The following is a 56370-nucleotide window of genomic DNA, read 5'->3' on the forward strand; positions in this document are numbered from 1 at the left end:
AAGTGGATTGTTGGCAGGCACAAAGAAATAATCTTGGCTCCAAGATTAATTGGCAATTTACAACTGATCAAGCCAGGATAAAGTTAAAACGACTTTACCCGACACTTGTAGCTTGACGCAACACTAGGCCAATTTTAGCAGGGCAATCCCTTTTTGGCGCGTCTTTTCCTCCATGCGCGTGTCATTCGGAATTGTGCGGATTTGTTGCCAATCCCGCCAGGCAGTCTCGCTTATGGAAGATTTGGTGTCCGCGTCCACCACCTTCCAGAAAGCCACAAAAAAACCGCTGGCGGCGACTTCATGCAGGAGGTCAAACTTCTTGCCGGGCCGCAGTCGGGCGTAGCGCCCGGCTTTCATGTGAAGCCGTGCCGCGAGAATGCCGGCCCGCGTGTATTTATCGGAGAGGCCCAGATGGCGCGCCCAGACAGCGACGAGCCGCCTCCCGCGAGATTCGTGACCATAATGGTGTGGCCAAAGGGCACGGGGAGTTGTCAGCTTGCCCGCATCATGACCCAGCGCCATCCAGACAGCCAGGGCATCCCCGGCCACTGCATCCATGCAGCGGGCCGTGTGTGCCAGCACCGACCCTGAATGATAGGGGGCAGGCCCGGCCGGGATAGTGTCCGCATCGGCAAGAAAGGGGGGGAGCCACGCCTCGCGGCGGCGCACAGCCGCAAGCAGCGCCGCGCCCGGGGCCACTGTTTGGAGCAGTGACTCAATAGCCGCGTGGCGTTTGTCTTTCATAGCAGAGCTTTCCAGTCAAGATGGGGGAATGTCGGCAGATCTTTCACATCGGTATGAAGAAATTCCAGTGCCGCAGCCAGCAGCTTTTCATACTTTTCCTTGCCTATGGGATCATACCCGTGAGCAAGCAATGAGCTGTTTCGTGACTGCAATGTTTTCTTCAGGGCATCCCCATGAGCCTGGAAGGACTTTCCCAAGGGATCATTCAGTGCGGCCAGCAGCTGGTATGATCTTTCCAAACCGACACGGGCAACACCTTCCGCGTCGGCCAGTGGCCGCCACTCGTCACGGATGGATGCCGGAACGCGGTCCAGCGGCACATGTCCATTATCAATGGTATGCCCTGTCCACAGGGCAATCTTGGCGCATTTTTCGATAGCGCTATAGAGTCGGGCCACGGCATCGTCATAATGCCCGGCGGCTGCGCAACGCCGCGCATTGCCCACGAGGTCAAGCAGATAGGGGCGTCCTCTTGCCTCCCCCTGCTGATCAGAAGCGCACCTGAGAGCCGCCGCATCCTGCCTGAGGGTTTCCACCCGCTTCACATCCCGCTTGAGGGCGCTGAGCAGTTCAGAGAGGCGCGGATTTCGCACGCCATAGGGCGCCAGACGGCCGTGAGCCTGGCTGAGGCATGTCTGGGCTTCCTTGTGATTAAAGCTGTCCCACGACATGTAGCCCGTTACCATGTCGCCAATGGCGCTGTAGAATTTTTTTTGTGCGCCATCCATATTTTCAGCGAGTGCCCGGGCTGTGGCCAGGGCATCCGCGAACTGGGCATGATTAAAGGCATAGGCCAGGGCCCGCACTTCGCGCAAGGCCAGTACATCCCAGGGGTTGGCGTCCTGCACCACTTTTTCCGTTCCGGACTCCACAGTGCCCAGCCCCTGCTTGGTACGGACACCACCCCCGACATAGGAAAAGCGGCTCTTGAACTCCATCATAACCAGGGCCAATGCCGCCGACATGATCTTTGTGCCGCCAGTGATGTCCGCGACAAGCGGAATGTCCTCCGGCAGGGACATGTCCGCCAGGGCTTTGGCGATGCCCTCTCGCATATCTTTCACGCACTGCACCATGTCCTGATAATCACGCAGCGTGACAATCTGTGTATCCCCAATCTTCCATCCAAGGTCATTTTCAATTTCCTGACGGATTGTCGCGCGTGACTGCGGGGATGCCAGATATATCACATGACTCGGATGGTGATGGCGGATGCTTGTGCGCAGGGGATCCGGCGTGCCCCCTACAGTGCAGACCATCACAATGGGTTCGGTAGTGCTCATGTTTCGTGGCTCCAGCTGATGAGTATCTCTTCCAGATTCAGTAAATCTTTGCCGCAGACAACGCGCACCCTCAGATTTTGCGCCCTTTCCCTGTCCTTCCCGCAGAGCGGGCGTACCGAGCAAAGCATGGCTCTGGCGAGAATGCCGCCCAAACGATCGTGCAAGGAATCCAGCTTGTAAAGAGCTGTGGAAACACGATCCTCAGGTATGTTGCCGCCGCCAGACATGGCGGAAGTTTTACATTCAATGGTGAACAGGCGATTGCGCGCGGCAAAAAGAGCATCCAGTTCGTTGAGTACCCCGTCACGGCGCACGCTGACGGATGAAGCGAAATCCCTGAGGCGTTGGGCGGCCTTCAAGCGGAAAAGTGTCATCCGCACATATTCCTCAAACCAGGCGCCGTTACACCAGCGACGCGCGGCTTCATCAAGAAAGGTCACATGCCCGTTTCCAGCCAGTGCTGTGCCGGCCTCCTTGCAGATTGCCAGCAGTTCCCGCCATGATGGATCCGGGGGGCCGTCATCACGCGCGTAGAGCGCGCCCGCGGCAGCCTTTGACAGCCGGTTGAGGCGCCCCATTGCCCTTTCGCCCGCTGGTGCGCAGGCAAGCTTCAACAGACGTGTGAGTGACTCCCGGCGCGGGGCCGGCACCGGCTCACTGTTGGCAGCTTCCATATCAAAGCCGTTTGCCGCCAAAAGATCGCGCACTGAGAGGACATCGGGCAAAGGAGCATAGGCCCAGTCGCGCCCCACGCTGATGACTTGTTCCCCATCCGTATCAATGTAAAAAGCCGGCACTTCGCATACCTGGGCCCACTCGGCCGCTGCCAGCGCCATGAGTTTTGTGCCGCCTGTAAGATTGATGCCCAGTGATTCGCTCCCGCATGTGGCGCGGATTTCCTCCAGCACATTGTAAATGGCATTCTGGTCGGAGCTGTCCGCAAGCGGATACTCCGTGAAGGCGCACTGCCTCCCCCGGGCCTCCAGGGCCTTGCGCAAGAGGTGGGCAGCCCCTTTCATGGCAGGGGTGACCACGGCATGGATATGCACAGGGCCACTCCCCGGAAAGGAGGCGCCAAGCAGGCTGGGCAGCGCCTGCCGGGAAACGAGGACAATGTGATTTTTCAGCGGCGGAATGGGCATATCTGCTCTCACCAGGTACTTATGTAGAGCGATGGTGGAGAATTTGGATAAGCGTCTTAATCCCTTTTTCTTTCAGGTCGGTTCTTACGACGATGAATCGCAAGCAGCGCCGAGCCGCTGAACGTGCGTCTTAATCCCTTTCTATTTCAGGTCGTTTCTTACCAAGGAGTGCAGCGCAAACGGCCAGCGCCGGCCAAGCTGTCTTAATCCCTTTCTATTTCAGGTCGTTTCTTACATTACGGCCATCGGTATTGAAAACGTTCATCGTGCAGCGATGTCTTAATCCCTTTCTATTTCAGGTCGTTTCTTACGCCGTTATGCCAATTTTTGACGCCTCAACCGGCAGGCTGTCTTAATCCCTTTCTATTTCAGGTCGTTTCTTACGAGGGAAGAAAGGAAGAGATATTGGGGTTGTTGAAGGAGTCTTAATCCCTTTCTATTTCAGGTCGTTTCTTACACCATATTTGAGGTTCAAGAAAAAGTACTACGGCTAATGGTCTTAATCCCTTTCTATTTCAGGTCGTTTCTTACCCAGTAATCGCACCACAAACAAGCAAGCCGCCGAAAAGTCTTAATCCCTTTCTATTTCAGGTCGTTTCTTACGCCTTGGCGGCTCAAAGGCTTTCGCGCGGTTTTGTGAGGTCTTAATCCCTTTCTATTTCAGGTCGTTTCTTACTCCTCCCTTCCCACTCCTTTTTCCACAGCACCTGGCTGTCTGACTTGCGCGAACCTTCAGGGCAACGATGAAACTTCAGCCGTGCATGGGCGAACATGTCAAGCCAACCTACTGAAATAAAAAACTCTTTTCCTTGCGCGAACCTCTCCGGGACAGACGCGCCATCTTCATTCATTTCAACAGGTTGGCAAAACCCACCGAAGACAGCCACGGTTCGCGCTACTCGCCGAGAAGCTGTTTTACTTTTGCGACTTTCTTTTGCTGTTTCTGGGAGAGCTTGCCTTGCCACTTGCCCAGGCGCTGCCAGCAGTCACGCAAGGCAGCCGCCGCCTTTACCCGCAAGTCACCCTCCAGGCTGTCCAGCCTGGCAAAAAGCTCCATACTGCGCTCCTCCGGGGCATCGGGGGCCGCAACTTCAGCAATGGCACGCTCCTCCGGGGAAAGGGCGGCAAGTGCCGCCTCGCGTTCCGCTGCCTCGCGCTCTTTCCGGCGCTGTTCCTCAGCGGCTTTTGCCCTGGCTTCGGCAACGGCCTGCGCCCGCTTGCGCTGCTCCTCCACAGCGCGGCGGATTTCCTCCTCGCGCACGGCACGAATCTGCTCCCGCTCACGCCGGGCGTTCTTGATGGCCTCTTCCACCCGGGCTACGCCATCTTTGTATTCAGCCTCCTCACAGCGGCACAGCACCACCCAGCCGAAGGGCAATTCACGGTCAGCCAGGGTGCGCGTCTTGCCGGCTCCTTTCCGGGAGCGAGGCGCATTCGCGCTGACAGTGACACATTCCACATGGGAATAGTGCCCCACGCGCAGCAGGAGTTCCCGCTGTGGATCCAGCTTTTCCATGCGGCTCAGGACGGGTTTGAGCCGCCTTCCCACCTCGGCAAGATGCGGCAGCCGGTAGAATTTCCCCAGTTCTTCCCGAAAGCGTTTTTCGTAAAAGTTCTTGCAGATGGTTCCGAGGTCTGCAAACGAAAGCACTTTCCCCCCGGGCAGGCCAATGCCTGCCGCGTCCATGAGCAAACGCCCATAGAGCGGCAGACCACCAGACGCGGCTGGGGGCAGCACCTCGCAGGGCGTTTTGGGGGTACCAGGCTTTTCCGGGTTGAGCCGCGCTTCGGCAGCGGCCACGATACGCGTGGCGCCCGGCGGTATCGGAATATCCGACACCTTGAGGGCCTGCATGCTGTGGTTGCGGATGGAACCGAGCAGGCGCTTCATCTCGTCCGCATAGGCGCGATTATCCCGCCCGACGGCTCGCAGACCGCCATGATCAAGCCCATCAATGAGTGCTGTGCTCAGCGCCCCCTTGAGGGAGGAGCCGGGTATATATGGCGCCATGGTGACGGGGCTGCGGGGAAGGGGCTGGACCTCCGCGTTGCTCAGGCTCCCGGGATTTTTGATATGGGCGCGCAAATTTTCAGCCAGGGCAGCGGAGGACACGGCCACACGCGCGAGCGAATAGAGGGCCGCGTCCAGGTGTTCATCCATGAGGCTGCGCAGGTTCAGCATCTCGCCAGAGTCGAGCGCCTTGCGTATGTCCGCCTTGTCCTGTGCCGCCTGAAGCCAGGCCGCCGCGTCCACCAGGTGCAGGGCGTACACATCGCCCTCCTGCCGGATGACATATTCCAGCGGAGAGAGATCGCTCCCGGAACCGATAAAAACGGGAGTGAGCGCCTCCAGCCGGAAGGGGAGAAAACTTTCCCGCGTCCAGCGGCGCGGGCCGGAACGTTGGCTGCGGTCAGGCATGGTTTTCCTCCTCAACAACATGGCAGGGCAGAATGAGCGGTTGTGTCACCTGGACGACAGCCGGGTCGGCATTGATCCCCTCCAGCACATAGGGCCCGTGCGGCATGTGCCGCAACACGCTGCCCTCCTGAAGCAGAAGCATAGGGGCCTTGTGGGGATTGGCATGTCCGGGGCCGGCCTTGCCGCGCTTTGCCTCCACCGCATACCAGCCATCAAGCTCCGACATGTTCATGGCGGCGCAGACGGAACAGAGCAGGGAGTGGGGACCGCCCTTTTCCAGCGGCGCGGGGTCGAAACTTTCATCCCGCTCCACGGCAAAACGGCCCTTGCCAGTGGAGGCGTCCCTGCCGAAGCCCAGGTCACCTGTTTCAGCCAGCAGCTCCAGTAGCGCATCCGGGGCCTCGGCGCGCGCGTAGATGTGGAAAGCGGTGCCGGCGGCAAACCAGGTGAGACGGTTGAAATAAAGACCACCCTCGGCGGCTGTGCCGCTCTCCCTGTTGATGGTTACATGCGGCTCCACGCTTTCGCGGCTCCGGGAGGAGTCAGGCCGCTTTTCCTGCCGGCAGAACCAGGCCAGCAGGGGCTTCAGGGAGAGGGCGGCCGAGTGGCACGCCCAGACCGCTACTGGCAGATGCCTTGTCTTGCGGAAGAGCTTGTACTCCTGCAACGCGTCAAAGAGCTTGAGGGGCTCGCCCGCGGGGCCACAAAACTCCCCGGACGCGACCCATTGCCGAAAGCTGCCGCGGCTGGCCGGCGGCAGGCGCGGCATACTGACGGTGTCAAGGGGAAGGGCTGAGGATACGGCAAAGGGCGGGTTCCCCGAGCGAAAGCCCTCAATGGCGGCGCGGCAGGCCCCCGCCCCCTGGCGCTCGGCCATGCGCCAGAGCAGCATTCCGCACAGCGTATCGCTGCGCAGGGGCGTCCCCCACGGAGAGAGCGGCCGCACAATGTAGCGCAAAAGTTGCATGGCTGACTCCGGCTAGAGGGCCCTGATGCCGGCCAGATCCACTGGCTCGCCATCCAGCGCCAGATCCTCGAATGCCACCTGCCCATTGCCGCGTGAAGACCCGCCACCCAGGGCGTCAAGCTCCACGAGCCTGAGAGCCTTGAAAAGCCATTGGGCCAGCTCGTCCGCGTCATCGTGCTCAAAAACCTTGAGGGCGATGCTCAGCTCAAAGGCCACGCCGGCGGGCACGCGCTCCAGCGGGCGGGGATGTTCGGCTGTGCCGTTGACCCGGTTGATGGTGTTCTCGTACTTGATCTCCATGGAGAGTTGCCCGGCCGCAAAGCGCTTTCTGTCCTCTTTGCAGAGCATGGCGTCACGCACCAAAAGGCGCGTGGGGCCGAGCTTGGGATCACACTTCCCCGGATCGTTATGCGCGCCGAACAGCACGCATACGGGGCAATCCGCCCTGCCGCAGCCGCAGGGCGCGCCCTTGGTTATGCATTTCCGGGTCTCAGGGTTCGTGCCCATGACGATACCCACCTCCAGCAGGGATCGCATCTTGCCCTTCAGGGATGAGCCGGGAATATAGGGCGCCCCGGAAAGCGGATCCTTCACAATGGGCTGGTCAAGCCCGCCGATCTCCACAGTTTCCTTGCCCGCGCCGATGTGCAGGCCGGTGCGCAGGCGGATGCGGCCGGTAAGTGTGCGTATGGATTGCAACTGCATGTCTTCCTCCGTGATGTCAATCCTTGAGATAGCGGGCGCTGAAGCCGACAACCGCCTCAAAGTGCAGCAGGAATGCCTTGAAATCACAAACATCCTCTATACTGTCCACATTCTTCCATAGCCATGTCTTAAAACTTTCAGGGACGACCTTACGCTTGAGGGCGTATTCCGACTTGGCCTTGAGCAGCTTAATCATAGGCAGGATGCGGCAAAAGGCGGCCTGTTCGTCCCGGGCGTCCAGCAACTGTCTCTCAAGCGACTTTACGTCCGCGTAAAATTTCCGCAGCTGAGAGGTTTTTATTTCCGGCCTTTCTGTGAAGGATCTTGCCGTTTCCTCTGCCCTGGAATCTACCCATATGGGGTTGAGCTCCTGCTTGGCTTTGTCCTTGTAATACTCAATTTTACTCATGCTCTGCTCCTCTCTCCGGTAGTGCGGGTGCGGTACAGTGCCCAGGTGATGCCCAATTCCTCTTGGGGGAAGGCCTTGTTGTCCTGCGCCATGCGCCACAGGCGCTCTGTGTCCACGTTGTCAGGATGGCAGTTGCGCTTCATGTCATAGGCGAGATGCGCAAGGTAAAGGCCCTTGCGCATGTCGCCCCGGTAAAATTCGCCGCAGGCCCGGGCATAGCCGAGCAGGCGACGCACAAAGCCCTGGGTGACGGCCCCTTTCAGGCACATGCTCTCCAGCCATTGACCATTTTCAAGCAGGTGCTTGCATTGAGCCCACCCGGCTGTAACGCCAAACAACGTGGCCGCGTCCTTGTCGGGCTGATGCTTGGAGGCTTCGAGCGCATCCTCCGCCGCGCGGCGTATGGCCCGCATGGGAAGGCGCGGCTTGAAGACAGGCAGGCCAGCCGAGAAGGTCACGGCGGGATTTTCGCCGGTAAAGCGTCCGAAGTCCTCACGCAGCCGGCGTGCAAAGTCGATTGCCTGAGACCACGGCCCAAGGGCAAAGAGATCGTCACCACCCGCAAAAACGAGGTACATGCCGGGAAATTCCCGCTCCATGAGGCGCGGCACATGCGCGGCGAAAAAGTGGTTCATCATGCGCGAAAGCATGGCAAAGCGGGAAATGGAGAACAGGCTCTCCTCCCCTGTGCCGAAGCCCATGCCGAAAAGCAGGCCCAGGTTGTCCACGTCCGCCTTGCATGCCGCCAGACAGGCCACAGAACGCATCCCCGTGGTGTCTGCAATGGGCACGCGGGCCTCTTCGGCCAGCATGGCAAAAGTCTTGGGGGCGTCAACTTCCACGGCTTCGCCATTCAGGACGGCTGCGCCGTTGATGTCTTCCAGGCGTCCCTCGTTGCGCCACCGCTCCATATCATCCTGAGTCAGACATGGCACATGCCCGGCAACCGGCACAGCGGCGAAACCGTCATAGCCGCGCATGTTCACAACATCCAGGGCGTCCCGCAGAAGAGCATCGGCGGCGGGATCACGCGCTTCCAGGCGCAGGCGCAGTCCATCAAAGAGAGCGACCCCATCGCCCTCACGGGTAAAGACGAGGTACTGCGCATTTGGCAGGCGTCGCCCCACCTGCTCAATGAGGCGACGACACAGCCCGCAGATGGGAGCCCCGTCATCAAGCCGCCCCGTGGCGGGGCGCGCGCGGCAAAAGTCACATTCGCCATATTCAGCGTAATCTTTCTGCTGCACACCAAGAACCGGGGAGACACCGCCCTTGAAAGCTGTTGCGAAAGGATGGAGTTTGGCCTCCTCCAATGCGTCGTTGAAAGCCTCGAAACGCCCGCAAAAGCGCGTGCGCTCCAGATCCTCAGGCAACAGTGGCAAGCTTGCGAATGTCATACGCGCTGTGCCCAGGAAGGTCTTCAAGAGCCACGCATCCACTTTCTGATGGAGTATGTGGAGGGTTTCACGGCTTTGTGGAGTGTCTGGCAGGAGGAGCACGAAACGACCGCCCGCGTCCGTAATCCTGGCTGCCGGGGAGAGATCCAGCCGCTCCAGCAGGGAAAGCCATACAGAACGGGTGAGCGCCTGCAAATACAGGGAACGCGCCCGCAAGAGCTTGCTGGCCCCCTTGTCCGCCTGACCTTCTGCCCCAAAAATGAAGCGCTGGATACCGGAAAGCTCACCACCGGCGAGCAGCAGGCGTTCCTCCCCGCTTGGGCAGGCGAGCAGCGCCTGAACGATTGCCGCCGTTGTGGCCGCATGGTCATAAAGTGAGATGTCGGCCCGTGTCTTCCACGTTGAGGATGGCACACACCAGGTGAACCGCTCCAGCAGGCTGACCAGCGATGCCATGTAGTGGTGGCGCCCCATATGAAGCGGCAGGGTGTCGAGGGCAGCCAGGAATTGCTCATACAGGGCTTTATAGGAAGCGCCTTTTCCCGCTTGCGCGACAGGGAAGAGGGGAGAGTCATCCCCGGCCCCCGGCTGTGTGTCAAGGGGCAGCAGACGGTAGCGCAACGGAGGCGCGTCTTGCGCCAGTCCCTTGCCGTTCAGACGAACGTTGGTGAACACCGACTCCAGCCGGGCCGTTCTGAAATCGCCTTCGGCCTCACCTTCCAGACGGTCACCGCCAGACGAGAGACGATCCGCCCTTTGCAGGAACAGTTCCTCCCTTGAAGTGGCGTCGGGTCTGTGGTGTGCCGACGCCAGGCGGGCAAGACGGCTCCTCATGCCCTCCAGATCCGGCGGGAGCGGCAGTACATGCTCTATAAAGTAGTCCGTATACAGCACATGCCGGTGCGTGGTTCCGTGGGGGCAGTATTCCTGCGCCAGTCCCTGGGAACAGGGGGCGTCGGCGCGCTGTGCGAACTTGCCAATATCATGGAGCCATGCCGCCAGTATAGAAAGCTCCTGCTTCATGCGGGCCTCCTGATGTGTCAGCCGATATTTTTTTTGAAAAATATCCCTTCACCTGCCCTGTCGCAAGGGCAAGTGAGGATGCACTCTCCGTAAAACAGGGCTATCCTTGACATGTACCGCACTGACCATTGCAGGCGAACGCGCGCTTATGACGGGTAAACCAGAGGAAAAGCGCAAAAAGAACCGGGGGCAGGATGCACAGACGCCCATTGACAACCACCCGGCGTTCCTTGATGTAGATATGCACACTGGGCGCAGCCGACGCGTCGAAGCTGCGAAGCATGTCTTGCGGGAAGGCCGGCTTCCGTAACAGGGCCTCCGGCAGGTGAGGGCGCAAACGGGGAAAGAGTACCGGAGCCAAGGTTATCTGCGCATCCGCGGCTGCATCGGGTGAAGGGTAGTAAAAGTGCGCATCTGTCTCGCAGTGTGGGGCGACAAGCACATGGAACAGACGATCCTGCTCACGACCGTAGCATTGCGCGGCCAGAGCAAGGCTCGCGCTCATGGTCTTTCGGCCCCCGGCGAGGGAAAAGTCAACACGGCGGCTCCGGCCTTGTGCCCATCTCCACGCCTGGCGCATGGCCAGTTCCTGAAAAGCCTCACTTTCCTCTCTTGTTGTGATGTCCTGCAAGACACGCCCCTTGCAGCGGGGAATCAGTATATCTTTTTCAGAGAGTATTAATTAAATAATGTTTTAATGTCATCCAGAGTTCCATTCACATGAAACCTGGCAAAAAGATCCATCGTCAAGTCAACCATGTGCAGACTTCGTGAAACAACGACCGATTTTCGGCGGAATCTGGCAAACCAGTGACGCTGGCGACAATTGTTCCTTTCTATACGGACTGTTCCACCTTTCCCCTGAAACAGATCGTTTTCGGCTATCTCCAGAGGATAAACCTTCCACTTGTCCGTACAGTAAAGCCAGACTTTCCACTTTTTCAAACGCTCCATCAATCTGTGGAGGGTAGCCTGATCACGCCCGCCACATTCCCAGTCGATGAGTTGACCGGTATCACGACAATAGGCTTTCCAGATCCAAAGTTTGTTTTTTTGACTTTAGATCAGATTACCTTTGACTTTTTATGAAAGTCAAAGGTGCCATTCAGGCGAAAAATGCGGTTTTCACCTGAATGTACGCCGCGTTGCGGCGGCTGCCGCTTTCGCGTCAGCAGAGCATTTTTAAAGTGAAAATGATCTAGAAAATGCCACATTTCATCAAGTTCAACAATGATGGCCTCACCAGGTTCAGGCTTTTCATAAACACGTTCCGCAAAATTTCGTACCCAACGTAAAACAGCGGGGGGGGTGAAACATGAAAAATTCGGGCAATGGCAGACAGGGACAGACCCATGGTATACAGCGTGACAGCAAGGGCTTTTTCACTTGCCGGGCGGCCCCGTGGAGTGGTGCGAGTAAATTGAAATCCACAATTCTTGCAGCGATACCGTTGTTTTCCCAGAATCTTTCCGCTTCGATATACCGTGCTGGCATGGCACTTGGGGCAGTCGGGCTTTGCTTCCATGTGTTTCTCCTTTTGGAGGGATATAACACATTTACATCATATTATTAATACTCTCAAATTCCGCTACAGTCATACCCCTGCCCCGCAGGCCGCCAAAACGGACGCGCAAGCAGTCTTCAGCCGGACGCCGCTTGAACAAATGCGTCAGGACATGCAAACCGGAGAGAGAGTTCAGCGCGGCATATACGTTGGCCTGCTGCCAGGGCCGGCCTTGCGCGAGGCAATGTTCGCGAGAGGCAGGACAGGCGCATCTTATGCGTCAGCCCTGCAGAGAGCGGCGAGAGGGCTTGCCTCAAGCGCGCCGCGACAGTAGGATCCATGCAGGCTTTGCCCGGCCCGGCATTGCGCGCCGGGGGCGGACGCCGGCAACAGGCTTCAGGACTAGAGCATTTTTTGATTGAAAATATCTATTTTCAATCACGTCGCTGCCATCATTTCGCGTCCAGAACGCGGTCTGGACGCTCATTCGGCGCGGGCGCCAGCTAACGCTGTCGCCAGAGCGTTTAGCTAATGCCATTAGCAAAACGCTCTAAACATTTGCGGCAATCAGGAGCATGCCATGATCAGAGCCATTTCCGACACCCTGCCTCTCAACAACGGCCAGAGTATGCCCGGCTACGGCTTCGGCTGCTACAAGGCCTCAGGGCATGAGCTGGCTCTGGCCGTGCGCGAAGCCGTGGCCTGCGGATACCGCTACATTGATACGGCCGCCTATTACCGAAATGAAGATATTGTGGGCCGGGCCCTGCACGCCTGCGGGATCCCCAGAGAAGAGCTTTTTGTGCTCTCCAAAATCTGGCCTTCGGATTTCGGAGCTCCGGCGCGGGCTTTGGAGCAGAGCCTCAGGCTTTTGGGTCTTGAGTACCTGGACGGCTGTCTGCTGCACTGGCCGGGCATGGACGTTTCCTGCCGCCTGCGCGTTTTTGAGGCCCTGCTGCGCTTGCAGGAGCAAGGCAAGATCCGCGTGCCGGGCGTTTCCAATTTTCTGGCCGGGCATCTGATTCCGTTGCAGGAGAATTTTGGTTTCTGGCCTGCTCTGAATCAGATTGAAATCCATCCTTTTTTCACGCAGTCCGCATTGTGCCGTTTTTGCGCTGATCGCGGCATCCGGGTCATTTCCTGGAGTCCGCTGGGCAGAGGCAGGGATCTGGAACATCCGATGGTGCAAAGTCTGGCCGCGGAGCTCCATAAAACACCGGCTCAGATCGTCCTGCGCTGGCATCTGGAAAAAGGCCTGCTGCCCATTCCCAAGTCCGTGCATGCCGAGCGGATCAGAGAGAACGCCGATGTTTTCGATTTCAGCCTGGATGCGGCGCAAATCGCGGCGTTGGACGGGCTTGAACTGCCTGAAGGCCGGGGCAGAATGGGGCCGGATCCGCTTTGTTACCCGCCCGTGCAGAGCAGGAAAGATTCATGAACGTCGGGCCAGGCCTCACACGGGCGCACGGGCCAGAAACGCATAGCGCCCGTTGACCGCGCGCAGCAGATCGTCGGGCTTGAGAAAAAGCTGCAGGCCGCGCGCGCCCGCGCTTACATAGATGCGCTCGCAGGCAGAGGCGCTGTGATCCACAAAGACGGGATAGGCTTTTTTCGCGCCCAACGGGGAACAGCCGCCGCGCCGATAGCCGGTGAGGGGCAGCACATCCTTGAGGCGGACCATTTCCGCATGCTTGTTGCCGGAAGCCTGGGCCAAAGCCTTGAGATCCAGTTCGGCCGCCGCCGGGATGCAGGCCATCAGCACCCCTGTCCTGTCGCCTCTGGCGACCAGCGTTTTAAACACGCATTCCGGCGCCGCGCCCAGAGCGCGCGCCATGCTCACGGCGGAAAGATCCTTTTCATCCACGTCTACGCGATGCAGGCTGAAGGCAATGCCCATTTTTTCAAGCAGACGGGCAGCGTTGGTCTTGGAAATTTTGGCGGCTGAAACGCTCATGGCGAGGATGCGAGCCGGCGATCAATGCCGGCTGAGCCAGTAGGAGGGTTTTTTGCGCGGAACGGCAACGTCAAACGGCCTGGAGATATGGTCGTCCATGCCTGCATCCAGAATATCGTCAATAGTGTCGGGCAGCGAAAGATTCACTTTGAGAGTCCCTCACATATAAATCCCTGGAGTGCCCTTACGATATATTTTCTTTAATTTCATAGAGATATAGGAAAACCCCGGAGCCTGACTCTGACATTTCATGCCCCGGTGATCCCTTGGTTGATTATCCATTTTCTTATCCATTTTTTTGTCTTCTTCTTTATTTAAAAATCGTTTAGAGCATTTCCACTTTGAAAATGCTCTGCTGACGCGAAAGCGGCAGCCGCCGCAACGCGGCGTACATTCAGGCGAAAACCGCGTTTTTCGCCTGAATGCCACCTTTGACTTTCATAAAAAGTCAAAGGTAATCTGCTCTAGATTGCAGAGATGAAATTTGCATCTGAAGAAATCCGAACCAAGGCTGTTCATGCGTATCTTGATGGAAAAGCAACAGCCAGGCAATTGGCAGATATTTTAGGTTATACCCCGGCTAGCATCTGCAATTGGGTCAGAGCTTACCGTGAAAACCAACGATTATCAGCCAAACCCAATGGCCATCGCCCAAGTTGTTTCTCATGCGAGGAGATTCGGGAATTGCAAGCCCTTCTTGATAAAAATGGTGATATGACGCTTCAGGAAATTAAAGAGCATTTTATTGAACACTCCACCGGCTAAAGCCGGTGGATTCACCTTGGCGACTAAAGTCGCGTTCCGGCTAAATCCGGTATGGTTCCTGCTGAAGCAGGCTTAAGTCATTCACCCTCAATCCGGAAGGTCTCATCAGCATCTTCCTGTTGAGCAATGTATTGCTTGATAACCTCATCGGTCACATTACCACTGCTGCAACAGATTCAAAATTTTATCATCGGTTGCTATGTGCGATACAAATATTATCTATATCTTTGCCACCAATTTCCTTGTGGGGAAACTCCTGCCAGAGACAAATATGCCAGACCGTATCCTCATACCAAGAGACAGTTTGCAAAGGCTTCTGTATGAGAACATATTGCTTTTGAAACGCTCGCTCCGGCGCGTAACGGCGCAAGTACATTGCGTCTGCGCCTGTCTCTGCTGTCGTCATCCGTAAGGCGGCACAGCCGCCAACGGCTGACGCGCGCGGACATGGCTTCGCCCTGCCAGAGCGTTGAGCTGCTTTCATGAGCAAAACGATCTACTCCAGCACGCGCAGCTCCGCGGACAATTGCCCGGAGTTGGAGCGCAGCACCACATAGCCGCCCGCGGCCAGGGCGCCGGGGTTGACCACCACCGTGCGCCCCACGCGATCCACGGCGCGCGCCTCGTGAATATGGCCGCAGAGGCAGATGTCGGGCTGGGCCTCTTCCAGAAACTCGCGCACGGCCATGGAGCCCACATGTACGCCGCCCGGGATCACGTCGCAGGCCGTGTCCTTGGGCGGATTGTGCGAGACCAGCACCGTATGCGGATACATACGGGCGCGCTGCCATGCGGCTTCCAGCCATGCGGCAAAGGCGGATTCGGGATACTCGCTGGGCGTGCCGAAGGGCGTGAACGTGGAAGCGCCCACCCCGAAAACGGCAATCTCCGGAGTCAGTTCGCGGGTGAAGGTGTGCAGATTCCAGCCTTTTTCGCTGAGCCAGGCGTCCACCTCCGGGCGATCCATATTGCCGATCTGGGCCAGGACCGGGATGTCGTGGGCGCGCAGAGCTTCCATGACCAGTTCGGCCTGCTTGACCCCGCCGGTGATGGTCAAATCGCCGGTCACGATAACCCCGTCGGCCTGAGACAGCTCAGGGATTTGATCAAAACGCGCGGGCTCGTCGTGGATGTCGCCCACGGCGATCCAGAGGTAGTCCCGGGTAGCAGCGCTTGGCATGACGGTACATCCTTTGTTATAGAACTTTTTATGGAAATTCTGCCATAACTCCTGCCAGATGAAAAGAGCCGCCATGCCCGAGAAAGCCGTTGATTCCGCAGAGTCCCCTGGCGTGCAGAAAGCCGCCCTGCGCGAGCGCATCCGCAGGCAACGCCGCGAGCAGCCGCCGGGCCTGGCCCGCGCGCGCAGCCTGGAGGCCCAGCAGCGCCTGCTGGATGCCCCATGCTGGGGCGCTGCGCGCTCCGTGGCCCTTTATGTGGCCCTCAAGGGGGAAGTGTCCACCGATGCATTGCTGGAGGCCGCCTGGCGGAGCGGGCGCACAGTCTATCTGCCGCGCGTGCATCCGCATGAGCCCGGCCGCATGAGCTTCGTCGCCTGCGCCGGTTTTGCGCAGTTGCGGCCCGGCCCCTTTGGACTGCGCGAGCCCGAGGAAAGCCTGCCCGGCTTTGGAGCGGAAGACATCGGCAATGGTTTTGACCCGGATCTGCTGGTGCTGCCCGGCCTGGCCTTTGACCGGCGCGGCGGCCGCCTGGGTTTTGGCGGCGGCTATTACGACCGTTTTCTGGACGACGCCAGGCTGCACTGCCCGCGCGTGGGCCTGTGTTTCGCCTTTCAGGTGTTCAGGGAGCTGCCTCTTGAGCAATGGGATCAGCGCGTGCAGTTTCTGTGCACGGAAGAGAGCTTCGTATGTCTGTGAGTTTCCTTCCTTTTGCCTTTCCGGGGCTTGAAAATGTGCGCTGCGTTTTTCAGACCCGTCCGGGCGGGGCAAGCCGGGGCGCATACGGCGGCGGCAATATCTCTTACAGCACGGGCGACGACCCCGCCCATGTGGCGGCCAACCGTTGTTCTCTGCTGCAAAGTCTGAAAGGCGAGGGCCTTGCCGCCTGGGCCGAGCTCAATCAGGTGCACAGCGACACCCTGGTTTTCGAGCCGGATGCCGTAGGCTGTGAGGCGCAAGCCATAGTGGACGGCGACGGACTGGCCTCGTCGCGTCCGGGCCTTGGCCTGCTGATCAAGACGGCCGACTGCCAGCCCATTCTGCTGGCCCATCGCAGCGGCCGCCACATAGCGGCCTTGCATGTGGGCTGGCGGGGCAATCGTTGCAACTTTCCGGGCACGGGCGTGGCCCGCTTCTGCGCGCATTACGGCCTCAGGCCGCGCGATCTGGTGGCCGTGCGCGGGCCGAGCCTGGGGCCGGAAAAGGCGGAGTTCGTCCATTTCGAGCAAGAGTGGAGCGCGGACTTTCGCCCCTGGTTTGATCCGGCTTCGCGCACAATGGATCTCTGGGGGCTGACCCGCGCGCAGTTGCTGGAGGCCGGGCTTCTGCCGCGCCATATCTACAGTCTTGACTGCTGCACTTTTTCACTGCCAGGTCAATTCTTTTCCTACCGGCGGGAAAAGAAGTCCGGCCGCCAGGCCAGTCTGATCTGGATGACAGGCTGAAGTCCGCGCGTATTGATGGCGTAGCGCGTTTTGCGCATGAAAGGAGCTGAACGCTCTCATCTTTCGATACGTCAGCCCTGTGATCCGGGTCCGGGCCGCATTGACAGCGCGCCGCCCCGCGTCTAGAGTGCTCCCTGGCTACGGTAGCCGGGCTTTTTCCGGCTTGAAAAGGGAATCCCGTGCGAAGCGGGAGCGGACCCGCCGCCGTGAGCCCCATAACCGCATCCCTTTTTGCGCCACTGGAAACGGGAAGGCCGGGACTGCGGGGGGCAAGCCGGAAGACCTGCCGTGCCGCGGAGCCGTTTGATACGGGCTTCGGCAGCGGTGTCTACCGCTCCGGCAACGGGTTTTTGCCGGAAAGGCGGAGGAAATACGGACCTCTTCCATGACGCATGGAAGGGGTTTTTTTGTGGCCTGCGGCGCCTGCCGGGCGGCCGCGGCGCGGGACAGCTCGCGGGTGCGCTGTCACAACCTTGCGCAAGGCTCACTGCAGGCCCTCCGGCATGAGCGGGCGGTACGCCGCCACATGGAGAAAGGCTGCTTTGCGGCGGACGATGTACTGAGGGCTGACCCCAGCAGCAGCCCGGGCGGTTGAGCACATGAGCAAGCCGGATCTGATCCCCGCATTTTCAGGAGCGGCCGCGCAACGCCGCCTGTTATGGGCCTTGGCCGGGCTCGCGGCGCTCTGGCTTTGCTCCCTGCCCCTGGCCTGCCTGCCCGGTCCGATGCCCTTGAGCGCGCACGAGGTTTTCCGGGCCCTGGCCGTGAATTTCGGTTTTTCGGACGCGCCGCAGAACAGCGCGCAATCGCTGGTGGTGAACCAGATCCGTCTGGCGCGGGTCTGTCTTTCGGCGCTCTGCGGCGGGGCCCTGGCCGTGGCCGGAGTCGCGCTGCAAGGCGTGCTGCGCAACCCGCTGGCAGATCCTTTCACCCTGGGCATTTCCGCGGGGGCGGCCTGCGGAGCCAGCCTCGCCATTGCCCTGGGCGGCATGGCCGGAAGTCAGATTCGTTTGTCCGGCCTGTTCGGGCTGTCCCAGGCGGGGCTGGTGGCTCCGGCAGCCCTGGCCGGAGCCTTGCTGGCGTTGTGCGGTGCGCTTTGGCTGGGCCGGAGCCGGGGAAGCTTCAGCCGGGAGAGCGTGATTCTCGCAGGCATTGCCGTGGCCGCCTTTCTGGGGGCGCTGGTGGCGCTGATCAAGGCGCTGAACGAGGAATCCGTCACCAGCATCGTATTTTGGATTATGGGTTCCCTGCAGGGCCGCGGCTGGGACAGCCTGCCCCTGCTTCTGACCACGCTCGTGCCCGGGCTTCTGGCCGTGGCTCTGGGCTGGCGCGCCCTGGATGTGCTCTCCCTGGGCGACGAGCAGGCCGCGCAACTGGGTCTCAACGTGGGCCGGGCGCGTTTCTGGCTGCTGGCCGGGGCCAGTTGCATGACTGCCGGTTGCGTGGCGGTGGCCGGCGTCATCGGTTTTGTGGGTCTGGTGGTGCCGCATGTGCTGCGCCTGCTGCTGGGGGCCGGGCATGGGCCGTTGCTGACCGGCGCGTTTTTCGGCGGCGGTATTCTGCTGGTCTGGGCCGACGTTCTGGCCCGCAGCGTACTGGACGGCGGCCAGGAATTGCCGGTGGGCGTTGTGACGGCCCTTTTGGGCGGCCCGTTTTTCGCCATGCTGGTGCGGAGGCGCTGATGCTCACGGTGCGCGGGCTCACAGCGGGATACGGCGGGCGGCGCGTGCTGCGCGGGGTGAGTTTTGCGGCCCGCGCAGGAGAAAGCGTGGCCCTGCTGGGGCCTAACGGCAGCGGCAAGACAACGCTGCTGCGGGCCATCTCGGGCGTCTTGCGGCCGGAAAGCGGGCATCTGGCTCTCCAGGGCAGACCGCTGGAGCAGCTTGGGCCGCGCAGCCGGGCCCGTCTCGCGGCAGTGGTGCCGCAGCGCGGCGAAGTCCCGCAAGGGATGAGCGTGCGGCAGATGGTGCTTTTGGGGCGCTACCCCTATCTTTCCTGGCTGGGCGGCTACAGCGGCCGGGATTACGCGGCGGCTGAAGAGGCTCTGGCAGCCACGGCCGCGTTGGATCTGGCCGAGCGCCGGGTCAGCGAGCTTTCGGGGGGGGAGCTGCAACGCGTGCTGCTGGCGCGGGCGCTGGCCCAGCAAAGCCCCCTGCTTCTGCTGGACGAGCTGGCTGCCGGTCTGGATCTGGCCCGCATGGTGGAATTGTTCGACCTTCTGGAACGCTGTCGGGCCGCCGGGACCTGCGTGCTGATGGCCATGCACGATTGCAACCTGGCCGCGCTGTACGCCACGCGGCTGATCGGTCTGAAAAACGGGCGTGTGCTGTTTGACGGCCCTGTAACCCACGTCTTTACGGAGGAGCGACTCAGTGCCTTGTACGATCTTCCCATACGGGTTTTTCCGCATCCGCAATGGGGGCTGCCCCAGGCGCTGCCGGGCCGCGCGGCCGGCCCGTGGAGCCATGCCGCTTCTTCTGTTCAGCCTTGCGGCTGCGCTGCCGACGCCCCCGGCCCTGGCCGTGACGCCGGCTGTGCCCCGGAGCGACTACCAGGCCATTGCCGGCACAACAGTGGACAGCCCTGACAGAAAAAACAGCGCTCCGGCCCGGCTCTGCGTCACGGACGACGCAGGCGTCACTGTGCTGCTGGAGAAACCGGCCACGCGGATTATTGCCCTTTACGGAGCCTACAACGAGCTGCTGCTGGCCCTGGGCGCGGGCGATCTGCTGGTGGCCCGCACCGTGGCCGACGCGCGGCTTCCGCAATTGGCGGAATTGGCGGATCTGTCCGTCATCGGCACGCATATGCGCCCTAATGCCGAACTGATTGTGGGGCAAAAGCCGGATCTGGTGCTGCAACTTTCCGGCCGCAAAGAGGCGCGACTTCAGACCGAGGCCCTGCGCAAGCTGGGCATCAATGTTCTGACGTTTGAGATGAATTCTTTTGAGCGGATGTTCGACGTGCTGGGGAAAATCGCGCTGCTCACGGGCCGGGAGCAACAGGCCGCCGCGCTGATCCGGGGCTGGCGCGGCCGCCTGGCCGCGCTCAGGGCCCGCCATGCCGGGCAAAGGCCGGTGCGCGTCTTTTACGAGGTCCGCTATCCGAACCTGCTGGCTGCCGGGAAGGGCAGCATCGTCGATGAGATCATTGCCTATGCCGGGGGCGCAAACGTGGTCCGGGAAGAGAAAAAGCTGGTGCGTATCAACGAGGAGGCCTTGATCCAGGCCGACCCGGACGTGTACCTGCTTCAGAAAGGCCCCATGAATCCCGATCCCGAGCCTTTGGAGCGGCGGGCCCATTACAGGGAGCTGCGCGCCGCGCGCGCGGGCAGGGTGCTGGTTGTGGATGAGGATCGCTTTGCCCGGCCCGGCCCCCGCGCCGTGGATGCGGCGGAGGAGTTGGAGCGTTGGCTGCATCCGCAAGCACGTTGAAAAAGTTCTTCCGCCCCCTGGCAATGTCCGGGGCCCGGGCTTGTGTTCCAGAGCAGATTACCTTTGACTTTTTATGAAAGTCAAAGGTGGCATTCAGGCGAAAAACGCGGTTTTCGCCTGAATGTACGCCGCGTTGCGGCGGCTGCCGCTTTCGCGTCAGCAGAGCATTTTCAAAGAGAAAATGCTCTATGCCCCAGGCGCAGGGGCCGGGCGTTTTTCTCTGAAGGGAATTTTTTCAAAGCGAGTTGAACGACTATGACCGGAACTCTTTACGGCATCGGCGTTGGCCCGGGCGCGCCGGATTTGCTGACCCTGCGGGCCGTGGCCGTGCTGCGCAGCGTGGATGTGATTCTGGCCGCCGCCTCGCCGCGCAATGATTATTCCGCGGCGCTGGAAACCGCGCGCCCGCATCTGCGGCCCGAGACGCGTCTGTTGCGTTTGGAATTTCCCATGACCCGCGATCCCGGCACATTGCGCGCGGCCTGGCAAAAAGCCGCGCAGGCCGCCAGAGAAGTGCTGGAAGGCGGGGAAAGCGCGGCTTTTCTGACCATCGGGGACCCGTTGATCTACAGCACGTTCGGCTATCTTTTGCGCACCTTGCGGGAAAGCGCGCCGGATCTGCCCGTGGAAATCGTGCCGGGAATCACCTCCTTTCAGGCCGCGGCGGCGCGTACCGGCACAGTCTTGTGCGAAAGCGGCGAAACGCTGCGCATCCTGCCCGGCATCAACGGCTGCAACGATCTGGCGGAAGAATTGCGCCATGCCGACACGGCCGTGATTCTCAAGGCGTATCGTAATTTTCCGGCCATCAGTGAAGCTCTGCGCGGCACGGGCCGCAGCGCGAGCTCCCTGCTGGCCAGCCATGTGGAGCAGGCAGAAGAAAACATCCGCCGCGGCATGGACGCGGTGGACGGCACGCCGCCTTATATGTCATTGATTTTAAGCCGGAAGCCGGAATCCGGCACGGGAAAAGGGCGCTGAGAAGAACCCGGAGCGTTGAGCTCATTTCATGAGCAAAACGCTCCAGGGATCTTCAGCAGATCCGGGGCAGTTGGGCGCCTTCCAGCATTCCCAGGAGGCGCTGCCCGCCGATGCGGGTGCGCAAGGCGACCCAGCCGGGCTTGCCGTTGCCTACCGTGCCGATGCGCGCGGCCTCGGCTCCGTGCGGGGAGGCCCGCATGGCCGCCAGCGCGGCCTCGGCGCGCGCTTCGGGCAGAATGCAGATGCACTTGCCTTCATTGGCCAGATAGAGCGGGTCCAGCCCCAGAAAGGAGCAGCCGTTTTTTACGGCTTCGTGTACCGGAATGCGCTCTTCTTCAATGTCGATGCTCACGCCGGACTGTTCCGCGATTTCATTGAGCGTGGTGGCCAGGCCGCCGCGCGTGGGATCGCGCAGAACATGCACCTGGCCCGCGGCGGCGATTACCTCCGCGATCATCCGGTTCAGCGGCGCCGAGTCCGAGGCCACGTCCGTGAGAAAGGAGAGATTTTCGCGGCTGCCCATGATCGTCAGGCCGTGATCGCCCAGCGCACCGCTGATCAGCACCGCGTCGCCGGGCCGGGCATTGTGCCCCGAAGGAGCGGGAGCAGTGAAAACTTCACCGATGCCCGTGGTATTGATGAACATTTTGTCGCAGGCTCCGCGCGGCACGACCTTGGTATCGCCGGTCACGATGCGCACCCCGGCAGCGCGGGCCGCTTGCGCCATGTCCGCCGCAACGCGCTCCAGCGTCGCCAGGGACAGGCCTTCTTCCAGAATGAAAGCGCAACTCAGGTAGCGGGGCCGCGCGCCGAGCATGGCCACGTCGTTGACCGTTCCGTGCACGGCGAGGCTGCCGATGCTGCCGCCCGGAAAAAAGAGGGGCGTCACTGTGTAGGAATCCGTACTCATGGCCAGGGGGCCGCGCAGATCCTCCAGCAAAGCCGCATCGTCCAGACGTTCCAGGAGGGGATTGGCGAAATGGCGGAGGAAACATTGGGCCACCAGGCGTTGCGAGGCCCGGCCGCCGCTGCCCGCGTCCAGCAGAAGACAATCATCCATGAATCAATGCTCCCCGTATTTGAAGTAGGCCGCGCAACTGCCTTCGGTGGAAACCATGCACGGCCCCACGGGCGTGGCCGGCGTGCATTTTTTGCCGAACAACGGGCACTGCGGCGGCCGGAGTTGCCCCTTGAGCACCTGGCCGCAGCGACAGCCGGGCAAGGGGCGCGTTTCCGGCAGGCGCAGGTCAAGGCGGATCAGGGCGTCCAGATCGGCATATTCGGGCCGCAAGGCAAGGCCGCTGCGCGGGATGCGGCCAAGGCCGCGCCAGAGCGCGTCAGAGGGGGTGAAAAACTGTTCCATCAGAGCGCGGGCGCGCGCGTTGCCTGTGTCGCTCACCGCGCGGGGATAGGCGTTGATCACGGCCGGGGCCCTGTCCCGCAGTTGTTCGGCCATGATGCACAGGGCCAGCAGGATGTCCGCGGGCTCAAAGCCGCCCACAACGCCGGGCATGTGATATTCGTCGGCCAGAAAGGCGTAGGGCGCAAGGCCCAGAACCGTGGAGACATGGCCGGGCAAAAGAAAGGCTTCCACAGCGCAGGATGCGTCGTCAAGCAGCGCGCGCAGCGCGGGCGGCACCAGCTTGTGCAGGGAGAGCACGCAGAAATTTTCGATCTTTTTTTGCCGGGCCGTGAGCAGGGTGGCGGCCACGGTGGGAGCGGTGGTTTCAAAGCCGATGCCCAGAAAGACCACCAGATCGCCGGGGTTGTTTCTGGCGAGCGCAAGCGCGTCCAGGGCCGAGTAGACGATTTCCACCCGCGCGCCCTGGGCCTGAGCGTGCTTGAGGCTGCGGCCGTCCGGGCCCGGCACGCGCAGCAGATCCCCGAAAGTGGCCACAATGACCTTGTCCCGTCCGGCCAGATCCAGAAATGCCGCCACTTCCGCGTCATGGGTCACGCACACCGGGCAGCCCGGCCCGGAGAGATGCGTGACCGAGGCGGGCAGCAAAGAGCGCAGGCCGCTTTGAAAAATGGCCACCGTATGCGTGCCGCAGACTTCCATGAATCTCATGGAACGCCCGTTCAGAGCTGTTTCCAGACGTTGAAGCAGGGCGCGGCAGAGGTGGGGATCCTGAAAAGCGCTGTTGAGTTGCATGTATGCTCCGCGTGCGGCCGGGCCGGGTGCGCTGTGCGGAAAGAATTTTCACAGGGAGGGGTGCGCGCCGGCGACCGCTGTGCCTCTTCATAAACCCGGAGATCTTTTTTGGCAAATGGCGGCTCGTCCCGCCTGGCGAACACTCCGCACGGGCGCAGTCCTTTGCTCGCGAATTGCGGAAGGGCGTAGTGTTCCTCGGCAGCTCCCTTGCAGGCTCGTTGCGCGCTTATGCCAGCGGCGCGAGATTGAGCCCGGTATCCACCGGCAGGCCGCACATCAGGTTGGCGTTGGCCAGAGCCTGCCCCGCGGCGCCGCGGCAGAGATTGTCAATGGCTGCGAGAATGATCAGCCGCCCGGTGCGCGGATCCACTACCAGACCCAGATCGCAGAACATGCTGCCGCGCACATAGCGCGTTTCCGGCAGGCTGCCCTTGGGCAGCACGCGAATCCAGGGGCTGCGCTCCCACACGCGGCAAAAGGCCTCGTGCACGGCATCCAGAGTGGTCTTGGGGTTTTTGAGCTTAGTATAGATGGTGGAAAGAATGCCCCGGTTCATGGGCAAAATATGCGTGTTGAACGAGATCCGCACGTCGCGACCGGCCAGCAGGGAAATTTCCTGCTCGATTTCAGGGGTATGCCGATGCCTGGGCAGGCCGTAAGCCCGGAAGTTGTCCGAGACTTCGCAAAAAAGTGTGGGCAGCGCGGCTTTGCGCCCGGCGCCTGTGGCGCCGGATTTGGCGTCCACCACAATGTCCGCGCTTTCGATGAGGTCACTCTTCAGGGCGGCGTAAAGGCCGAGAATCACCGAAGTGGGGTAGCAGCCGGGGTTGGCGGTCAGGGCGGTATGGGCAAGATCCGCGGCATAGAGTTCGGGCAGCCCGTAAACGGCCCAGCGCAGCAAATCCTTGCGGCTGTGGGCATGTTTGTACCACTGCTCGTAGACCGAGGCATCATGGATGCGGAAGTCCGCCGAAAGGTCCACGACTTTGGCCCCGGCGTCCAGCAGCGGCCCGGCCATCTCCATGGCCGTGCCCGCCGGCACGGCCAGGAAAACCAGATCACACCGCGCGGCGGCCTCCTTGGGCTCAAAGACGCTGATCACAACGTCCGAACCGGGCAGATTTTCCAGAAAGGGATAAAATTCCCCCAGACGTCTTCCGGCCTCGGCTCTGGAGCAGGCCAGGGCAAGCCGCATGGCCGGATGAACGGCCAACAGCCGGGCCAGCTCCATGCCCGCATACCCGGTAATGCCCACCAGCCCCACATTGAATGTCTTCATGCCCGGCAGTCCTTATGCGTGTTCGCCGCAGTTTTTTTTGCAATCCGGCCCGCATTTGATCACATATTTCATGCGCAATTCATATAAAATGCCGTCCAGAAGCCGGCGCTCCTCTTCTTCAAGACAGCTGGAGGTTTTTTGCCGCAACATGTCCAGCACGTCAATATTATGGCGGGCCAGGAGCAAATCCTGCTCCAGGCGGCCGGTTTCAGGGTTGGGCACTTCGCCCAACTGCACCAGGGCCGAAGAGGCCAGGGAAAGAATAAAGGTGGAAAAGGTCACTTCGGGCATGGGCCCTTCGGCCGGGGGCTGGCAGCCGCACGTTTCTTGACTCATGACAACCTCATTTTTTGCTGCATGGTCTGCAGGTAAAGTGCTACACTGAATTATCCCGACAGTTAAGCTTTTTTTATGGGCTGGCAAGGCGCGCGCGCAAATATGGCCGGGGCGCGAACGGTACCTCCGGGGAAGCGGATGCCGTTTATGGGTTGCAAGCAGCGCGGAAGCAGACGGGCAGCACAAATTTTTTCAATGCCTCGCCGCACTTGACGCGGAGAGGCACACGAAGAGGGGCATTTCTCCGAACAGATTTTTAGAGCGTTTAGAGCGGGTTGCAACAGCAAACCGCTCTAGCAAAACGCGCTAACTGTGAATCAGGGGCAAGGGCTCGCCGGGTTTGCCAGCCAGTGCGGAACGGTATGCGGCCAGGGCCTGCTCCAGGTAGTCGCGCGCGCCGGAAAAGCCGCCCGCCTCGGTGATGCTGCGTTCAAGGGCGTACAAAGCGGCCGCCACATCGGCCCAGTCCACCCAGCCCATATGGCCGATGCGCACGATCCGGCCTTTGAGCTGATCCTGTCCTCCGGCCATGCATACGCCGTATTTTTCGGCGGCCAGGCGCAGCACTTCCACGCCGTCCACGCCCTGGGGCAGAAGCACGCTGGTGATGCCCCAGGCAAAGTGCTCGGGCGCGAAAAGCTCAAGGCCCAGCGCGTGCGCGCCTGCGCGGGTGAGCATGGTCAGGGCCCACTGCCTGGCGTAGATGGGTTCCAGCCCGTTCTCCAGCAGCATGTCCAGGCTTGCGTCCAGGCCCAGGATCAGCCCCACCGGCGAGGTGAACAAGGTTTGGCCTTTTTCCAGTTTGGCCCGCTCCTGGGGCAGATTGAAATAAAAACAGCCCGGCGTCACGCGTTCGGCCTTTTTCCAGGCGCGCTCCGAAAGAGCCAGCAAAGCCAGGCCGGGCGGCAGCATCAGGCCTTTCTGCGAGCCGGTGAGCAGACAATCCAGACCCCAGGCATCCAGCGGGCAGGGCGAAAGGCCCACGCCGGAAATGCCATCCACCAGCAGCAGCGTGTTCCGCTGCCGGGTGATCCGGGCCACTTCCCGGACGGGGTGCAATACGCCGGTGGATGTCTCGGAAAGCTGAATCAGCACGCCCGTGATGCCGGGATCGGCCGTCAGGGCTTCTTCCACGGCTTCAGGCCGCACGGCACGGCCCCAGGGCACGGGCAGCGTCGTCACTTCCAGACCGCGCGCCGCGGCAATCTGCGCCCAGCGCTGGCCGAACTTGCCTGCATCCACCACCAGAACTTTCTCGCCGGGCTGAAACAGGCTGTACACGGCGGCGGTCATGGCTCCGGTGCCTGAGCAGGAGAGCGGCAGCACCGGCCCGGCTGTGCCGAACAGCAGCCGCAACCGTTCCTGAACCCGGCCCATGACTGCCTTGAATTCCTTTTTGCGGTGGTGAATCATGTCTCTGGCCAGGGCCAGGCGCACGCGCTCCGGCAGGGGCGTGGGGCCCGGGGTCAGCAGGCGAAACTTGTTGAGCATGACAGACTCCGTGAAGGTTTAGCCCACCTGGGCGATGAAGCACTTCAGATACGCGGTTTCGGGCATGGCGCTGTGCACCGGATGATCAGGCCCCTGGCCGCCCGCGAAAAGCAGCCTGGCGTGCAGCCTGCGCCGCGCGGCAGCCTGCGCCACGCAGCCGCGCAGGGCTTCGGCCGGGAGATGGTGCGAGCAGGAAGAGCTTGCCACTATGCCGCCGGGCGTCAGCAGCCGGAGAGCCAGGGCATTGATCTTGCGATAGGCCGCAAGGCCCTGGGCGGCATCCTTGCGGCGCTTGATGAAGGCCGGCGGATCCAGGCAGATCAGGGAAAAGCGTCGGCCTTCCTCATAAAGTTCGTTGAGCTGCTGAAAGGCGTCGCCGCAGATTGTCTCAGCCGGGCAGTCCGGCGCATTGATCGCCGCGTTTTCACGCGCCAGAGCCAGGGCCTGGGGCGAGGCATCCAGAAATGTGACGGATTTTGCCCCGGCAGCGGCGGCCGTGACCCCGAAGCCCCCTGCATAGCAGAAGATATCCAGCACGTCAGCGCCTTGGGCATAGCGTGCCGCTTCCCGGCGATTGCCGCGCTGATCGTAAAACCAGCCGGTTTTCTGGCCCGTGGCGCAGGGCGCGTGGAAACGGCAGCCGTTTTCCGGCACCAGCAGGCGAGGGGGCAGCGTGCCCCGGCTTTGCGGCTCGCGCGCCAGGCCTTCCAGGCCGCGAGCGGCCAGGTCATTGTCCCAGAACAGCGTAGCCGGAGCGAGAATTTCGTCAAGGCATGCCTCAATGATTTCGCGCCGGGCTTCCATGCCCGCGGTGCTGATCTGTATGGTCAGGTGATCGCCGTAGCGGTCAATGACCAGACCGGGCAGAAAATCGCCCTCGCCGTGGCAGAGCCGGTACCAGGGCCCGGAATAGAGCCGTTCGCGCAAGGCCAGCGCCGCGCCCAGGCGTTGCCGCAACAGGGCTGCGTCCAGGGGCTGTTCGCCCTGGCGGGAATGCAGGCGCGCGCAGATCAGCGAGGCCGGATTCAGGCAGGCGCTGCCCAGCGTGGCGCCGCGCGCGTCGCAGAGCGTGACTTCCTCGCCGGGCGCAAAGTCCGTGAGCGGGCTTTTTTGCACGTCCACTTCATTGCTGAATACCCAGAGATGCCCTGCGCGCAGGCGGCGGTCTTCATTTTTTTTGAGCCAGAGTTTACGCATGTGTCACAAAGGGGAAAGTGGTGTGAAAAATTACGGCTGCGCCTTCAATGCGGCGTTGATGCGCTCCATCTCCCGGTCCGGGGTTGTGTCGCCGGCTTGCGCCGAAACGCGCACCAAGGCGCCCACATCCCCGGCCTTCAGCGCGTCCAGCACTTCGCCCGGCAGCAGCATGCCGTGTTGGCTCAAGGCATCCAGGCGCAGAACCTCCAGATCAGCAACGCGAAATTCCAGATTGGCGAGTGTGAGTTCTTCCAGGCTGCGGCCATGCCAGTTCCGCGCAAAGACTTTCTTGATCCGTATCTGTTCGGGCCGGCTCACGGTGGGAATGTCCACGTTGAGAAAAGAGGCGCGGGCCTCCGCAACTCTGATTTGGGAAAGAAGGCTGCAAGGCTCAAGGGAGCCCTGCCCCTCAAGCACTGCCGCGACAAGGGAACTTTGCGCGCGGATTTCGCTTAGCTCCACGCGCTGGACGCCGGTTGTGCTCCACGGCGTCCGGATCCGGAGGTTGCGCAGCACCACGTTTTCGGCCACGGGCAGCATGCCGCCTTGCGGCAGAATCGCGCCGCGCAAAGGCGTACAGGCCAGCAGGGCCCGCCAGGGAAGACGCAGGGAGATTTCCGCTATGTGGCAGGTCACGGGCCCCTGCGGCGGCAGGGCTTGCATTTCCAGACCGCGCGCCAGCACGCGCCGGGAAAAAGGCGAAAAAACCACCTCGCGCGCGCGGGCCTGAGTCACCACGCCGTCCGCAACGGCCGGCGCGGCCAGACTGCGCCGCAACTGTTCCTCCACATGCGGGCGCAGCCAGAACTGCGCGGCCAGCGCAAGGGCCAGTGCCGCGGCCAGCAGGGGAGCAAGGAGCAGGAAAGTTCTTTTCATGGGTCGCTATTGTGCCGGGGCTGTGGCTGCCGCGTTCAAGCTGTCGATCTGCGCCTCCAGACTTTCCTTGCCGGGCTGCGCCGTGACAGTGAACAGCGCGCCCGGATCCCCGCCCAGCAGACCTATAAAGTCCAGAATGCGGAACGTCCTGCCCGGCTTGCTTTGCGCTTCAAGGATGCCCGGCATGGTTACAAAGGTATCCAGAGCCTTGCGGATGGCCGGATTTTCCGGCGCGGGCCCGGAGCAGAATGCGGCAACAGCTTCCTTCAGGATCGGCGTGGCCTCCCGGGCCGAAGGCAGGATGTTTCTGGCCAGATACGCCATGAGCCCCTGATCCGCGTACTTCAGGCGGACATCCCGGAACGCGCTGCCCAACAGGGCTTGCCCCAAGGTCAGCGCCCCCGCCTTGCCGGAAATCACGAAGTCGTACTCCAGAGCGCCGAGAGCCGCGGCGCGGATCGTGCCTTGCTCGCGCATGGCGTCCGCGTCCTGAGCCGCGAAACTCAGGCTCGCGTCCAGAACCAGCGCGGGCAGTCCGGGGAACGCCAGGCCGCTCTTGCGTTGCACGAGGGCCGTGGGCAGGGAAAGGGCATCCACACTGAAACTGTAGCGCAAGGGCGCGCTGGACTGCCAATGCAAGGCGGCCTTGCTGAGCGTCACGGCCTGGCCCGCCTTGTCGTCCAGGGCAACGCGCAGATCCGCCGCGCTGAGTTCCCTGATCAGAGGCTCGCCGCTGGTGAACATGCGCAGCAGCAGTGTCTGCAAGGCCCTTTGATCGGGATTGGGCCGGCAGGCCTGGGCTATCAGCTCACGCAGAGCCGCTTCTTCCGGAAAGGTGATGCCTTTTTCAGTCAGGTTGCCGAGCCGCAAAAATTCCTGGCCGTCCACGTTCAGGTTGAGGCCGTTCAGGGACGCTTCCTGCAGGCTGCGCCCTTCCCAGTTGCGCATATGTATGGATTCGCAACTGAAGTCCACAGTACCGTGGCCTTCGGGAAGGGTGCTGCTCATGCGCATGTCCGACACGCGCAGTTCCCTGATTGCCATGCCGTAGAAAATCTCCAGCACGTCCGGGGCAGGCTGCGCGCGCGGCGTGTCCCCCTGGCTCTCCCGCTCTTCCAGCAATTGCCTGAGCAAGGCGCTGTCCATGCGGATGCCTTCCGCTTCCTTGCTTTTCACGGTGCTTTGCGTCCTGATGGGGCCCTGGGCGAGAAAGCTCGCAAAGTTGGAAAGGCGCACGTCCTCGCCGATGGTGATCATGCCCGTTTCGGGCAGTACCAGGCCGCGCAGGGGCGTGTACAGCAGGAGCGCGCGCAGGGGCAGCCGGCAGGAGATCTCTTCCAGAGTATAGCGCGCCTCCCCGGGAGCGGGCTGCCGCTCTGGCGTGCCGCCTTCCAGGGCCTGCGGGGCCATTGTGCCGCGCATTTCCAGACCGCGCAGGGTCAGGCGGCGGGAAAAGGGGGAAAATGCAATTTCCCGCACTTCGGGCGGGGAGAAGCGCAGATATTCCGTAGCGGCGGCTTCCGGCAGTTCGGCCAGCTCCCGGCGCGCCATTTCCTCCACCCTGGGGCCGACCCAGAAGCTCAGCGCCGCGATTCCGGCCAGAATCAGGGCTGCCAGAACAAGAAGCGCGCGGAAAAGAGTTTTCATGCCTGTTTTTCCTTATGCGTCAGTCCACCCGGTGATGACAGCCCAGGCTTACAGGATTGCGCATGGCCGCCTGGGTGATCACATAGGCCGTCTGCGAGCCGTGGAAGAGATCCACCAGACGCCGCGAGATATGCGTGCGAATGTAAAAATCGTGAATGTGGCGCACCAGATCGCGCATGTCTTCAAAGGCGCGCCGCAGCCGGGCCTCGGTGCGCGCGATGCCCACATAGTTCCACATGGTGTTGCGGATGTTGGTCCAGTCCTGAGCCACCAGGGCCGGGTCGTCGCGGCGCTCGTCGCCTTCATGCTGCCAGTCCGGAATGGCGGCTGCCAGTCCCTTGGGCATGGAAGTGCCGGATGCCGCGCGCCGGGCCAGATCCCGCCCGCAGCTCACGCCCCAGACCAAAGCCTCCAGCAGGGAAGTGCTGGCCAGACGGTTGGCGCCGTGCAGGCCGGTGCAGGCGCATTCGCCGATGGCGTAAAGGCCGGGCATGGAGGTGCGGCCCCGCGTATCGGTCAGCACGCCGCCGCAGAAATAGTGCGCGGCAGGCACCACCGGGATGGGTTCCTTTCGGATGTCCAGCCCTGCCTGCCTGCATTCCTCGAACACCGTGGGGAAGCGGGTGGGCAGATCCTGCTTCACGCCGCTCACGTCCAGAAAAAGGCAGGGCGCGCCGCTGTGCAGCATTTCTTCCATCATGGCCTGGGCCACCACGTCGCGGGGGGCAAGATCGCCCCTGCTGTCATGGCGGAGCATAAAGGGGCGGCCGTTGTGATCCAGCAGGCGCGCGCCTTCCCCGCGCATGGCCTCGGTGATCAGCGGGCGGCGGTTGCTGCGCTCCTCATACAGGGCCGTGGGGTGAAACTGCATGTACTCCAGATTGGCCAGATTCACGCCCGCGCGAAAGGCCATGGACACGCCCGCGCCCACGCAGCCCGGCGCATTGGTGGAGTGCAGAAAAACCTGGCCCACGCCGCCGGTGGCCAGCACGGTCCAATCGGCCAGAATGGTCTCCGGCTCGCCGCTTTGCTCGTTGAGTACATAGGCCCCCAGGCAGCGGTTGGTCACCTCGTAGCGGTATTGAGAGCTTTTGGCGTGGTGCTGGCTGGTCAGGAGGTCAATGGCCGCGCGCCGGTGCAGACAGGTGATGCGGGGATGCGCCTGCACCTGGGCCGTGAGCCCGTCCATCAGGGCCCGGCCGGAATAATCGGCCCGGTGCAGGATGCGCGGCGCCGAATGGCCGCCCTCACGGGTCAGATTGAAGCTGCCGTCGGCATTGCGGTCAAATTCCACCCCGGCGCGCCTGATCAGCATTTCATCCACGCAGGCCGGGCCCTGGCGGCAGAGCCAGCGCACAGCCTTGCGATAATTGCAGCAGTGCCCGGCCACCAGGATGTCTTTTTCCAGAGCCGCGGCGTCGCGGAGGCTTTCAGGGTCGTCCGGCGTGGGAGCGGCGCGGTAGATGATGCCGCCCTGGGCCAGTTCGGAATTGCCGTCCGCCAGTTTGTCGCCGGCATTGAGCAGCAGCACGTCGCAACCGGCGTCGGCAAGAGTCAGGGCCGCAGTGCAACCGGCCACGCCGGAACCGATAATCAGGATGGGCACATGGCGGCGGGTGGGAGTCACGGGAAAATCCTCATTAAGCGCAGGCTTCCAGCATGCGGGTTAGAGAGAGACGGGCAGGTTCGCAAAGCGCGGCTTCCACTTGGAGGGGCGCGGCCTGCCCTCGGGCAATGGCCGAGAGTGTAGCCGAAAGTTTTTCTTCCGTCACCTTGGCCATGTCCGGGCAGAAAGCCCGGCCCAGCGGCAGGATGCGGCAGCGCCCGGCATGGCGGGCCGCCAGTCGTGCAACCAGATTGTTTTCCGTGCCGATGATCAGCGTGGAGCCCGGCGCCTTCTCGGCCAGCCGCGCGGCATCCTTGATCAGAAAGGATGTGGAGCCGGCCGCGTCGCAAGCGTGGATGACTTCCGGCCGGCATTCGGGATGCGCCGTTATCCGGCAACCGGGATGGGCGGCGCGCGCATCCGCCACCTGCGCGGGCGTGAATCGGGCATGGATGGCGCAACAGCCCGGCCAGAGCAGCAGCGGCCGGCCCAAAAAAGCGCTTTCGGGCTCTGCAAGGCCCTGGCCGCTCACCTTGAGGATATGTTGGTCCTCCGGCGCAAGGCCCAACTTTTCAGCCGTGTTGCGGCCCAGATGTTTATCCGGCAGAAAAAGCACGCCATCGCCCCGTTCCAGGGCCCAGCGCAGCATTGTCTCGGCATTGGCCGAGGTGCAGACCGCGCCGCCGTATTCCCCCACCACGGCCTTGAGCGCCAGCGTGGTGTTGACATAGGCCAGGGGCACGATGCGGCGGCCCGTGGCCGTCAATTGTTCCAGCACGCGGCGGGCCAGCCCGGCCGGGCTCATCAGGGACATCATGCAGTCGGCCGCGGGATCCGGCAAATGCACGGCCTGGCCCGGCTTGGCCAGAAGCGCCGCGGATTCGCCCATGAAATACACCCCGCAGAAAACAATATGCGCGGCCTCAATGCCCGGCACCTGGCGGGCCAGTTCCAGAGAATCGCCCGTGATGTCGCAATGAGCCACTACCCGGTCGTTCTGATAGTGATGCCCCATGATGCAAAGATCCCGGCCCAGTTCCTTTTTCAGCGCCGCTATGGCGGATGCAAGAGTGCGCATGGTTGTTCGATCCGTTTGGTGTAGAGAAGAAGGGAGAGCGGCCGGAAGAGCGTTTCAGGCCTGAACAAGAGTCATGCTGAAGTCAGCGGCCACTGCCGAATGGGTAAGGCGGCCCACGGAGATGAAATCCGGCCTGCGCGGGCCGGTCAGGGCAATGCGGCGGATCGTCTCCAGGCGGACGCCGCCGCTGACCTCGGCCTCAATATGCCGGGGCACCAGTGAAAGCGCGCGGCTCAGCAATTCGCCTTCCATATTGTCCATCATGATCCGCTCGGCCCCGGCTGCCAGGGCCTCGCGCACATGCTCAAGCGTGCGGCACTCCACCTCCACGGGAGGGCAGGGCCTGTAGCAGGCGCGCAGCCTGGCCACGGCCACGCTGATCGAACCCGCGGCGTCAATATGATTGTCCTTGAGCATCAGCATTTCAGCGAGATTTTTGCGGTGGTTCGCCCCGCCGCCCGCCTGCACGGCGTACTTTTCGGGCCAGCGCAGGCCCGGCGTGGTCTTGCGCGTGTCCAGCAGGCGCACGCCCGTGCCGTCAAGCTCGCGCACATAGCGGGCCGTAAGATTGGCAATGCCCGAAAGATGCGTGATGAAATTCAGGATCACCCGCTCGGCCTTGAGCATGGCCACGGCCGGGGCCGTGATACGGGCCACCTCGGTCATGGGCGGGACGTGTGAGGCTTCAGCGCAGAGCGCCTGCCAGCGGAAAGGGACGTGCAGGCTTCTGAGTACCGCGCCGATGATCGGCAGGCCCACCACCAGAGTGTCTTCCTTGGCGCGGATGGTTGCGCGCATCTGCGTTTTTGGCGCAAAGAGCCCTTGAGCCGTCAGCTCCGGGCCGTCCTCGGCCAGAGCCAGATCAATGCTTTGTTGCAGCAGTCGCTTCCCTTCAGGAGAAAAAAAAGCTGCCCAGGGCGTGAACATTGCGCTTGTCCCCACTAGGTACGCATGCTAAAAAAGAAAAGCGTCCGCACGCGGCACGGGCGCGTCGCCGGGCTCCGGCCCGCTCCTCGGCCCGGAACATTGCATGTAGATAGAATGACCGGGCGGCCGCGTCAAGGCGGGAAGGCTCTTGGGACGTTTTTCACATATTCGTCGTCCCGGACCGGATGCGCTTTCCGTGTTCGCGCCTCCGGCTTGCCCCGTGCTGCCTGTAAAAGCAGTATGTTGCGTCACATCGGGCATGGGCCGCGACGCGTAAGGTGCAGAAAACGCGGGATGCCGACAGTGCGTCTGCGCCCGGCCGCGGGCACGGTTCGGGCGGCATCCGGGTCTTGCGGCAAACCGCCCTGGAATGTAACGCTTGTTTTTTGTCAACGGCCGTTCCAAACGCGGCCGTTTTTTTCACGATCACTTCCGATTCCGGCAAAGGGCACACTGCATGGCTGACGAACGCACTGACGAAATCCGCCCGCGTAAGGCTTCGGATGGGGCATTGCCGCCCGCCGGGCCGGGTCGCGCCCTGCCGCCCGGCCAGGGGCCCGGACAGCCCGAGGGCGCGGAGAGCCACGGCATCAGCATGCCCGATGCCTGTCTGGATGACGGGATGGGGGCGGAATTCGTCCATCCCGCGGACATGGCCGATCATCTGGAAAACCTGAGCCTGGAAAAGCAGGTCTGCGCCCTGCGCCACATGCCCACCGAGGATGCGGCCGAGGCCCTGGCCGAGCTGGACGGCAGCGTGGCCGTGGACGTGCTGGAAAATCTCGACGCCGACGTGGCCGCCCAGATCATTGCGGAGATGGCCCCGGACGACGCGGCCGACGTGCTGGACGAGCTGGACGAGGATCACCGCGACGTGCTCCTGGAAAAGCTGACCAGAGAAAGTTCCGAGGAATTGCGCAATCTGCTCAATTTCGACCCGGATTCCGCAGCCGGGGCCATGAATACCGAGCTCATCCTCCTGGAAAAAAATTTTAGCGTGGATGAGGCCATTGCCCATATCCGGCGCGAGATGGAGGACAAGGAAAGCCCGTATTACGGCTATGTGGTGGATCAGAAGGATGTGCTGGTGGGCGTGCTCTCCCTGCGCGATCTGATGCTGGCCCGGCCCGGCACCATCGTGGGCGACGCCGTGGCCGGGCAAAGCGTGGTCAGCGTGACCTACGACACGGACAGGCGCGAGGTGGCGAGCCTGCTCTCGCACTACAATTATCTGGCCATGCCCGTGGTGGATTATGAAGGGCACATCATGGGCGTGGTCACCTACGACGACATCATGGACATCATGCACGACGAGGCCAGCGCCGACATGCTCGGCATGGTGGGCGCGGACCCGGAGGAAAGCGTGGATACGCCCTGGCCGGAAAGCGTGCGCAAGCGCCTGCCCTGGCTGGTGGTCAATTTGCTCAACTCCGCGCTTTCAGCCTCGGTGGTCTATATGTTCGAGGGCACCATTGCGCAGATGGCCGTGCTGGCCGTGCTCATGCCCATGGTCGCCAATCAGGCGGGCAATACCGGCCAGCAGGCCCTGGCCGTGATGATCCGCCAGTTGGCCACGGATCGCTTTGATCAGAAAAAAGCCTGGCTGGCCGTGCTGCGCGAGGGCAAGATCGGCATCGTCACCGGCCTGATCGTGGCTGTGACGGCATTTTTCGGGGCCTGGGCATTCACGGGCAACGCCGTGGTCGGGGCCGTCATGGGCGGCGCGCTCTTGTGCGACATGATTCTCGGCGCGGTGGCCGGCGGCTCCATCCCCCTGATTTTTCGCGCCGTGGGGCGCGATCCGGCCCAGGCGTCCAGTATTTTTCTGACCACCATCACCGACGGCGCGGGCTTTTTCATTTTTCTGGGCCTGGCCTCGCTGTTTATTTTTTGAGCCGGGCAGGCTGGGGCGGCTTTGCATGGCTTAGAGCGTTTTGCTCATGCCATCGCCGGCCGCTCCGGCACACGGCTCTCGTTCAAATGCTCCCCCGAGACGACGCTCAAGCCCGTCCAGGGGAGCATATTTCTTCTTTTCTCTTCAGTGCTTTTGTGCTAGAAAAACAGAAAAATGCTTTGAACGCCAGAGAGGAACAATGTTTAACCTTGCCAATAAAATCACATTGTTGCGTATCCTTATGGCGCCTCTGGTGGTACTTCTGCTTTATTTCCAGGGTCCTGTCTTCTGTGTGCTGGCGGCCCTGGCTTTCATCTTCGCTTCCATCACCGACTGGGTTGACGGATATATTGCGCGACGTGGCAACATGGTCACCAGCATGGGCAAATTTTTGGATCCTCTGGCCGACAAGGTGCTGATCTGCTCGGTGCTAATCATGTTCGTCAAGCTGGCCTGGGCTCCGGCGTGGGTGGTGATCGTGATTGTCTGCCGCGAACTGGTGGTCACGGGATTGCGGGCCATGGCCATTGACGAAGGCGTGGTGCTGGCGGCGGACTATTTCGGCAAGGCCAAAACCGTGCTCCAGATCTTTGCCATAGTGCCTTTGATGCTCCATTATCCCATATTTGGGGTCCGGCTTTGGCCCACAGGCGAGGTTCTTTTGTATGTGGCGATGATCCTGGCCCTGATTTCCGGCGTCAATTATTGCTATGATTTTTATCGTAATACCTGCGGTAAGCCCCAGCCTGAGAAGCAAGCATGAGCACATTGCAACTGCGTCTTAAAAATTGCATCCAGACTATTCTCGATCTCGAGCCCGATATGCGCGCCGGGATCTGGGGACGGCATTTTGATGAGGAGCTTTCGACCCTCAAGGCGTGCTTGCAGCGTGTGGACGCCATGGACCTGGCGGAGGACGACGTGCAGCGGCTTGAAGCCGCCACAGCCGGTTTTTTGTCCGAGCTCAGGCTTTCCCCGAAGAGCCGGCCGCAACAAAAGCACCCGCTGCAATGATTATGTTCTGGCGGGTTTTCCTACTGGTCGCTTTGGGCCTGGTGAACGTGGTGCTTTTCAGCCGTATGATTTGGGGACCCACCGGGCTTGTGGAATACCGCGAGCTCAAAGGGCAGTATGCCGAACTTCAAAAAGAGCTTGCCGACATTGATACGGAAAATCTGGCCTTGAGCCAGGAAATTCGCCTGTTGCAGTCCGACAGGCAGTATGTTGAGAAAATGATTCGGCAACGCCTGCATTATGTGCGGGATAATGAAGTGTTATACCTCTTTGGCGATTCGCGCGAGACCGGATCGGGAGCCGTAAAAGATGACGGAAAAAATTGAATGGTATAAAGAGGTTCTGGAGCTGGAACCCAATTCAAAGGTTTTTTTCCCCCTTGCCCGTATGTTGGCCGAAGAGCAACGGTACGACGAGGCCGTGGAGGTGCTGGAGCGCGGGCTGGAGCGGCATTCGGAATTTCTGGAGGCCCGGCTTTTTTTTATTGAACTGCTGTTTAAAACCGGGCGGCGGCCTGCCTGCACAGCCCAGGTCAACAAGCTCAGCACAATGTTCGCCGCCTACGCGGGTTTCTGGCAGGCGTGGGCCGCTTGCCTTTCGGTTTCGGGAGAATCGCCGGATGCCGCCGCTGTCTTGCGCGTTCTGGCTGCCAATTTTTTGCGCGGCCCGGTCTCGCTGCATGAGCTTCTGGATCGGGGCGTTGCCTCCCTCCTGGAAGAAAGCGCCGGGCAGGAAAGCGGCCGTCCTGTGCCCCAGCCGGTAAACGCTGCGGGCGAGGCGCAGATTGCGCCGGTACAGCCGAAACTCGCGGAAGATGCGCCTCAATCCGGGAGTACGGAAGCTGAATCTGTAAAAAGCGAGGGCTTTTTCGCGTTCCCCGAAAGCGAAGAAAACGAGATGCTGTTGCCGCTGGAAGACGCGCCCGGCGCGTCGGCCGCCCCGCCGGACACGGACGTTGCATCCTTTGCTGATGCTCCCGAACCGGAGTACGGCGGCGAGACGTCTTTTGATCCCGCTGCGGCCATGGCCGACGACGAGCCTTTGCCGGAAGAAACATCTGCCGCTGTGCGGCAGGAGGCCGAAGCCGATCCCGCGGCGCAGGATTCTGCTGCAAAGGATCAGGCCGACGCCGGGCCGGGAACAGAAAGCGCCGTCTCTCCCCGCGATGAATCCGAAGACGCCGAGGAACGCTTTTCCCTGCGCACCCGCTCCATGGCGGAAGTGCTGGCGGAGCAGGGCGACATCAGGGGCGCTCTGGACATTTATTATGAGCTGGCTGCAGCCGCGGTCAGCCTTCAAGAGGCTGCCGATCTGCAGCAGCGCATCGCTACCCTGAGCGCGCGGCTCGGCACGGCCCAGGAAGCGGATGCGGCGCAGCCCCCGGCCCAGCCGGAGTCTGCCAGCGGCAAAGACAAGCTGATCAGCATGCTTGAGGCGTTGGCGGAGCGCGTGGAAGCCAGGGCGCACAGCTAGAGCAGATTACCTTTGACTTTTTATGAAAGTCAAAGGTGGCATTCAGGCGAAAAACGCGGTTTTCGCCTGAATGTACGCCGCGTTGCGGCGGCTGCCGCTTTCGCGTCAGCAGAGCATTTTCAAAGAGAAAATGCTCTAGAGCATTTTGCTTTTGAAATTATTCAATTTCAAAAGCGACGCTGCCATCATTCCCCGCAAGCGGGACAAGTCCCCGCAAGCGGGACAAGCGCCTGAAAAGCGTGGTTTTCAGGCTCATTCGGCGCGGGCGTCCGCTCCGCGGCCGCCAGAGCGGTTGCCGTTTTCAACAGCAAACCGCTCTAAAGCAGAGGAGAGTACGGTGTCAAAATCATTGTTGCGTTGTTTTCTTTTGCTGATAGCCGTTGCGGCATTGGCGGTCGGCTGCAGTTCCTATCAGCCCACCAAAAACGCCTGGAAAAGCACCAAAGGATTCTGGAACACCTACGTCAGCCCTCCGGCCACTGTGGACTATGAAGAAAAAGGGAATCTTTCCCCCCGCGCTCTGGCGCTGACGACTTCCATGCTGGGCATTGACGTGGAGTTGGGCCGCCTCGAACGCGTCATGCTCAATGCTGACAAGCCGCCCACAAAGGAATGGATCGCCGATTTCTTCACTACCTTCCCCTGGATCGACGGCTTTGCGGGCGTCAAGTATGACGGCGCCATACTGGGGCAGGAGCCGGCGACTTCTCTGAAAGAACTGGATTTCATCCCCCTTCTTTATGAAGATAAAAAACAAAACAGCCGCGCGTTGCGCGGCGATGTGCAAAACACGCCTCTGGGGCCGGAAGTCATGCTGGCGGCTCCGCTCTACGATGGCGTGGACTTCCTGGGCATTGTGGCGGCATACTTCGACATGCGGGCTCTGATGCAATATTCCGACAATCCGGAAAATCTGGTCATTCTTTCTCCTCACGCGCTGCTCTGGCCCGGCAAGTATGATTTCGCAGCAACGCCCCTGGCCGGCGTGAACTGGTCTGAGACCGTGGCCAAAAGCTCTTCCGGCACATGCACCAATGCCACAGGCACTTTTTATTATATGGTGCGTTACCTGGGCAATCTGCCCCTGGTTTTTGCCGTGGCCGAGTCAGGCGCCTTCCCTGAAGGCAACGGCGATGTGGCGCAGGGGCTGCCGTTCTTTCCCAGGGAACGGGAAAAACTGCCGCCGCCGCCCCAGCCCGAGAGGAAGACCAAAGTCGATTTGTCCGAGGGACAGACCTTCGGAACGCCTGCCCGGAGCGGCGCATCTGACGGCAATGCCGTAGGCGCGCCCACCGGGACTGCGGGAGGAACTTCGCCCAACGACATCCAGCCGGGCAGCCGTGACAGTGTGTTGCTCAAGGGCAAGGGCGCGGAAAAATCCCGCGTGGATGAACGTCCTCTGGCAGGCGAGAATGCGCCGGTGGAGCGCGTGCGGCGTCCCGCCAAGGCCACTGCGCCCCAGCGCCCGCGCCGCGCTCCGAGCGTGGATCTTGTGCCGGATATCGATATGCCCTCCTTGCCCGGCGGCCGCCCCAGCCCCTTCGGGCCCGCGCGCGAGGCTCCGGGCATACAGCGGCCCAGTCCATTCGGACCGCGCACGGACGCGACGACCGCCCCGGTTGAGGCATCCAGGCGGGAGCCCAATCACGACGAGCAGCGTAATGAGCAGGCCCCGGCAGCGCAGCAAACCGAGACCCCGGCGCAGCAGGACGCGCTGCCTGCTGCGCAAACAAAACCGTCCGAGAACAAAACCACGGACAGCACGCCCGCAGCAGAGCCGCCTGCTCAACTGCCGGGCGGTCGCCCGAGTCCCTTCGGACCGCGGAACTGAGGCATCGTGGAAATACTGGCTTGCGCCGCCCGTCAGGGTGGCGCAGACCGTTACTGAGCCGGATCCAAACTCGCATTCCGGCCTTAGCAAGGAGGTCATCATGGCTGACGTTACGGTTACCGAGCACCTTCTTCTCCACCAGAAGCAAACCCCCCAGGCCACAGGGCAGTTTACCGGTCTGCTTTACGATCTTATTCTTTCCGGGAAAACCATTTCCCGCCGCATCAACAAGGCCGGTCTGCTTGATATTCTGGGCGGCACAGGCGAAGTGAATGTGCAAGGCGAAAATGTGCAAAAGCTGGATGAAATCGCCAACCGGATCATGATCTACCGGATGGAACGCTGCGGAGCGTTGTGCGCCATGAGCTCTGAGGAGGAGGCCGAGCTGATCCGCGTCAGCCCGGAATTTCCCCGCGGCGACTATATCCTGATTTTTGATCCCCTGGATGGCTCCTCCAATATTGACGTCAACATCAATGTGGGCACTATTTTTTCCATTTTGCGGCGGCCGGAAGGCTGCACGGGCGAGGTGGCCCTGGAAGAAGTGCTCCAGCCCGGCCGCAATCAGGTGGCGGCAGGCTACATCTTATATGGCCCTTCCACCATGCTGGTGTTCAGCACCGGGCAGGGCGTGCACGGCTTTACATTAGACCCCGGCGTGGGGGAGTTTTTGCTTTCCCATCCCAATATGCGCATTCCTGAGCAAGGCGGCATTTACTCCGTCAATGAAGGCTACAGGAACAACTGGGATGCGCCGACCCGCGAAGCGGTGGACTGGTTTCACAATTGTGAAACCCAGGACGGAAAATTTTATTCTTCCCGCTATGTGGGCGCCCTGGTCGCGGATTTTCATCGTACCCTGATTTACGGCGGCATTTACATGTATCCGCCCTACGTCAACAAGCCCAACGGCAAGTTGCGCTTGATGTGCGAGGCCTCGCCGCTTGCTTTTCTGGCGGAACAGGCGGGAGGCAAGGCCAGCGACGGCAAGCGCCGGATTCTGGATCTCCAGCCTGAGCGCCTGCATGCCCGCACTCCTCTTTTTATCGGTTCCGTCAAAGACGTGGAAGCCGTGGAAAAAGTCTATGCCAGGCACAAGACTGCCTGAACCGGTTTGGCGTCGATTGTTGCGCCCTGGCATGGGACTGCCTCGACCTGTCCGCTCAGGCCTCGCTCTCAACTCCGGAAGATGGCTCCATGCTTTGTCTGGGTATTGAAAGTTCTTGCGACGAAACCGCCTTGGCTCTGGTGGAGGACGGACGCCTGCTGGGTTCCGTGCTGGCGAGCCAGTCCGATGTGCATGCGCTTTTCGGGGGGGTAGTGCCTGAACTGGCCTCGCGCGAGCATTATCGCTATCTGGGGCCTCTTTTTGACGAGCTTATGCAGCGTTGCGGCGCAGAACCGGACAGTATCGATCTTGTGGCTGTCGCGCGCGGTCCGGGTTTGCTGGGCAGCCTGCTGGTGGGCGTGGCCTTTGCAAAAGCATTGGCTTTGGGCTTGGGCGCGTCCTTTCTTGGCGTCAATCATCTGCATGCGCATTTGCTGGCCGTTGGGCTGGAACACGATCTGACATTTCCGGCCCTGGGGCTGCTGGTTTCCGGCGGGCACACCCATCTTTACCGCCTGGAGTCGCCCTGGCGCTGCCTGCAGTTGGGCCGCACGCTGGATGATGCCGCGGGCGAGGCCTTTGATAAAGTGGGCAAACTTCTGGGATTGGCGTATCCCGGCGGTCAGTTGATGGACGCGTTGGCAAGGGCCGGTGTGGCCTCTTCCGGGCTTTTCCCTCGCCCTTACCTTGACAATGACAACCTGGATTTCAGTTTCAGCGGCCTGAAAACGGCAGCCGCCGCGTATATTGAGCGGAATTTTGGCTCCGCGCAGTGGCCGCGCCCTTTGCGGCGGATTGAAGACGCGCCGGAATCCTTGAGAAATTGTTGCGCCTCCTTCAATGCAGCAGTGGTGGAGACGCTTTGCGCAAAAGTGGAGCGTGCCTTGAAGCGCCATCCGGACTTGCGCAGGCTTCTGGTGGCCGGAGGCGTCGCTTCCAACAGCCTCTTGCGAACGCGCATGACAGAGCTGATGCGGGAGAGGGGAGGCGACGCCCTTATGCCGAGCCGCGCTCTCTGTACCGATAATGCCGCCATGATCGCCTATGCCGGCTGGCTGCTCGGCAGTGCCGGTTATCGTCATGATTTGCGGATGGAGACTATCCCCCGCGGCAGATGCATCCCGGATGATATGTTTTGCGCGGCAGCCTGCGCCTCAAAGCTGCAAACCGACTGAAAGGCGCAGGGCAGACGCATCTAAGTATTAAGTGCAATAATTTTGTTATGTTATCATAAACGCTGAGAAGAGCCGCTGCGGCGGCGGAGCCGCACTTCGCTCCCACGAAGCCTGCGGCTTCGGGCGATGCTGTCGCATCGCCGCCAGGGCTGCCGCATAAGATGCGTCAGCCCTGCTGAAAGGCGCAGATTATCTTGACACTGAAGCGTTTGGAATCTACTCTCAGTGCATACGGCAACGGTCGCTGCCTTGCCGGCTGCCGCCTGCACAATGAGCGTCCCGCCGTTGCAGGCGTATCGACGCCTGAAACGTGACGCCAAGAAAAGCAAGGAGATATCCCAATGGCTGAACAGGTAACTGACGCTACCTTTGAAAATGTCGTGCTCAAGTCCGAGCTGCCGGTTCTTCTCGACTTCTGGGCTCCCTGGTGCGGCCCCTGCCGCGCGGTGGGTCCGATCATTGATGAGCTTTCCAAAGAATACGACGGCAAGGTCCGCATTGTGAAGATGAATGTTGATGAAAATCCCGCCACGCCTACTAAATTCGGCATTCGCGCCATTCCCACTTTGGTGTTGTTTAAAAACGGTGAAACGGTGGAACAAATCACCGGCGCCGTCACCAAGGCGGCCATGAAAGAATTGCTTGATTCAAAGGCCCTGGCATGAAGGTATTTGACGCCGTTGTCATTGGCAGCGGGCCTGCCGGCATTACGGCTGCTTTATATCTTGCGCGCTCCGGCTGCTCCGTGCTCCTGTTTGAGCAACTGAGCCCCGGAGGGCAGGTGCTTTCAACGGAATCCCTTGAGAATTACCCCGGCTACCCCAAAGGCATCAAGGGGTATGAGCTGGCGGATCTCTTTGCCGCCCATCTGGACGGCCTTGACATTGAACGGCCCACCGGTGCCGTGGAATCCGTTTCCGGCACGGCGGGCCAGTTCAATGTGCGCGCCAGCGGCGAGGTATATGCCTGCAAAACCGTCCTGGTCTGCTCCGGCGCGCGTCATCGTCCCTTGGGCCTTGAAAATGAAGACAGGTTGATCGGGCATGGCGTTTCGTACTGCGCTCTCTGCGACGGAAATTTTTTTCGGGATCAGGCCGTGGCTGTCGTCGGTGGGGGCAACGCGGCTTTGGAGGAATCTCTGTACCTCTCCAACATTGCGGACAAAGTATATCTGATTCATCGACGCGAGGGATTCAGGGGCCTTAAAGTCTATCTTGACAGGCTGGAAGGCATGCCGGAGAAGGTCGAAATTCTGCGGAACACCATTATTACTCGCCTGAACGGCGATACCGAGCTGACCGGCCTCACTCTTCAGAATGTTCAAACCGGTGAAGAGAGGCAGTTGCCCCTTGATGGCCTTTTTATCTATGTGGGCCTCACGCCTGCCACGGAATTTCTGCCCGATGCGCTGGAACGGGATGCCCAGGGCTTTCTTGTGACGGATACGGAAATGCGTACCAATATTCCCGGCATATTCGCAGCGGGCGATATCCGCTCAAAACTTTGCCGACAGGTTATTACCGCCGCGGGCGATGGGGCAACAGCGGCCCAGGCGGCCTTTATCTTTTTGGAGCAGCTTCATCCCTGAGCGGAGTGCGTTTACCTGATACGTTTGGATATAATCGGCGGCCTGAGCGGCTTTTGCGCCTCTCAGCCGCACTGGCCTCTGCGGCATCCAGGCCACATCGCGTGTCGGCGCTCAAAAGACCGGCATCGGCGTGGGAAGAGCCGCGAGAGCCTTCGCGGTTTTGGCTCGCAGGATCGCGTCAGCGATTTTGCATTCAATCTGTTTTGTCTTTTTGGAACAGCTCCATGCATAAAAAACTGCTTCGCTCGCTCCTGCTTGTCATCAGCATGTTCGCGGTTTCCGGTTGCGGCATTATCGACATGATTTATCTGCCGCCTGCTGAAGATACCGCGCAAGAGATTTTTGAAGCCGGCAATGACGCCATGAGCGAGAAGAATTATGTGCGCGCCGTGGAGTTGTATAATAAGTTGCGTGATGCCTATCCTTTTAGCCCCTATACCATTGATGCCGAGCTTTCCCTTGGCGACGCCTACTTTTTGGATGAAGAGTATGAGCTGGCCGCTGAAAGCTATAAAGATTTCGAGTCGCTGCATCCTCGTCACGAAGCTATTCCCTATGTGCTTTATCAGACGGGCATGTCTCTCTTGAAACAATTCCGCTCCATTGACAGGGCCACGACGGGCTTGCAGGAAGCCTATGATTATTTCAACCGCCTGCGCCAGACCTATCCGGATTCTCCGTATGCCAAGAGCGCGGAAGAACATATGCTCACCTGCCGCAAACTGATGGCTGAGCATGAGCTGTACATAGCTGACGTGTTCTGGCACATGAAAAAATACGGCCCGGCCTGGCGGCGCTATGAGTTTATCGTGGAAAACTTTAAAGATGTGCCGGAAGTTGCGGATCACGCCAAAGAAAAAGGTCTTGCCTCGTATCATTATTACCGTGAAGAGCAAGGGGCCCAAGTGCGTGAAAAGCGGCAGGGTACCTGGCGGCAGTGGTTTACCTGGCTGTAATTCCGACATATGAGCGCAGAGACTGTCTCCAGGACCTGCTGACACGACGTTTTGGCTTTGGCCGCAGGCGAGCTCGGCGAGCCGTACGGAGAAAAACAGCACTTGGCTTGCGCTGAGCTTTGCCTAAAGAAACCGCTGTGGGTATCCGTATGCCGCTGCCGCGGCGACGGCCAGAGCGTTTTGCTAATGAAATTAGCTAAACGCTCTAAACGCGCGACTGTGCTCCAGCCGCTGAGATTTTTCTAGAGCATTTTGCTTTTGAAATTATTCAATTTCAAAAGCGGCGCTGCCATCATTTCGCCTGAAAAGCGTGGTTTTCAGGCTCATTCGGCGCGGGCGTCCGCTCCCGCGGCCGCCAGAGCGGTTTGCTGTTTTCAACAGCAAACCGCTCTAGAGCATTTTCTTTTTGAAAATGCTCTGCTGACGCGAAAGCGGCAGCCGCCGCAACGCGGCGTACATTCAGGCGAAAAACGCGGTTTTCGCCTGAATGCCACCTTTGACTTTCATAAAAAGTCAAAGGTAATCTGCTCTAAGTTCCGATGTTTGCAGTCTCTGTCGATGCAGTCGCTTTCCAGGTTCGCAACCCGCGACAAGAGCTTCACAGCGGCTGTGCAAAATCTGACCTTTGTGCTTGCTCGCAGCCTGCAACGAACCGCATATATCGATTTCTTCCGGGCAGGGCTGTGGCCTGTGGTTGACTGTGGAATAGCGCGTGAACCCGCACAGAATTTCAACGTAGAACTTTTCAGGGATGCAGGGCGCACCCTCCGGATGCAGCCGGCGCCCAAAATGCTTATCAGCGCCGCTGAAAACCGGGATATACAAGGTTGAAATAAGTTCTGGGCCTCTTCCGGGGCTTTTTTACTTGGACTCGCGGGAGAAAGCCCATGACGGTTCCTGACGCCACAACTGAAAAGCACAGGGCAGCACTTGCTTCGCTGGTCGCCGCTTTTGCCTTGACCGCGCTCAAGCTGGCAGTCGGCTTGCACACCAACAGTCTGGGCATTCTCTCCGAAGCCTTGCACAGCGGCCTTGATCTGCTTGCCGCAGGCATGACCCTGATGGCAGTGCGGATTTCAGCGCTGCCGCCGGACAGCTGTCACCCCTACGGTCACGGCAAGATCGAAAATCTTTCCGCGCTGGGCGAGACTCTCCTGTTGTTTTTGACCTGTATTTGGGTGGTTTACGAAGGCGTGCAACGCCTGATGGAGGGGGCCAGTCCGGTGACGCCTTCCCTGTGGGGCGTTGGCGTCATGGCGATCTCCGTGGCCGTTGACGTCAACCGCGTGCGTATTTTGCGACGTGTTGCCCGGCAGTATAAAAGTCAGGCCCTGGAAGCTGATGCCCTGCACTTTTCCACGGATATTCTTTCTTCCGCGGTGGTTCTGGTGGGCGTGCTGGCCGTTTGGCTGGCGTCAGCCCTGCAATTGCCCGATCCGCTGTACAGGGTGCTGGCCCAGGCCGATACGGTGGCGGCCTTGCTGGTGGCTCTGATTATTTTCCGGGCCAGCCTGAGCATGGCCTGCGCAGCCGTTAACGCGCTCATGGATTCGGGCTCCGCGAAAGAGCAAAAAGACGTGGTCGCCGCCGTCAAACAGGTTCCGGGCATAACCGCGGTGCGCCGCGTGCGTTTGCGCAGCAGCGGGCCGCAAAGCTTTGTAGAACTGACCGTGGGAGTGGCCCCGGGCATCCGCGTCAGTGACGGGCACAGACTGGCCCATGAGGCGGAACAGGCCGTGGCAGCGGTTTTGCCGGGATCGGACGTGAGCGTGCATGTGGAACCGTTGAGCAACGGCTCACAGCAGAGCGACAATCCTTTTGTCCTGGTGCAGCTCATCGCCTCGGAACACGGTTTGGCGACGCATAATGTGCATGTGCTGCGCGGCGGCGAATGCGATCATATTGAGCTGCATGTGGAACTGCCCGGCCTATTGCCCTTTGCCAAAGGGTATGAGCGCGTACAGGCTTTTGAGCAGGATTTGCGCCGCGCTCTGCCGGGCGTGGAGATCGTGAGCCATATGGAGCCTGAAGGCGCAGCCAGCGTGCTGTGCGCCGGGGCCGCTGTTTCCGTGCCTTTCTCCGGGCTGGCCTGGGAGCAGGTTCAATCCATTGTGGACGGCGAGCCCCTGGCTGACAATCCGCATAAATTTTCCATATATGAATTGCCGGAACAGGGCGTCTGCATTTCTTTTCATTGCAATATCGACGGCACGTTGAGCGTCCAGGAGGCGCATACTGTCTGCCTCAGGCTGGAAAAGCAGCTCCGCGCCGCAGTGCCGTTTCTGGCACGAATTATCGTGCACATGGAGCCGCGGCAAGCTGCGGCGGGCAAGGAAGAGGCAGTCCGCTGAAGGTTAGTTTTCTTCCGGCTTTTTTTCGCTTGCCGGAGTGCTTTGCCACGCTTCAGGTTCCGCTTCCGCAGCAACGGCCAATGCCCGCCAGAGTTGCTCCATGCCCAGGCGGCTTTCGGCCGAAGTCACCACGGGCCTTACGCCCAGCAGATTCTGCCATTGCTTTTGCCGCAAGGCGCGTTCCTGCTGCTTGCATTTATCAGCCTTGGTCAGAACAGGCAGCAGGGGCAGGCGGCACTGGCGGGCAAACGAGGCCAGCTCCAGATCTATTTTCTGCGGCGGCAGACGGCAGTCCAACAAGAGAACAAGAGCCCTGAGCTTCTTGCAGTCCGCCAGATAGTGTTCCAACAGGCGCGCCCATTTCTGCCGCTCCGTATGGCTTGCGCGGGCATAGCCGTAGCCCGGAAGATCCACAAGATAGAAGTCATAGGGCTCCACCTTGTAGAAGTTGACGGATCGCGTCTTGCCGGGCGTTGAGCTGACTTTGGCCAGTTTTTTTCGTCCGGCGAGCGCGTTGATCAGTGATGACTTGCCCACATTGGAGCGCCCTGCAAGGGCAAGCTGCGGCTCTGGTCGGGAAATCAGCTGATCCAATGTATAGGCCGTGGTTTCCAGCGTGAGACTGACGGTGATCATAAAACCTCATGTTTTACTTTATTATTATATCTTGACAACAAGGCGCTTTTCATCGAATATTTTTAATTCAGGATTCTGCTCTCACATAACCTAACTTTCGGCGCAGAGTAGCCGCTCCAGCCTTGTTTGGCAAATGAAGGGCGAGCTTTTCGGCCACTACCGGGCATGCGGCTTCATGCAGGAGGAAAGCATGTATTCAACCACCGATTTTCGCAAGGGCCTTAAGATAGAAGTGGAAGGCACGCCTTACGAAATAGTGGATTTTCAGCATTTCAAGCCCGGCAAAGGCGGCGCCATGGTCCGCACCAAGCTGCGCAATATTCTGACGGGGCGTATGCAGGACATAACATTCCGTTCCGGCGACAAGGTGGGGAAGCCGGATCTGGAAACGCGCGACATGCAGTTTCTTTATCGTCAGGATGACGAACTTATTTTCATGGACATGACGACCTACGAGCAGTTGCAGATGGCCGTCGCTTCCACCGGCGGCAAAGAGGGCTTTCTCAAAGACGGGCAGGAGTGCCGCGTGCTGCTTTACAAAAGCTCTCCTTTGGATATTGATATCCCGCTGACCCTGGTGCTGGAAGTCACGGAAACCGAACCGGGCGTCAAGGGCGATACGGTGAGCAACGTCACCAAACCGGCCAAGCTTGAAACCGGCCTCATGGTCCAGGTACCCATCTTTGTCAATACCGGCGACAGAATCAAAGTGGACACGCGCACCAAGGAGTATTTGGGCAGGGAATGAGAGCACGCGTTTGCAGCATGGCAGTTCCTGTGACTTGCTGCCTCGATATGTTCCCGGCTTCCCCCGGCATGCTGAGGATCAAATGCGCGAGCCAGTGCGCAGGGAATGGGCTTCGCTCCTCCGGATACGGCGTCCGAACAAGCCGGGGCTTGAGCAGGGAAGGGGGCAGTATGGTTTCAGTTCGTGCTGTGCGCCGCGCCCCTTTCTTTCTCTTCCCAGGGGCGGCTTTGGGGATTTGTTTTTTGTCGGATGCCGCTGCTCACCCCCCTGTTCAATCCGCAATGCAGGGAGTGCAACGGTCGGCTTTGCTGCCTTTGTCCTCGCTTGTCGGCAAAAAACAGCGGGCAGGGAAAGCAGAGCCCGGCGTTTTTATCCACTTTCGAACGGAGCAGGCAGCAACCCCTTTGCTCTGTCCGGGAGGTTAGTCTTACGGACGCCCATAAATTCGGCCGGGAGCTGTTCGGCCTTTTTCTTCTCTTCTGGGCTTTGCTTTTGCTGCTCAGCCTGCTCAGCTTTGACGCCAATGATCCAAGCTTTAATCATGTAGTCAGCGGACATGCGGATGTGCAGAACAAGGCAGGCCTGTTCGGCGCTTACGCGGCAGGTTTTCTCAATGATGTTTTCGGGGTGGCCGCCTTGCTCTGGCCGCTGGTTTTCGGAGCGCTGGGGGCCGCCTATGTCTCCCCGGCCTACGCAATGCACTGGTGGCGTTGGTGCGGTTTTTTTCTCCTGACTGTCTGTCTGCTTGTCATGGGCGCGGCCTGGGATATTTCTCTGGGCGATCTCTGGGGCGGCGGCATGGTAGGCAACGCCCTGCATACCAACGCCAGCCTTTATTTAAGCCCCGGCGGCTCTGCCTTGCTGTGGGTGTTTGTCCTGCTGGTCGGTCTGCAACTGGCTTGCAATATCTCCTGGTTCAGCCTGGCCGGGCGCTTCGGCCATTGGCTGAGCGCCAGGCTCACTGCTGAAAACGCGGCTGTGAGCGATCAGGAGGGGCGCAAAAAATGGCGCTTGCCCCCATTACGTTTGCCGCAATGGAGCTTTCTGACCCGCCTGGCCCAATGGCGGGATGCGCTCGGCGACATCCGCCCCGCCGTCGATACCCTGCCCGAAGTCTATGAGGATGAAAAAAAAGCTGCGCCGCGCGCTCCAAAGGCAAAGCAAACACAGTCGGGTGAAGACAATGACGAGCCTTTTGCCCAGACCGAGGATCTGGGCGACATGGCGGCGCATTCCGGGGATGAGGCTGCTCCGGAACCGATTGAAAACGAAGAGCAGGCTTCAGCCGCGCCCAGGCAGGAAATGCCGGTAGACGGCGGTGTTGAAAAGGAGCAGCGTGATGCGAAAAAACCGGTATGGGAGAAACTGATTTCCGCTGCCATGGGCAAAAAGGTCCCTGTGCCGTTGCCGGGCCTGGAACTGCTTGCGCCGCCCGCCAAAGCGCCGCACGGTCAAGGCCGTGAAGATCGCGAAGGCAAAGGCAGGACCCTGATGGCCTGCCTTAAGGATTTTGACATTCAGGGCGAGCTGGTGCGGATCACGCCGGGGCCGGTGGTGACCATGTATGAGGTGCGCCCGGCTCCGGGCATCCGGGTAAGCCGCATCGCCAACCTGAGCGACGATCTTGCCCTGGCCCTGAAGGCCATGGCCGTGCGCATTCAAGCGCCCATTCCCGGCTCGGACACAGTGGGGATTGAAATACCCAATGACAATCGGGAAATTGTCAACTTCAGGGAACTGGCCGCCTGTGAGGCTTTTCGCAAGGGCTGCGGCCCGTTGACCATGATTCTGGGCAAGGATATTGCAGGCAAACCCTTTATGGCCGATCTCACCCGCATGCCGCATTTGCTGGTGGCCGGAGCCACGGGCGCGGGCAAGAGCGTCTGCCTGAACGGTATTCTGATCAGCCTGCTCTATCGGACGCAGCCGGAAGATATGCAGCTTTTGCTGATTGATCCCAAGCGCATAGAAATGGCGGTCTATGCCGATGAGCCGCATCTGGTGCATCCTGTGGTCACGGAAATGAACGAGGCCAAAAATGCGCTGGATTGGGCGGTGCACGAAATGGACCGCCGCTATGAAGCCATGGCGCGTCTTGGCGTGCGCAATGTGGCAGGCTTCAATCAGAAGCTGGCGGCCTTTAAAAATGATCTGCCGCCCGACTTTGCGGATCTGGAACCCTTGCCCTATCTGGTCATTGTCATTGACGAACTGGCGGATCTGATGATGACCGCGGCCCGCGAAGTGGAAACCAGCATCGTGCGCCTGGCCCAGTTGGCGCGCGCCGCCGGCATTCACTTGATTCTGGCCACGCAGCGCCCCAGCGTGGATGTGGTCACTGGCCTGATCAAGGCCAATTTCCCCTGCCGCATTTCTTTTCAGGTCACATCCAAACATGATTCGCGCACCATTTTGGATCAGGTCGGCGCCGAGCACCTGCTGGGCAGGGGAGATATGCTGTTCAAGCCCAGCGGCGGCCGTTTGCAGCGTTTGCACGGTCCTTTTTTGAGCGACGAGGAAGTGCAGGGCGTGGTGACGTACTGGAAGCGGCACTTGCGCCCCTCGTACAAAGTGGATTTTGCCGAGTGGGGAGTGGAAAGCAGCGGCGCGGGCCAGAGCAGCGGGGCCGGCGACGCTGCTCAGGATCCCCTGTATGCCGAAGTGCAGGCTTTTGTCAGCGAACAGGGCCGGGCTTCCATTTCTCTGGTACAGCGCCGCTTCAAAATCGGTTTCAACCGCGCCGCCCGCCTTGTGGAACAACTGGAACAAGACGGTATCATCGGCCCGGCCGACGGCAGCAAGCCGCGGCCCGTTGTCCGGTAGGTTGCCGCTTTAGTGTGGAGGTATCATGCGCAGTTTTTGCAAAATCAGCACTGCCGGAACACTTTTTTGCGCCTTGCTCTGCGCGTCGGTCCCGGCCCTGGCGTCGGATCTGACCGGCCTCATTCAGCAACGGTATGAAAAATTGCAATCTTTTTCCGCCTCCTTTGAGCAAACCCTGACCCACAAGGAAAGCGGCTCCGTGGAAAAACGGCAAGGCACGCTCCTGTTTCAAAAGCCATTGCTGATCCGTTGGCAGACGGCCAAACCGCATGCCGAAACCCTGGTGGTGACGGCCAGGGAAATCTGGGATTATCTGCCGGATGAAGAGGTGGCGTACCGATACCCGCCCAGCCTGGCGCAGGATTCGCGCAGCATCATCCAGGTCATTACCGGGCAGGCGGTTTTGACCCAGGACTTTGAGGTCAAGGATGAGGGCCTGGAAAACGGACTTGCCAAATTGCGTCTTTATCCCAGGGAACCCGCGCCGCAAATGGTGGAAGCGCTGATCTGGGTGGAGCCGGGGAGCGGATATATCCGCCGGGCCAGTATTGTGGATTTTTACGGCAACATCAATGACGTGCGTTTCACCGAGTTTAAACCGGATGCACGATCCAAAGCCTCTGATTTCAGCTTTACGCCGCCCAAAGGCGTGGAGGTTGAGGATCGCATTGATCAGGCAGTGCCGGAAAAAGAATTGTTCAAGTAAAGCGGGAAGTTTTTTCAGGCTGGGAAGAATGAGCGTTTTGCTCATGAAATCAGCTCAACGCTCTGGCAGGGCAGATTCAAGGCGACGCTGCATTGGCTTTTCTGTCGCTTCATGGCGATAGAGGGCGCAACCGCCTGAAAAGGCCCCACAATTCGGGCAGTAAAAAAGGCATGGCCCGCCATGAAGTTTTACGTTCATGCGCGGGCCATGCCTTTTTGCCAATCCCGATTGCAGATCCTGCTTCCGTTTACGTCTTATTGGCGTAGCCCAGCCTATTCTGCATGTTTTGCATACCCTTGCTTATGGAGTTCATGGCTTCGTCAAATTCCTTTTGCAGGGATTCCATAAGTTCCTTGACGGAAATAATTTTGTTCACGCGAAAAACATTGGCCCCGCAAAAGGCAAAACCGCGTTCCAGATTCCCTTTCATGGCGTTGATCAAAGCCTGAGCAATGCAGTACGGAGTCTTTTCTTGCTGGCAGGTGCTTACGCAGTGGAAAATGCATTTAAAGGGCTTTTTAAGGCCTTCGCGCGCCGCGTTGATGAATTCGTTGCCCAATGCGCGGCCGGGCATGCCCACGGGGCTTTTGATGATGGTGACATCTTCCGGTCGGGCAGCGAGGTAGCTCTGCTTGAAACGAACGTCCGCGTCGCACTCATGGGTGGCCACAAAACGCGTGCCCATCTGAACGCCCGCGGCGCCCAGATCCAGAAAGCGCTTGATGTCCGCGCCAGTGTATACGCCGCCCGCGGCAATGATCGGCACGGCGCGGCCAACACGGTCCTCAAAGGGCTTCACGGCTTCCACCACCTGCGGGACAAGATTTTCCAGCGCGAGAGCCGGGTCTTGCAGTTCTTCGGCCTTGAAGCCCAGATGCCCGCCCGCCTTGGGCCCTTCGACAACAAAGGCGTCCGGGAGATAATTGAAGCGTGAGAGCCATTTTTTGGCAATGATCGAAGCTGCTCTGGCCGAAGAGACGATGGGCACCAGCCTGGTTTTAAATTCCTGTTTTCTCTCTTCGCAAAGTTGCAGCAGATGGCGCGGCATCTCCAAGGGCAGGCCCGCGCCGGAAAAGATGATGTCGGCCTTGTTTTCAATGGACGTGCGCACCATCTGGCTGAAGGTGGTCAAGGCAACCATGATGTTCACGCCGATAATGCCGCTGGAAAGCTGGCGGGCTTTGAGAATTTCATTGCGCAGGGCGCGCAGATTGGCTTCCAGGGGATTTTTGGCCACATCCGGCTCTTTCATGCCGATCATGGCCCCGGCAATGACGCCGATGCCGCCCTGATTGGCAACAGCGGACGCCAGACCGGAAAGAGAGATGCCCACGCCCATGCCCCCTTGAACGATAGGAACTTTAGCCGTGAGATCGCCTATTTGCAAAGGAGGGAAAGGCATTGCAAGACCTCCGTCGTGACGAGTGTGGGGTCGCCGTCCGGCCTCCCGGCCGGGCATCAGGCCCCATAATCCATAGCGCAATCAGCATAGACTGAAAATACGCGAGACGCAACAAGATGCCCCGGAAGAGACATTCACGTTTTCAATGAAAATGATATTGCAACCATCTGAAATTCAAAACGAATTTTTTAGAAAAGCATCTCAAAGGTGAATCCCTCCAGTGTAACATGAAGAAGAAAAATCAGTTCATCGTACCAGGCAAAGCCGGCAACAGGCAGACGACACGCCCGGCAAAGACTTTTTTCCGGTTCCGGACTCAGGCTTTGCATAACGTGGCATAGGGGCACCACGCGCAGTGCTGTTTCGGCTGTGCCGCAAACTCCGGGGCAGTTTCCAGGTGACGCAGGGTCAAGGCGAGCGCCAGATCGCAATATTCCAGGGCCGCCGCAAGCTCGTCTTCCGCAAGTCCGCCGAATAAAGGCACTTCCGCTCCGTCGTCCCTCAATTCCACCAGCGCGGCATCGCCGGGGGAACCCAGGCCTTTGGCGCGTATCATGGAAATGTAGCAGGGCAATTGCAGGCTGGGCAACCGTTCGCGCAGTTCCGTGAACACGCTGTCAAGCTGCTCCGCACAGGCCGCACTTTGCCCCGGCTCCAGAGCCAACGCGGCTTGCACGCGTTGGAAAAAGCCTCTGTCCGTCCACAAACTGCCGTCATGCCGCGCGATCCGCCCTGTTTTATAATCCAGCACATATAAAAGGCCGTCGCGCCGGTCCAGGCGGTCCAGGGTTCCGGTAAAGGTGTAGTTGCGGCCTGCCAGATGCAGAGTCGCAAGCAATTTCTGCTCCAGCGCCAAAATCGTGGCGCATTCCGGCTGCCGGTCCAGAAAACGCTCCAGCCTCAGGGGCACGGCGGCCTCCAGCATCAAGCAACTGTCCGGCGGCAGAACACGCCGCAGATCCGCCGCCTCCAAAGCCTCATAAAAGCAGGCGCGCCCGGTTTGCGGCGAAATATCACCCCGGCGCACCTCTTTATGCAGGTAAGGCTCGAAAAGGGCACGCAGGGTCTGGTGAAGGCAGATGCCCACCGCGGCCGGATCATCGCCTTCGTTGATTTCCTGCACTGGAGCCAGCCCGCATAAATGTTGCCAGGCAAAACGCAGCGGGCATTGCAGGTAAACATCCAGACGCGTGGCGGAAAGGGGCGCGCGCAACAGTTTTTCCAGAGCAGTGTCGAGACCCGCGTTCCGGTGCAGTTTTTTGGGCACGGGCTGCGTGGCGCGAACCGTGCAACGCGCGGCGCGCAAGGGCTCGCGCCCGGGGACAAGCAGCGCGCCCCGGCGCTGTTCCTCCTCCCAGAGCAGTTGCTCCACAAAACGGCTGCGGCTTTTCTTCCCGTCAAAAAGCGTGGACCGGCTGATGCCCTCCTGCCAGAAAAAATGCAGTTCCCGGGCTCCGGCGCAAAGACGGTAGAGCGTATGCGCGGCCGTGCGTTCGCGCCGTCGCGCGTCAGGCAGTCCCAGAACCTGCCGCAGCGAGTCGGGCAGGAGCGGATCCTGAGCCGGATTGCCCGGCAATTTGTCATCCGTTGCGTCCACGATGAACACACGTTCAAAATGCAGGAGGCGGGTTTCCAGCATGCCGATCACCTGCAGACCGGTAAGCGGCTCAGCCTCAAAGGGGACGCGCTCCTGCGCAAGCACCTGCCGGGTAAGGTTGTGCAGCACTGCTTTGGGAAAGGGCGTGCGCGCAAGGCAGGTTTCGCGCAGAATGGGCGCGGCATGTTGCACAAGGCGATAGATGGCCTCGGCATCCAGGGGAAAATGACGCCACATGTCGCCGCCGCGCGCCAGCAGCAAATCGCAAATGCCGCGCAGGCTTTCGGCCATTTCGGCCGTGGTGGAAGCGGCTGCCGTGGCATTCACCATAACTTCCAGCGTTTCCGCAAGCAGGCTTGCCAGGGCAGGGGGCAGGGCGGAGCGACATTCCGCAGACAGTGCCTCCAGATCCACAAAACGGCTGCCGTTGCGTATCAGGCTTTCCAGACGATGCAGGGCCTCGCGCAAAAAAAGCTGTTCGCCGTCCCCGTTATCCACCCGCAGCATGTTCAAGTACGGGTGGCGCAGGCATTGCAAGAGATCGCGCCAGTAATAGCGGCCGTCTTCGCGCCGTCCGGCCTGCAGATGCAGCAGGGCATCCAGAAGACGGTTCAGCGGCGATCGCTCCAGGGGATAGCCCATAGACACGTTGACGTCCTTGTCCGGCAGATGATGCAGCACCGGCATCAGCAGGGCGCTGTCCGTGAGGACAACCGCCGTGGAGGGCGAAGACGACGCCGGATTTCCGCTTTCCCTGAGGGTCTCGCGCAGAGCTTCAAGTTGGGAGTGGCAGTCGTAGCCGGCAAAAAAGAAGAGGCGCGGCCTGTGCTCCAGCTCTTCGGGGCGAGGCTCAAGCGCGGGAACAGCTCCGGCCTGCCAGCGGCGCATCCAGGCCGCATGTTCGGCGCAGGCCCAATGCCCGGCTTTGCCCAGGGCCAGATTGAGATCGCTGTGCAGGCAGATCCGCGCCCCGGACTCCCACAAGCTGCGCAGAAGCATATCTTCCGCGCGAGTCAGCACGGAAAAACCCGCGATCAGCACAGGCCTGTCCGGGCCGGGCAGAAGCAGCGGCGGGATAGCGGCCGCCTCGCGGCAGACTTCATAATAATCCAGGCCTGGGGTTGTC

Annotated in this window: 52 protein-coding genes, 1 pseudogene, 1 CRISPR repeat array and 1 riboswitch (1 of these 55 only partly in view); of the genes and pseudogenes, 25 read left to right on the forward strand and 28 right to left on the reverse strand. The window is 60.6% G+C overall.

Annotated elements, in window-relative coordinates; genetic code table 11:
• Positions 1–123: 123 nt before the first annotated feature.
• The 10 genes from G7Y51_RS06500 to G7Y51_RS06550 form a co-directional block, all read right to left on the reverse strand.
• Positions 124–744, reverse strand: coding sequence for a hypothetical protein (locus G7Y51_RS06500; RefSeq protein WP_165175738.1), 621 nt, complete (start codon positions 742–744; stop codon positions 124–126).
• The gene (locus tag G7Y51_RS06505; protein ID WP_165175740.1) at positions 741–2027 is read right to left on the reverse strand and encodes a TIGR02710 family CRISPR-associated CARF protein; all 1287 of its coding nucleotides are present in this window, start codon (positions 2025–2027) and stop codon (positions 741–743) included. Before G7Y51_RS06505 ends, G7Y51_RS06500 begins: the two co-directional genes overlap by 4 nt.
• On the reverse strand, positions 2024–3169 hold the full coding sequence (locus tag G7Y51_RS06510; protein ID WP_165175742.1) for a DUF1887 family CARF protein: 1146 nt from the start codon (positions 3167–3169) through the stop codon (positions 2024–2026). The genes G7Y51_RS06505 and G7Y51_RS06510 overlap by 4 nt, the downstream gene beginning before the upstream one ends.
• A 53-nt stretch (positions 3170–3222) precedes the next feature.
• Positions 3223–3845: direct repeats of the CRISPR family, unit length 35 nt; unit sequence GTCTTAATCCCTTTCTATTTCAGGTCGTTTCTTAC.
• Between the two features lie 219 nt (positions 3846–4064).
• Positions 4065–5588, reverse strand: a complete 1524-nt coding sequence (gene csm5, locus G7Y51_RS06515) for a type III-A CRISPR-associated RAMP protein Csm5 (RefSeq protein ID WP_165175744.1) — start codon at positions 5586–5588, stop codon at positions 4065–4067.
• A complete protein-coding gene (locus G7Y51_RS06520) occupies positions 5581–6555 on the reverse strand; it encodes an RAMP superfamily CRISPR-associated protein (protein WP_165175746.1) in 975 nt (324 codons plus the stop codon). Before G7Y51_RS06520 ends, csm5 begins: the two co-directional genes overlap by 8 nt.
• A 12-nt stretch (positions 6556–6567) precedes the next feature.
• Positions 6568–7260 (reverse strand): type III-A CRISPR-associated RAMP protein Csm3, encoded by a 693-nt coding sequence (gene csm3, locus G7Y51_RS06525; protein ID WP_165175748.1) that lies wholly within the window; start codon positions 7258–7260, stop codon positions 6568–6570.
• 16 nt (positions 7261–7276) lie between these two features.
• Positions 7277–7669, reverse strand: coding sequence for a type III-A CRISPR-associated protein Csm2 (gene csm2 / locus G7Y51_RS06530; protein ID WP_165175750.1), 393 nt, complete (start codon positions 7667–7669; stop codon positions 7277–7279).
• On the reverse strand, positions 7666–10089 hold the full coding sequence (cas10, locus tag G7Y51_RS06535; RefSeq protein ID WP_165175752.1) for a type III-A CRISPR-associated protein Cas10/Csm1: 2424 nt from the start codon (positions 10087–10089) through the stop codon (positions 7666–7668). The genes csm2 and cas10 overlap by 4 nt, the downstream gene beginning before the upstream one ends.
• Before the next feature lie 100 nt (positions 10090–10189).
• On the reverse strand, positions 10190–10768 hold the full coding sequence (locus G7Y51_RS06540) for a CRISPR-associated ring nuclease (RefSeq protein WP_346773693.1): 579 nt from the start codon (positions 10766–10768) through the stop codon (positions 10190–10192).
• 519 nt (positions 10769–11287) lie between these two features.
• The gene (locus G7Y51_RS06550) at positions 11288–11614 is read right to left on the reverse strand and encodes an IS1 family transposase (protein ID WP_165175756.1); all 327 of its coding nucleotides are present in this window, start codon (positions 11612–11614) and stop codon (positions 11288–11290) included.
• A 559-nt stretch (positions 11615–12173) separates the two neighbouring features.
• Here G7Y51_RS06550 and G7Y51_RS06555 point away from each other — a divergent pair.
• On the forward strand, positions 12174–13031 hold the full coding sequence (locus G7Y51_RS06555; protein ID WP_165175758.1) for an aldo/keto reductase: 858 nt from the start codon (positions 12174–12176) through the stop codon (positions 13029–13031).
• A 15-nt stretch (positions 13032–13046) separates the two neighbouring features.
• On the opposite strand, the gene ybaK is transcribed toward G7Y51_RS06555, so the two are convergent.
• Both ybaK and G7Y51_RS13880 read right to left on the reverse strand, forming a co-directional pair.
• Positions 13047–13547, reverse strand: a complete 501-nt coding sequence (ybaK, locus tag G7Y51_RS06560) for a Cys-tRNA(Pro) deacylase (RefSeq protein ID WP_165175760.1) — start codon at positions 13545–13547, stop codon at positions 13047–13049.
• A gap of 21 nt (positions 13548–13568) precedes the next feature.
• Positions 13569–13694 carry a hypothetical protein gene (locus G7Y51_RS13880; RefSeq protein WP_277424683.1) on the reverse strand — a complete coding sequence of 42 codons (126 nt, stop codon included), beginning with the start codon at positions 13692–13694 and terminating at the stop codon, positions 13569–13571.
• Positions 13695–14024: 330 nt separating this feature from the next.
• On the opposite strand from G7Y51_RS13880, the gene G7Y51_RS06565 reads away from it, so the two are divergent.
• The gene (locus G7Y51_RS06565) at positions 14025–14312 is read left to right on the forward strand and encodes a helix-turn-helix domain-containing protein (protein ID WP_165175762.1); all 288 of its coding nucleotides are present in this window, start codon (positions 14025–14027) and stop codon (positions 14310–14312) included.
• 496 nt (positions 14313–14808) lie between these two features.
• Here G7Y51_RS06565 and G7Y51_RS06570 read toward each other — a convergent pair whose 3' ends face one another.
• Entirely contained in the window at positions 14809–15492 is a 684-nt protein-coding gene (locus tag G7Y51_RS06570) for a metallophosphoesterase (protein WP_165175764.1), read from the reverse strand.
• Positions 15493–15565: 73 nt separating this feature from the next.
• Between G7Y51_RS06570 and G7Y51_RS06575 the strand changes: the two genes are divergently transcribed.
• The 6 genes from G7Y51_RS06575 (at position 15566) to cobI (ending at position 21350) form a co-directional block, all read left to right on the forward strand.
• Positions 15566–16189, forward strand: coding sequence for a 5-formyltetrahydrofolate cyclo-ligase (locus G7Y51_RS06575; RefSeq protein WP_165175766.1), 624 nt, complete (start codon positions 15566–15568; stop codon positions 16187–16189).
• Complete coding sequence (locus G7Y51_RS06580) at positions 16180–16935, forward strand: polyphenol oxidase family protein (RefSeq protein WP_165175768.1); 756 nt, start codon at positions 16180–16182, stop codon at positions 16933–16935. Before G7Y51_RS06575 ends, G7Y51_RS06580 begins: the two co-directional genes overlap by 10 nt.
• Before the next feature lie 124 nt (positions 16936–17059).
• Positions 17060–17241, forward strand: a riboswitch (cobalamin riboswitch).
• 293 nt (positions 17242–17534) lie between these two features.
• A complete protein-coding gene (locus G7Y51_RS06585) occupies positions 17535–18617 on the forward strand; it encodes an iron ABC transporter permease (protein WP_165175770.1) in 1083 nt (360 codons plus the stop codon).
• On the forward strand, positions 18617–19522 hold the full coding sequence (locus G7Y51_RS13730) for an ABC transporter ATP-binding protein (RefSeq protein ID WP_165175772.1): 906 nt from the start codon (positions 18617–18619) through the stop codon (positions 19520–19522). The genes G7Y51_RS06585 and G7Y51_RS13730 overlap by 1 nt, the downstream gene beginning before the upstream one ends.
• A 55-nt stretch (positions 19523–19577) precedes the next feature.
• Positions 19578–20369: an ABC transporter substrate-binding protein gene (locus tag G7Y51_RS06595; protein WP_241160160.1), complete on the forward strand. Its 792-nt coding sequence runs from the start codon at positions 19578–19580 to the stop codon at positions 20367–20369.
• A gap of 255 nt (positions 20370–20624) precedes the next feature.
• Positions 20625–21350, forward strand: a complete 726-nt coding sequence (gene cobI, locus G7Y51_RS06605; protein WP_165175778.1) for a precorrin-2 C(20)-methyltransferase — start codon at positions 20625–20627, stop codon at positions 21348–21350.
• A 52-nt stretch (positions 21351–21402) separates the two neighbouring features.
• Here the strand turns inward: cobI and hypE are convergent, their stop codons facing one another.
• The 11 genes and pseudogenes from hypE to nadC form a co-directional block, all read right to left on the reverse strand.
• A complete protein-coding gene (gene hypE, locus G7Y51_RS06610; RefSeq protein ID WP_165175780.1) occupies positions 21403–22410 on the reverse strand; it encodes a hydrogenase expression/formation protein HypE in 1008 nt (335 codons plus the stop codon).
• Positions 22411–22413: 3 nt separating this feature from the next.
• Positions 22414–23505: a hydrogenase formation protein HypD gene (gene hypD / locus G7Y51_RS06615; protein WP_165175782.1), complete on the reverse strand. Its 1092-nt coding sequence runs from the start codon at positions 23503–23505 to the stop codon at positions 22414–22416.
• Positions 23506–23731: 226 nt separating this feature from the next.
• Positions 23732–24784 (reverse strand): N-acetyl-gamma-glutamyl-phosphate reductase, encoded by a 1053-nt coding sequence (gene argC, locus G7Y51_RS06620; RefSeq protein ID WP_165175784.1) that lies wholly within the window; start codon positions 24782–24784, stop codon positions 23732–23734.
• 12 nt (positions 24785–24796) lie between these two features.
• Positions 24797–25120, reverse strand: a complete 324-nt coding sequence (locus G7Y51_RS06625) for a DUF1844 domain-containing protein (RefSeq protein WP_165175786.1) — start codon at positions 25118–25120, stop codon at positions 24797–24799.
• A 306-nt stretch (positions 25121–25426) separates the two neighbouring features.
• Positions 25427–26611, reverse strand: a complete 1185-nt coding sequence (locus G7Y51_RS06630; protein ID WP_165175788.1) for an alanine--glyoxylate aminotransferase family protein — start codon at positions 26609–26611, stop codon at positions 25427–25429.
• A gap of 18 nt (positions 26612–26629) precedes the next feature.
• Positions 26630–27808, reverse strand: a complete 1179-nt coding sequence (locus tag G7Y51_RS06635; protein WP_165175790.1) for a class I SAM-dependent rRNA methyltransferase — start codon at positions 27806–27808, stop codon at positions 26630–26632.
• Positions 27809–27838: 30 nt separating this feature from the next.
• Positions 27839–28684 (reverse strand): hypothetical protein, encoded by an 846-nt coding sequence (locus tag G7Y51_RS06640; protein WP_165175792.1) that lies wholly within the window; start codon positions 28682–28684, stop codon positions 27839–27841.
• A 6-nt stretch (positions 28685–28690) separates the two neighbouring features.
• Positions 28691–30331: a hypothetical protein gene (locus G7Y51_RS06645; protein WP_165175794.1), complete on the reverse strand. Its 1641-nt coding sequence runs from the start codon at positions 30329–30331 to the stop codon at positions 28691–28693.
• 19 nt (positions 30332–30350) lie between these two features.
• Complete coding sequence (gene nadB, locus G7Y51_RS06650; protein ID WP_165175796.1) at positions 30351–31958, reverse strand: L-aspartate oxidase; 1608 nt, start codon at positions 31956–31958, stop codon at positions 30351–30353.
• Positions 31959–31971: 13 nt separating this feature from the next.
• Positions 31972–33024: pseudogene (gene nadA, locus G7Y51_RS06655) on the reverse strand (quinolinate synthase NadA); the annotation flags it as partial.
• Between the two features lie 45 nt (positions 33025–33069).
• Positions 33070–33942 (reverse strand): carboxylating nicotinate-nucleotide diphosphorylase, encoded by an 873-nt coding sequence (gene nadC, locus G7Y51_RS06660; protein WP_165175800.1) that lies wholly within the window; start codon positions 33940–33942, stop codon positions 33070–33072.
• A 457-nt stretch (positions 33943–34399) separates the two neighbouring features.
• Between nadC and mgtE the strand changes: the two genes are divergently transcribed.
• From mgtE to G7Y51_RS06730, 14 genes are all read left to right on the forward strand, one after another.
• A complete protein-coding gene (mgtE, locus tag G7Y51_RS06665) occupies positions 34400–35836 on the forward strand; it encodes a magnesium transporter (protein WP_165175802.1) in 1437 nt (478 codons plus the stop codon).
• A gap of 199 nt (positions 35837–36035) precedes the next feature.
• Positions 36036–36599, forward strand: coding sequence for a CDP-diacylglycerol--glycerol-3-phosphate 3-phosphatidyltransferase (pgsA, locus tag G7Y51_RS06670; RefSeq protein ID WP_165175804.1), 564 nt, complete (start codon positions 36036–36038; stop codon positions 36597–36599).
• Positions 36596–36850, forward strand: a complete 255-nt coding sequence (locus G7Y51_RS06675; RefSeq protein WP_165175806.1) for a hypothetical protein — start codon at positions 36596–36598, stop codon at positions 36848–36850. The genes pgsA and G7Y51_RS06675 overlap by 4 nt, the downstream gene beginning before the upstream one ends.
• A complete protein-coding gene (locus G7Y51_RS06680) occupies positions 36847–37176 on the forward strand; it encodes a septum formation initiator family protein (protein WP_346773692.1) in 330 nt (109 codons plus the stop codon). Before G7Y51_RS06675 ends, G7Y51_RS06680 begins: the two co-directional genes overlap by 4 nt.
• Entirely contained in the window at positions 37160–38323 is a 1164-nt protein-coding gene (locus G7Y51_RS06685; protein ID WP_165175808.1) for a hypothetical protein, read from the forward strand. The genes G7Y51_RS06680 and G7Y51_RS06685 overlap by 17 nt, the downstream gene beginning before the upstream one ends.
• A 12-nt stretch (positions 38324–38335) precedes the next feature.
• Positions 38336–38557 carry a hypothetical protein gene (locus tag G7Y51_RS06690; RefSeq protein WP_165175810.1) on the forward strand — a complete coding sequence of 74 codons (222 nt, stop codon included), beginning with the start codon at positions 38336–38338 and terminating at the stop codon, positions 38555–38557.
• 103 nt (positions 38558–38660) lie between these two features.
• Complete coding sequence (locus G7Y51_RS06695) at positions 38661–40154, forward strand: hypothetical protein (RefSeq protein ID WP_165175812.1); 1494 nt, start codon at positions 38661–38663, stop codon at positions 40152–40154.
• 100 nt (positions 40155–40254) lie between these two features.
• Positions 40255–41262 (forward strand): class 1 fructose-bisphosphatase, encoded by a 1008-nt coding sequence (fbp, locus tag G7Y51_RS06700; protein ID WP_165175814.1) that lies wholly within the window; start codon positions 40255–40257, stop codon positions 41260–41262.
• Between the two features lie 89 nt (positions 41263–41351).
• Positions 41352–42437 (forward strand): tRNA (adenosine(37)-N6)-threonylcarbamoyltransferase complex transferase subunit TsaD, encoded by a 1086-nt coding sequence (gene tsaD / locus G7Y51_RS06705; RefSeq protein WP_165175816.1) that lies wholly within the window; start codon positions 41352–41354, stop codon positions 42435–42437.
• Positions 42438–42778: 341 nt separating this feature from the next.
• Positions 42779–43102 carry a thioredoxin gene (trxA, locus tag G7Y51_RS06710; protein ID WP_165065763.1) on the forward strand — a complete coding sequence of 108 codons (324 nt, stop codon included), beginning with the start codon at positions 42779–42781 and terminating at the stop codon, positions 43100–43102.
• Positions 43099–44025: a thioredoxin-disulfide reductase gene (trxB, locus tag G7Y51_RS06715; RefSeq protein ID WP_165175818.1), complete on the forward strand. Its 927-nt coding sequence runs from the start codon at positions 43099–43101 to the stop codon at positions 44023–44025. The genes trxA and trxB overlap by 4 nt, the downstream gene beginning before the upstream one ends.
• Positions 44026–44249: 224 nt before the next feature.
• Positions 44250–44981 (forward strand): outer membrane protein assembly factor BamD, encoded by a 732-nt coding sequence (locus G7Y51_RS06720; protein WP_165175820.1) that lies wholly within the window; start codon positions 44250–44252, stop codon positions 44979–44981.
• Positions 44982–45239: 258 nt separating this feature from the next.
• Positions 45240–45812, forward strand: a complete 573-nt coding sequence (locus G7Y51_RS06725; RefSeq protein WP_165175822.1) for a hypothetical protein — start codon at positions 45240–45242, stop codon at positions 45810–45812.
• A 56-nt stretch (positions 45813–45868) separates the two neighbouring features.
• Positions 45869–47332: a cation diffusion facilitator family transporter gene (locus tag G7Y51_RS06730; RefSeq protein ID WP_165175824.1), complete on the forward strand. Its 1464-nt coding sequence runs from the start codon at positions 45869–45871 to the stop codon at positions 47330–47332.
• A gap of 3 nt (positions 47333–47335) precedes the next feature.
• Here the strand turns inward: G7Y51_RS06730 and yihA are convergent, their stop codons facing one another.
• Positions 47336–47965 (reverse strand): ribosome biogenesis GTP-binding protein YihA/YsxC, encoded by a 630-nt coding sequence (yihA, locus tag G7Y51_RS06735; RefSeq protein WP_165175875.1) that lies wholly within the window; start codon positions 47963–47965, stop codon positions 47336–47338.
• Between the two features lie 193 nt (positions 47966–48158).
• Here yihA and efp point away from each other — a divergent pair, with 193 nt between their 5' ends.
• Positions 48159–48716, forward strand: coding sequence for an elongation factor P (efp, locus tag G7Y51_RS06740; protein WP_165175826.1), 558 nt, complete (start codon positions 48159–48161; stop codon positions 48714–48716).
• Positions 48717–49085: 369 nt separating this feature from the next.
• On the opposite strand, the gene G7Y51_RS13735 is transcribed toward efp, so the two are convergent.
• Positions 49086–49274, reverse strand: a complete 189-nt coding sequence (locus G7Y51_RS13735; RefSeq protein WP_241160161.1) for a hypothetical protein — start codon at positions 49272–49274, stop codon at positions 49086–49088.
• Between G7Y51_RS13735 and G7Y51_RS06750 the strand changes: the two genes are divergently transcribed.
• Both G7Y51_RS06750 and lolA read left to right on the forward strand, forming a co-directional pair.
• Positions 49209–51539: a DNA translocase FtsK gene (locus G7Y51_RS06750; RefSeq protein ID WP_241160158.1), complete on the forward strand. Its 2331-nt coding sequence runs from the start codon at positions 49209–49211 to the stop codon at positions 51537–51539. The genes G7Y51_RS13735 and G7Y51_RS06750 overlap by 66 nt on opposite strands.
• Positions 51540–51564: 25 nt before the next feature.
• The gene (gene lolA, locus G7Y51_RS06755; RefSeq protein ID WP_165175829.1) at positions 51565–52245 is read left to right on the forward strand and encodes an outer membrane lipoprotein chaperone LolA; all 681 of its coding nucleotides are present in this window, start codon (positions 51565–51567) and stop codon (positions 52243–52245) included.
• 247 nt (positions 52246–52492) lie between these two features.
• On the opposite strand, the gene G7Y51_RS06760 is transcribed toward lolA, so the two are convergent.
• Entirely contained in the window at positions 52493–53647 is a 1155-nt protein-coding gene (locus tag G7Y51_RS06760; RefSeq protein WP_165175832.1) for a nitronate monooxygenase, read from the reverse strand.
• Between the two features lie 316 nt (positions 53648–53963).
• Positions 53964–56370 carry the 3' portion of a PD-(D/E)XK nuclease family protein gene (locus G7Y51_RS06765; RefSeq protein WP_165175834.1) on the reverse strand. Its footprint extends 536 nt past the window's final position, so 2407 of the gene's 2943 nt are visible here — the last part of the coding sequence; the start codon falls outside the window, past its right edge — the gene reads right to left on this strand; it ends in the stop codon at positions 53964–53966.

Origin of the sequence: Desulfovibrio sp. ZJ369 (genome assembly GCF_011039085.1) — a bacterium.
Taxonomy (GTDB): domain Bacteria; phylum Desulfobacterota; class Desulfovibrionia; order Desulfovibrionales; family Desulfovibrionaceae; genus Desulfovibrio.

Bases quoted from the DNA above. Each gene is read 5' to 3' on its own strand.
- G7Y51_RS06500 (WP_165175738.1), bottom strand. From the start codon at position 744: ATGAAAGACAAACGCCACGCGGCTATTGAGTCACTGCTCCAAACAGTG.
- G7Y51_RS06505 (WP_165175740.1), bottom strand. From the start codon at position 2,027: ATGAGCACTACCGAACCCATTGTGATGGTCTGCACTGTAGGGGGCACG.
- G7Y51_RS06510 (WP_165175742.1), bottom strand. From the start codon at position 3,169: ATGCCCATTCCGCCGCTGAAAAATCACATTGTCCTCGTTTCCCGGCAG.
- csm5 (WP_165175744.1), bottom strand. From the start codon at position 5,588: ATGCCTGACCGCAGCCAACGTTCCGGCCCGCGCCGCTGGACGCGGGAA.
- G7Y51_RS06520 (WP_165175746.1), bottom strand. From the start codon at position 6,555: ATGCAACTTTTGCGCTACATTGTGCGGCCGCTCTCTCCGTGGGGGACG.
- csm3 (WP_165175748.1), bottom strand. From the start codon at position 7,260: ATGCAGTTGCAATCCATACGCACACTTACCGGCCGCATCCGCCTGCGC.
- csm2 (WP_165175750.1), bottom strand. From the start codon at position 7,669: ATGAGTAAAATTGAGTATTACAAGGACAAAGCCAAGCAGGAGCTCAAC.
- cas10 (WP_165175752.1), bottom strand. From the start codon at position 10,089: ATGAAGCAGGAGCTTTCTATACTGGCGGCATGGCTCCATGATATTGGC.
- G7Y51_RS06550 (WP_165175756.1), bottom strand. From the start codon at position 11,614: ATGGAAGCAAAGCCCGACTGCCCCAAGTGCCATGCCAGCACGGTATAT.
- G7Y51_RS06555 (WP_165175758.1), top strand. From the start codon at position 12,174: ATGATCAGAGCCATTTCCGACACCCTGCCTCTCAACAACGGCCAGAGT.
- ybaK (WP_165175760.1), bottom strand. From the start codon at position 13,547: ATGAGCGTTTCAGCCGCCAAAATTTCCAAGACCAACGCTGCCCGTCTG.
- G7Y51_RS06565 (WP_165175762.1), top strand. From the start codon at position 14,025: ATGAAATTTGCATCTGAAGAAATCCGAACCAAGGCTGTTCATGCGTAT.
- G7Y51_RS06570 (WP_165175764.1), bottom strand. From the start codon at position 15,492: ATGCCAAGCGCTGCTACCCGGGACTACCTCTGGATCGCCGTGGGCGAC.
- G7Y51_RS06575 (WP_165175766.1), top strand. From the start codon at position 15,566: ATGCCCGAGAAAGCCGTTGATTCCGCAGAGTCCCCTGGCGTGCAGAAA.
- G7Y51_RS06580 (WP_165175768.1), top strand. From the start codon at position 16,180: ATGTCTGTGAGTTTCCTTCCTTTTGCCTTTCCGGGGCTTGAAAATGTG.
- G7Y51_RS06585 (WP_165175770.1), top strand. From the start codon at position 17,535: ATGAGCAAGCCGGATCTGATCCCCGCATTTTCAGGAGCGGCCGCGCAA.
- G7Y51_RS13730 (WP_165175772.1), top strand. From the start codon at position 18,617: ATGCTCACGGTGCGCGGGCTCACAGCGGGATACGGCGGGCGGCGCGTG.
- cobI (WP_165175778.1), top strand. From the start codon at position 20,625: ATGACCGGAACTCTTTACGGCATCGGCGTTGGCCCGGGCGCGCCGGAT.
- hypE (WP_165175780.1), bottom strand. From the start codon at position 22,410: ATGGATGATTGTCTTCTGCTGGACGCGGGCAGCGGCGGCCGGGCCTCG.
- hypD (WP_165175782.1), bottom strand. From the start codon at position 23,505: ATGCAACTCAACAGCGCTTTTCAGGATCCCCACCTCTGCCGCGCCCTG.
- argC (WP_165175784.1), bottom strand. From the start codon at position 24,784: ATGAAGACATTCAATGTGGGGCTGGTGGGCATTACCGGGTATGCGGGC.
- G7Y51_RS06625 (WP_165175786.1), bottom strand. From the start codon at position 25,120: ATGAGTCAAGAAACGTGCGGCTGCCAGCCCCCGGCCGAAGGGCCCATG.
- G7Y51_RS06630 (WP_165175788.1), bottom strand. From the start codon at position 26,611: ATGCTCAACAAGTTTCGCCTGCTGACCCCGGGCCCCACGCCCCTGCCG.
- G7Y51_RS06635 (WP_165175790.1), bottom strand. From the start codon at position 27,808: ATGCGTAAACTCTGGCTCAAAAAAAATGAAGACCGCCGCCTGCGCGCA.
- G7Y51_RS06640 (WP_165175792.1), bottom strand. From the start codon at position 28,684: ATGAAAAGAACTTTCCTGCTCCTTGCTCCCCTGCTGGCCGCGGCACTG.
- G7Y51_RS06645 (WP_165175794.1), bottom strand. From the start codon at position 30,331: ATGAAAACTCTTTTCCGCGCGCTTCTTGTTCTGGCAGCCCTGATTCTG.
- nadC (WP_165175800.1), bottom strand. From the start codon at position 33,942: ATGTTCACGCCCTGGGCAGCTTTTTTTTCTCCTGAAGGGAAGCGACTG.
- mgtE (WP_165175802.1), top strand. From the start codon at position 34,400: ATGGCTGACGAACGCACTGACGAAATCCGCCCGCGTAAGGCTTCGGAT.
- pgsA (WP_165175804.1), top strand. From the start codon at position 36,036: ATGTTTAACCTTGCCAATAAAATCACATTGTTGCGTATCCTTATGGCG.
- G7Y51_RS06675 (WP_165175806.1), top strand. From the start codon at position 36,596: ATGAGCACATTGCAACTGCGTCTTAAAAATTGCATCCAGACTATTCTC.
- G7Y51_RS06680 (WP_346773692.1), top strand. From the start codon at position 36,847: ATGATTATGTTCTGGCGGGTTTTCCTACTGGTCGCTTTGGGCCTGGTG.
- G7Y51_RS06685 (WP_165175808.1), top strand. From the start codon at position 37,160: ATGACGGAAAAAATTGAATGGTATAAAGAGGTTCTGGAGCTGGAACCC.
- fbp (WP_165175814.1), top strand. From the start codon at position 40,255: ATGGCTGACGTTACGGTTACCGAGCACCTTCTTCTCCACCAGAAGCAA.
- tsaD (WP_165175816.1), top strand. From the start codon at position 41,352: ATGCTTTGTCTGGGTATTGAAAGTTCTTGCGACGAAACCGCCTTGGCT.
- trxA (WP_165065763.1), top strand. From the start codon at position 42,779: ATGGCTGAACAGGTAACTGACGCTACCTTTGAAAATGTCGTGCTCAAG.
- trxB (WP_165175818.1), top strand. From the start codon at position 43,099: ATGAAGGTATTTGACGCCGTTGTCATTGGCAGCGGGCCTGCCGGCATT.
- G7Y51_RS06720 (WP_165175820.1), top strand. From the start codon at position 44,250: ATGCATAAAAAACTGCTTCGCTCGCTCCTGCTTGTCATCAGCATGTTC.
- G7Y51_RS06730 (WP_165175824.1), top strand. From the start codon at position 45,869: ATGACGGTTCCTGACGCCACAACTGAAAAGCACAGGGCAGCACTTGCT.
- efp (WP_165175826.1), top strand. From the start codon at position 48,159: ATGTATTCAACCACCGATTTTCGCAAGGGCCTTAAGATAGAAGTGGAA.
- G7Y51_RS13735 (WP_241160161.1), bottom strand. From the start codon at position 49,274: ATGTCCGCTGACTACATGATTAAAGCTTGGATCATTGGCGTCAAAGCT.
- lolA (WP_165175829.1), top strand. From the start codon at position 51,565: ATGCGCAGTTTTTGCAAAATCAGCACTGCCGGAACACTTTTTTGCGCC.
- G7Y51_RS06760 (WP_165175832.1), bottom strand. From the start codon at position 53,647: ATGCCTTTCCCTCCTTTGCAAATAGGCGATCTCACGGCTAAAGTTCCT.